At 55.7% G+C, this 56,849-nt stretch carries 56 protein-coding genes (1 of these 56 running past the window's edge); 30 read left to right on the forward strand and 26 right to left on the reverse strand.

Going from position 1 to position 56,849, the window contains the following annotated elements; genetic code table 11:
• Positions 1–152: 152 nt before the first annotated feature.
• The gene (gene csrD / locus AAZT04_RS18685; RefSeq protein ID WP_115060640.1) at positions 153–2,084 is read right to left on the reverse strand and encodes an RNase E specificity factor CsrD; all 1,932 of its coding nucleotides are present in this window, start codon (positions 2,082–2,084) and stop codon (positions 153–155) included.
• Positions 2,085–2,380: 296 nt separating this feature from the next.
• On the opposite strand from csrD, the gene acuI reads away from it, so the two are divergent.
• The 11 genes from acuI to fis all read left to right on the forward strand — a co-directional run bounded on the left by acuI (position 2,381) and on the right by fis (position 12,318).
• Complete coding sequence (gene acuI / locus AAZT04_RS18690; protein WP_046372538.1) at positions 2,381–3,358, forward strand: acrylyl-CoA reductase (NADPH); 978 nt, start codon at positions 2,381–2,383, stop codon at positions 3,356–3,358.
• A gap of 251 nt (positions 3,359–3,609) precedes the next feature.
• Positions 3,610–4,611, forward strand: a complete 1,002-nt coding sequence (gene msrP, locus AAZT04_RS18695) for a protein-methionine-sulfoxide reductase catalytic subunit MsrP (RefSeq protein ID WP_046374957.1) — start codon at positions 3,610–3,612, stop codon at positions 4,609–4,611.
• A complete protein-coding gene (gene msrQ, locus AAZT04_RS18700) occupies positions 4,612–5,211 on the forward strand; it encodes a protein-methionine-sulfoxide reductase heme-binding subunit MsrQ (RefSeq protein ID WP_020832077.1) in 600 nt (199 codons plus the stop codon).
• A 241-nt stretch (positions 5,212–5,452) separates the two neighbouring features.
• Positions 5,453–5,905: a type II 3-dehydroquinate dehydratase gene (aroQ, locus tag AAZT04_RS18705; RefSeq protein ID WP_020832079.1), complete on the forward strand. Its 453-nt coding sequence runs from the start codon at positions 5,453–5,455 to the stop codon at positions 5,903–5,905.
• A gap of 31 nt (positions 5,906–5,936) precedes the next feature.
• A complete protein-coding gene (gene accB, locus AAZT04_RS18710) occupies positions 5,937–6,401 on the forward strand; it encodes an acetyl-CoA carboxylase biotin carboxyl carrier protein (protein WP_020832085.1) in 465 nt (154 codons plus the stop codon).
• Positions 6,402–6,411: 10 nt separating this feature from the next.
• Positions 6,412–7,761, forward strand: coding sequence for an acetyl-CoA carboxylase biotin carboxylase subunit (gene accC / locus AAZT04_RS18715; protein WP_020832086.1), 1,350 nt, complete (start codon positions 6,412–6,414; stop codon positions 7,759–7,761).
• A gap of 239 nt (positions 7,762–8,000) precedes the next feature.
• Positions 8,001–8,243, forward strand: a complete 243-nt coding sequence (locus tag AAZT04_RS18720; protein WP_020832087.1) for a YhdT family protein — start codon at positions 8,001–8,003, stop codon at positions 8,241–8,243.
• Positions 8,233–9,678 (forward strand): sodium/pantothenate symporter, encoded by a 1,446-nt coding sequence (gene panF, locus AAZT04_RS18725; RefSeq protein WP_434681288.1) that lies wholly within the window; start codon positions 8,233–8,235, stop codon positions 9,676–9,678. The genes AAZT04_RS18720 and panF overlap by 11 nt, the downstream gene beginning before the upstream one ends.
• An 11-nt stretch (positions 9,679–9,689) precedes the next feature.
• Positions 9,690–10,571, forward strand: a complete 882-nt coding sequence (gene prmA, locus AAZT04_RS18730) for a 50S ribosomal protein L11 methyltransferase (protein WP_020832090.1) — start codon at positions 9,690–9,692, stop codon at positions 10,569–10,571.
• A gap of 463 nt (positions 10,572–11,034) precedes the next feature.
• Positions 11,035–12,000 (forward strand): tRNA dihydrouridine synthase DusB, encoded by a 966-nt coding sequence (dusB, locus tag AAZT04_RS18735; RefSeq protein ID WP_046374956.1) that lies wholly within the window; start codon positions 11,035–11,037, stop codon positions 11,998–12,000.
• 21 nt (positions 12,001–12,021) lie between these two features.
• On the forward strand, positions 12,022–12,318 hold the full coding sequence (gene fis / locus AAZT04_RS18740; protein WP_000462905.1) for a DNA-binding transcriptional regulator Fis: 297 nt from the start codon (positions 12,022–12,024) through the stop codon (positions 12,316–12,318).
• A gap of 122 nt (positions 12,319–12,440) precedes the next feature.
• On the opposite strand, the gene AAZT04_RS18745 is transcribed toward fis, so the two are convergent.
• Complete coding sequence (locus AAZT04_RS18745; RefSeq protein ID WP_020837135.1) at positions 12,441–12,767, reverse strand: hypothetical protein; 327 nt, start codon at positions 12,765–12,767, stop codon at positions 12,441–12,443.
• Positions 12,768–13,020: 253 nt separating this feature from the next.
• Between AAZT04_RS18745 and lpxO the strand changes: the two genes are divergently transcribed.
• The 3 genes from lpxO (at position 13,021) to AAZT04_RS18760 (ending at position 15,963) form a co-directional block, all read left to right on the forward strand.
• Positions 13,021–13,926 carry a lipid A hydroxylase LpxO gene (gene lpxO, locus AAZT04_RS18750; RefSeq protein ID WP_434681307.1) on the forward strand — a complete coding sequence of 302 codons (906 nt, stop codon included), beginning with the start codon at positions 13,021–13,023 and terminating at the stop codon, positions 13,924–13,926.
• 294 nt (positions 13,927–14,220) lie between these two features.
• Positions 14,221–15,141, forward strand: a complete 921-nt coding sequence (gene lpxP, locus AAZT04_RS18755; protein WP_020837138.1) for a kdo(2)-lipid IV(A) palmitoleoyltransferase — start codon at positions 14,221–14,223, stop codon at positions 15,139–15,141.
• A gap of 123 nt (positions 15,142–15,264) precedes the next feature.
• The gene (locus AAZT04_RS18760) at positions 15,265–15,963 is read left to right on the forward strand and encodes a CTP synthase C-terminal region-related (seleno)protein (protein WP_420902750.1); all 699 of its coding nucleotides are present in this window, start codon (positions 15,265–15,267) and stop codon (positions 15,961–15,963) included.
• 71 nt (positions 15,964–16,034) lie between these two features.
• On the opposite strand, the gene AAZT04_RS18765 is transcribed toward AAZT04_RS18760, so the two are convergent.
• Positions 16,035–16,724, reverse strand: a complete 690-nt coding sequence (locus tag AAZT04_RS18765) for an LrgB family protein (RefSeq protein ID WP_020837140.1) — start codon at positions 16,722–16,724, stop codon at positions 16,035–16,037.
• Positions 16,717–17,139 (reverse strand): CidA/LrgA family protein, encoded by a 423-nt coding sequence (locus tag AAZT04_RS18770; RefSeq protein ID WP_020837141.1) that lies wholly within the window; start codon positions 17,137–17,139, stop codon positions 16,717–16,719. Before AAZT04_RS18770 ends, AAZT04_RS18765 begins: the two co-directional genes overlap by 8 nt.
• Before the next feature lie 138 nt (positions 17,140–17,277).
• Here AAZT04_RS18770 and AAZT04_RS18775 point away from each other — a divergent pair, with 138 nt between their 5' ends.
• Positions 17,278–18,180, forward strand: coding sequence for a LysR family transcriptional regulator (locus AAZT04_RS18775; RefSeq protein WP_020837142.1), 903 nt, complete (start codon positions 17,278–17,280; stop codon positions 18,178–18,180).
• A gap of 175 nt (positions 18,181–18,355) precedes the next feature.
• On the opposite strand, the gene AAZT04_RS18780 is transcribed toward AAZT04_RS18775, so the two are convergent.
• The 4 genes from AAZT04_RS18780 to AAZT04_RS18795 all read right to left on the reverse strand — a co-directional run bounded on the left by AAZT04_RS18780 (position 18,356) and on the right by AAZT04_RS18795 (position 23,012).
• Complete coding sequence (locus AAZT04_RS18780; RefSeq protein WP_434681311.1) at positions 18,356–20,005, reverse strand: Na+/H+ antiporter; 1,650 nt, start codon at positions 20,003–20,005, stop codon at positions 18,356–18,358.
• 185 nt (positions 20,006–20,190) lie between these two features.
• On the reverse strand, positions 20,191–21,552 hold the full coding sequence (locus AAZT04_RS18785; RefSeq protein ID WP_434681313.1) for an NCS2 family permease: 1,362 nt from the start codon (positions 21,550–21,552) through the stop codon (positions 20,191–20,193).
• 336 nt (positions 21,553–21,888) lie between these two features.
• Positions 21,889–22,296: a VOC family protein gene (locus AAZT04_RS18790; protein ID WP_020837145.1), complete on the reverse strand. Its 408-nt coding sequence runs from the start codon at positions 22,294–22,296 to the stop codon at positions 21,889–21,891.
• Between the two features lie 47 nt (positions 22,297–22,343).
• Positions 22,344–23,012: a glutathione S-transferase family protein gene (locus tag AAZT04_RS18795; RefSeq protein ID WP_020837146.1), complete on the reverse strand. Its 669-nt coding sequence runs from the start codon at positions 23,010–23,012 to the stop codon at positions 22,344–22,346.
• A 231-nt stretch (positions 23,013–23,243) separates the two neighbouring features.
• Here AAZT04_RS18795 and bhsA point away from each other — a divergent pair, with 231 nt between their 5' ends.
• Complete coding sequence (bhsA, locus tag AAZT04_RS18800; protein WP_020837147.1) at positions 23,244–23,504, forward strand: multiple stress resistance protein BhsA; 261 nt, start codon at positions 23,244–23,246, stop codon at positions 23,502–23,504.
• 56 nt (positions 23,505–23,560) lie between these two features.
• Here the strand turns inward: bhsA and AAZT04_RS18805 are convergent, their stop codons facing one another.
• Positions 23,561–24,478 carry a LysR family transcriptional regulator gene (locus AAZT04_RS18805; protein WP_046372534.1) on the reverse strand — a complete coding sequence of 306 codons (918 nt, stop codon included), beginning with the start codon at positions 24,476–24,478 and terminating at the stop codon, positions 23,561–23,563.
• A gap of 128 nt (positions 24,479–24,606) precedes the next feature.
• Here AAZT04_RS18805 and AAZT04_RS18810 point away from each other — a divergent pair, with 128 nt between their 5' ends.
• Complete coding sequence (locus tag AAZT04_RS18810; protein WP_020837149.1) at positions 24,607–25,356, forward strand: 3-oxoacyl-ACP reductase family protein; 750 nt, start codon at positions 24,607–24,609, stop codon at positions 25,354–25,356.
• Positions 25,357–25,510: 154 nt separating this feature from the next.
• Here AAZT04_RS18810 and AAZT04_RS18815 read toward each other — a convergent pair whose 3' ends face one another.
• Positions 25,511–27,391 (reverse strand): reverse transcriptase domain-containing protein, encoded by a 1,881-nt coding sequence (locus AAZT04_RS18815; protein WP_434681317.1) that lies wholly within the window; start codon positions 27,389–27,391, stop codon positions 25,511–25,513.
• Positions 27,392–28,005: 614 nt separating this feature from the next.
• Complete coding sequence (gene ssb1, locus AAZT04_RS18820) at positions 28,006–28,542, reverse strand: single-stranded DNA-binding protein SSB1 (protein ID WP_020837150.1); 537 nt, start codon at positions 28,540–28,542, stop codon at positions 28,006–28,008.
• Between the two features lie 277 nt (positions 28,543–28,819).
• Between ssb1 and uvrA the strand changes: the two genes are divergently transcribed.
• Both uvrA and AAZT04_RS18830 read left to right on the forward strand, forming a co-directional pair.
• The gene (gene uvrA / locus AAZT04_RS18825; protein ID WP_020837151.1) at positions 28,820–31,651 is read left to right on the forward strand and encodes an excinuclease ABC subunit UvrA; all 2,832 of its coding nucleotides are present in this window, start codon (positions 28,820–28,822) and stop codon (positions 31,649–31,651) included.
• A 224-nt stretch (positions 31,652–31,875) separates the two neighbouring features.
• Entirely contained in the window at positions 31,876–32,928 is a 1,053-nt protein-coding gene (locus AAZT04_RS18830) for an NAD(P)-dependent alcohol dehydrogenase (RefSeq protein ID WP_044553778.1), read from the forward strand.
• A gap of 34 nt (positions 32,929–32,962) precedes the next feature.
• Here the strand turns inward: AAZT04_RS18830 and maa are convergent, their stop codons facing one another.
• The 5 genes from maa to AAZT04_RS18855 all read right to left on the reverse strand — a co-directional run bounded on the left by maa (position 32,963) and on the right by AAZT04_RS18855 (position 36,332).
• The gene (gene maa, locus AAZT04_RS18835) at positions 32,963–33,520 is read right to left on the reverse strand and encodes a maltose O-acetyltransferase (protein WP_020837153.1); all 558 of its coding nucleotides are present in this window, start codon (positions 33,518–33,520) and stop codon (positions 32,963–32,965) included.
• 169 nt (positions 33,521–33,689) lie between these two features.
• Positions 33,690–34,043, reverse strand: coding sequence for an MmcQ/YjbR family DNA-binding protein (locus AAZT04_RS18840; protein ID WP_020837154.1), 354 nt, complete (start codon positions 34,041–34,043; stop codon positions 33,690–33,692).
• A 4-nt stretch (positions 34,044–34,047) separates the two neighbouring features.
• Entirely contained in the window at positions 34,048–34,464 is a 417-nt protein-coding gene (locus AAZT04_RS18845) for a secondary thiamine-phosphate synthase enzyme YjbQ (protein WP_017894193.1), read from the reverse strand.
• 126 nt (positions 34,465–34,590) lie between these two features.
• On the reverse strand, positions 34,591–35,784 hold the full coding sequence (locus AAZT04_RS18850) for an amino acid aminotransferase (RefSeq protein ID WP_258090749.1): 1,194 nt from the start codon (positions 35,782–35,784) through the stop codon (positions 34,591–34,593).
• Positions 35,785–35,864: 80 nt separating this feature from the next.
• Positions 35,865–36,332: an Lrp/AsnC family transcriptional regulator gene (locus tag AAZT04_RS18855; RefSeq protein WP_020837156.1), complete on the reverse strand. Its 468-nt coding sequence runs from the start codon at positions 36,330–36,332 to the stop codon at positions 35,865–35,867.
• 214 nt (positions 36,333–36,546) lie between these two features.
• On the opposite strand from AAZT04_RS18855, the gene AAZT04_RS18860 reads away from it, so the two are divergent.
• Positions 36,547–37,314 (forward strand): transporter substrate-binding domain-containing protein, encoded by a 768-nt coding sequence (locus tag AAZT04_RS18860; protein ID WP_020837157.1) that lies wholly within the window; start codon positions 36,547–36,549, stop codon positions 37,312–37,314.
• A 42-nt stretch (positions 37,315–37,356) separates the two neighbouring features.
• On the opposite strand, the gene alr is transcribed toward AAZT04_RS18860, so the two are convergent.
• A complete protein-coding gene (gene alr, locus AAZT04_RS18865) occupies positions 37,357–38,436 on the reverse strand; it encodes an alanine racemase (RefSeq protein WP_122080334.1) in 1,080 nt (359 codons plus the stop codon).
• A 17-nt stretch (positions 38,437–38,453) separates the two neighbouring features.
• The gene (gene dnaB / locus AAZT04_RS18870; protein ID WP_020837159.1) at positions 38,454–39,878 is read right to left on the reverse strand and encodes a replicative DNA helicase; all 1,425 of its coding nucleotides are present in this window, start codon (positions 39,876–39,878) and stop codon (positions 38,454–38,456) included.
• Between the two features lie 180 nt (positions 39,879–40,058).
• On the opposite strand from dnaB, the gene AAZT04_RS18875 reads away from it, so the two are divergent.
• Together AAZT04_RS18875 and AAZT04_RS18880 are read left to right on the forward strand one after the other, a co-directional pair.
• A complete protein-coding gene (locus AAZT04_RS18875) occupies positions 40,059–41,048 on the forward strand; it encodes a quinone oxidoreductase (RefSeq protein WP_434681324.1) in 990 nt (329 codons plus the stop codon).
• A gap of 117 nt (positions 41,049–41,165) precedes the next feature.
• Entirely contained in the window at positions 41,166–41,597 is a 432-nt protein-coding gene (locus AAZT04_RS18880; protein ID WP_048759938.1) for a lysozyme inhibitor LprI family protein, read from the forward strand.
• Between the two features lie 313 nt (positions 41,598–41,910).
• On the opposite strand, the gene pspG is transcribed toward AAZT04_RS18880, so the two are convergent.
• Both pspG and dusA read right to left on the reverse strand, forming a co-directional pair.
• Positions 41,911–42,129 carry an envelope stress response protein PspG gene (pspG, locus tag AAZT04_RS18885; protein WP_020837162.1) on the reverse strand — a complete coding sequence of 73 codons (219 nt, stop codon included), beginning with the start codon at positions 42,127–42,129 and terminating at the stop codon, positions 41,911–41,913.
• Between the two features lie 159 nt (positions 42,130–42,288).
• On the reverse strand, positions 42,289–43,299 hold the full coding sequence (gene dusA, locus AAZT04_RS18890) for a tRNA dihydrouridine(20/20a) synthase DusA (protein ID WP_048759940.1): 1,011 nt from the start codon (positions 43,297–43,299) through the stop codon (positions 42,289–42,291).
• A 204-nt stretch (positions 43,300–43,503) separates the two neighbouring features.
• Between dusA and AAZT04_RS18895 the strand changes: the two genes are divergently transcribed.
• The 4 genes from AAZT04_RS18895 to zur all read left to right on the forward strand — a co-directional run bounded on the left by AAZT04_RS18895 (position 43,504) and on the right by zur (position 46,021).
• A complete protein-coding gene (locus tag AAZT04_RS18895; protein WP_176984395.1) occupies positions 43,504–44,037 on the forward strand; it encodes a tetratricopeptide repeat protein in 534 nt (177 codons plus the stop codon).
• Between the two features lie 42 nt (positions 44,038–44,079).
• Positions 44,080–44,568 carry an RNA polymerase sigma factor gene (locus AAZT04_RS18900; protein WP_071827058.1) on the forward strand — a complete coding sequence of 163 codons (489 nt, stop codon included), beginning with the start codon at positions 44,080–44,082 and terminating at the stop codon, positions 44,566–44,568.
• Positions 44,565–45,323, forward strand: coding sequence for an anti-sigma factor family protein (locus tag AAZT04_RS18905; protein ID WP_048759944.1), 759 nt, complete (start codon positions 44,565–44,567; stop codon positions 45,321–45,323). Before AAZT04_RS18900 ends, AAZT04_RS18905 begins: the two co-directional genes overlap by 4 nt.
• A 185-nt stretch (positions 45,324–45,508) precedes the next feature.
• Positions 45,509–46,021 (forward strand): zinc uptake transcriptional repressor Zur, encoded by a 513-nt coding sequence (gene zur / locus AAZT04_RS18910; protein WP_041415728.1) that lies wholly within the window; start codon positions 45,509–45,511, stop codon positions 46,019–46,021.
• 104 nt (positions 46,022–46,125) lie between these two features.
• Here the strand turns inward: zur and AAZT04_RS18915 are convergent, their stop codons facing one another.
• The 4 genes from AAZT04_RS18915 to AAZT04_RS18930 all read right to left on the reverse strand — a co-directional run bounded on the left by AAZT04_RS18915 (position 46,126) and on the right by AAZT04_RS18930 (position 49,186).
• Positions 46,126–46,335 carry a CsbD family protein gene (locus AAZT04_RS18915; RefSeq protein WP_017894203.1) on the reverse strand — a complete coding sequence of 70 codons (210 nt, stop codon included), beginning with the start codon at positions 46,333–46,335 and terminating at the stop codon, positions 46,126–46,128.
• A gap of 286 nt (positions 46,336–46,621) precedes the next feature.
• Complete coding sequence (dinF, locus tag AAZT04_RS18920) at positions 46,622–47,986, reverse strand: MATE family efflux transporter DinF (RefSeq protein ID WP_020837168.1); 1,365 nt, start codon at positions 47,984–47,986, stop codon at positions 46,622–46,624.
• 101 nt (positions 47,987–48,087) lie between these two features.
• Positions 48,088–48,696, reverse strand: a complete 609-nt coding sequence (gene lexA / locus AAZT04_RS18925) for a transcriptional repressor LexA (RefSeq protein WP_037416119.1) — start codon at positions 48,694–48,696, stop codon at positions 48,088–48,090.
• 121 nt (positions 48,697–48,817) lie between these two features.
• Positions 48,818–49,186: a diacylglycerol kinase gene (locus tag AAZT04_RS18930; protein ID WP_020837169.1), complete on the reverse strand. Its 369-nt coding sequence runs from the start codon at positions 49,184–49,186 to the stop codon at positions 48,818–48,820.
• Between the two features lie 148 nt (positions 49,187–49,334).
• On the opposite strand from AAZT04_RS18930, the gene plsB reads away from it, so the two are divergent.
• The gene (plsB, locus tag AAZT04_RS18935; protein ID WP_115060665.1) at positions 49,335–51,800 is read left to right on the forward strand and encodes a glycerol-3-phosphate 1-O-acyltransferase PlsB; all 2,466 of its coding nucleotides are present in this window, start codon (positions 49,335–49,337) and stop codon (positions 51,798–51,800) included.
• A 59-nt stretch (positions 51,801–51,859) separates the two neighbouring features.
• Here plsB and ubiA read toward each other — a convergent pair whose 3' ends face one another.
• Positions 51,860–52,753: a 4-hydroxybenzoate octaprenyltransferase gene (gene ubiA / locus AAZT04_RS18940; RefSeq protein WP_041415038.1), complete on the reverse strand. Its 894-nt coding sequence runs from the start codon at positions 52,751–52,753 to the stop codon at positions 51,860–51,862.
• Positions 52,750–53,274 carry a chorismate lyase gene (gene ubiC / locus AAZT04_RS18945; protein WP_020837172.1) on the reverse strand — a complete coding sequence of 175 codons (525 nt, stop codon included), beginning with the start codon at positions 53,272–53,274 and terminating at the stop codon, positions 52,750–52,752. Before ubiC ends, ubiA begins: the two co-directional genes overlap by 4 nt.
• 391 nt (positions 53,275–53,665) lie before the next feature.
• Between ubiC and AAZT04_RS18950 the strand changes: the two genes are divergently transcribed.
• The 3 genes in view from AAZT04_RS18950 to AAZT04_RS18960 are tightly spaced (at most 22 nt apart) and all read left to right on the forward strand, a layout consistent with a single transcriptional unit that may run on beyond the window.
• Entirely contained in the window at positions 53,666–55,048 is a 1,383-nt protein-coding gene (locus tag AAZT04_RS18950) for an MFS transporter (protein WP_434681332.1), read from the forward strand.
• Positions 55,049–55,070: 22 nt separating this feature from the next.
• Positions 55,071–56,072 (forward strand): LacI family DNA-binding transcriptional regulator, encoded by a 1,002-nt coding sequence (locus AAZT04_RS18955; RefSeq protein ID WP_020837174.1) that lies wholly within the window; start codon positions 55,071–55,073, stop codon positions 56,070–56,072.
• A gap of 22 nt (positions 56,073–56,094) precedes the next feature.
• Positions 56,095–56,849 carry the 5' portion of a nucleoside hydrolase gene (locus AAZT04_RS18960; RefSeq protein ID WP_116691094.1) on the forward strand. It continues 229 nt past the right edge of the window, so only the first 755 of its 984 coding nucleotides appear in the window; the start codon lies at positions 56,095–56,097; the stop codon falls past the right edge of the window.

Consider the following 56,849-nt stretch of genomic DNA (forward strand, 5'->3'; position numbering starts at 1 on the left):
CCTACCAACGTTCAACAGAAAAGGACTGACAAGAGCCTATATCAAATAGGCGTCATTGTCGCAGGCAGTTTGGGGGTTATCCCAAAATGACAGAGAAAAAAGCCCAGATGAATTGGCGCTCATTCTACGTTAATTTTTGTTCGGTATTCAGGTTAAACACGATAACGACGCGAATATTTTTTACGCCCGACGTCTATCGGTTCCGGCGACGCGAAAAAGTCGCCCTGTCCACCGAGGATCCCCCGCTCTTTCAGCGTCTGCCACTCATTACGCGTCCGCACGCTGGCGGCGAAAACCTGAGTGCTGGTGCCTTCACAGGCGCCGGTCAGGCTCTGAACGAACAGCTGATTTTCATCACGCTTATCAATACTCCGCACCAGACCCGGATGGAGCTTAACCAATTCCACCGGTAAGGACTTGATATAGGAGGTACTTACCACGGTTAACCCGGCCTGGGACACCGCCAGACGACAGCCCAGCCCTGACAGTAACTTCAGTACCGGACGTAAACGGTCGATATGTTGACACACGTCTGCCTCTGCAAGTTCAATCAGAATTCGCCGACGATGACTTTTTTCACACTGTAACAGGCTATCACGCAGCCAACGCTGGAAACTACGCTGCAACAGTGAGTCTACGCTCAGCGTAAAGGCCAATGTCTCTTCGGGCCACAGCGTCAGTAAAGGAAGAATACGGCTCAGATGTTGACGATCGTAGCTTTCCGCCAGCCCTAACTGCCGCACCAGAGGCATATACTCCGATGGCAGCAGTTCCTGGGTGCCATCGTAGATCCGGCTCATGATCTCACGGTGATGCACTTCCCCTTCTACCGTCACCGCCGGTTTCTGATACAAACGCGGGCCTCCCCGCGCCAGTACCTGCTCCAGCAGGGTGCGCCACTTGACGCTGCCGCGCCCTTTTTCCGGCACCTGGCTGTCATAAACGTACCAGCCGTTTTCGCCTTGCAACGTAGCATGGCGCGTTGCCTGCTCCGCGTAATCGATCACCTGTTCGGTGGTTTGTCCGCTGCGGTACGCCACGATGCCAATGTGCAGGAATGCTTCACGATCGATAAGCGCCGTTGAAGGCAAGGCATCAATCGCGTTCACCAACTGCGAAGCAATGCCATCCGCCTCTTTCAGGGTTCGATGCGGTAACAATACGGTGAAATCGCTGTGGAAATAACGTGCCAGCAGCGCCGCCGGATAACGCATCACGAAGGTCGACAACAGATTGACCAGCGAGTACATCAGTTCCTGCACCGCGCCGTTGCCGTGAATTTCCCGCAGCGTGTCGAAATCGGGCAACCGCACCATCATCACAATGCCGTGCGAGCCTTCCTCTTCCAGTTGAGTGGTCAGTTGGTTGTCGAAGAACAAGCGGTTGTTGAGGCCGGTTTTCGCGTCCTGAGCGGCAAAGGCGCGGATCAAGGTATCGACCCGGCTGCGCTCCTCGCGCGCTTCCGCCAAATCTGCCAGCAAGCGATCGAGCGCGCCACTGACGTTCGCCGGCCATTCGCGCATATCGCCCTGCATCACGCTCTCTCTTTCACCGTTAAGAATGCGCCGTGCGCGGCGTTCCAGCCGATCCTCTCCGTCGGCCTGATCGCGCAGCCAGCGCAGGCTAAACAGCAAGATCACCACCATCACAACGATCGAAAGCGTCACGGCGGCGGTAGATTGCAACGAGCGTACGTCGCTGGCGAAGGGATCAACATAAGTGATATGCAGTGAAGCGCCGGGATGCTGCATCAGCGGCAGAGCCACCTGCCGGTAGCCATTAAGCGATTCCCAGGGCAGCTTCAGCGTCTGCAATTTATAAGAGAGGAGATTGCTGTGGCTGGTATCCACGCTGACAGCCACAATGCCCAGGGGGCGCATTACCAGCGGCAACCAGCGTTTCTGTTCCTCTGGGGACTCATGCAGCATCGCCTGATCGAGCGAGGTCATCAGCGACTCGAAGCGGCGTTCCAGACGATCCTGAGTGACGTAAAAGAAGCTGTATGAGCAGCCCATCAGCATCAAAAACATCGCCAAAGCAACAAGCAAGGTGATCAATGCAGAGAGTTTGGTGGTGAATCGCATCCCTGTGCCTTGTCCGGTATGGTTACGTGAGTTTTCACCTTTGGAAGTATAAAGGCCCCGAATCCGCTCAAATGAATCCAACACAATATCCTGATTTTTTTAATGAATAGCGGGTACCGCTCCGGCGATACCCGTTGTCGGTTCACGCCACCCAAGCTACCAAGCCTCGACAACGAAGAAAACCTTCAATCACCCTTTTTTGTCTTTTATCAGGACATAAATTTCTTATATGCATATAGTCAATTAAATCTGGTTCAGCCATCCATGGCAAAAATGCAAACAAGAGGAAGAGTGACATGCGTGCACTGTTATTGGAACAACAAGGCGATCAAACTCTGGCTCACATTAAGGATATCAGCAGCGATCTGCTGCCCGGCGGCGATGTCCTGGTAGACGTCAACTGGTCCAGCCTCAACTATAAAGATGCGTTGGCGATCACCGGCAAAGGCAAGATCGTGCGTAACTTCCCGATGGTGCCAGGCATCGATTTCGCCGGTACGGTACGCGAAAGCCGCGACGATCGTTTTAAAGAAGGCCAAAGCGTGGTGCTTACCGGTTGGGGCGTGGGTGAAAACCACTGGGGTGGCCTGGCCGAACAGGCACGAGTCTCAGGCGAATGGCTGGTGCCCTTGCCAAACGGGCTGGATGAACGCAAAGCGATGATCCTGGGTACCGCCGGCTTTACCGCCATGCTGTGCGTGATGGCGCTGGAAGAAGGCGGCGTACACCCGGATGACGGCGATATTCTGGTTACCGGTGCCAGCGGCGGCGTGGGCAGCACAGCCATCGCCATTCTGGCGGCGTTGGGCTATCACGTCACCGCCATCAGCGGCCGCGAGAGCAATACCGAGTATCTGAAAGCGCTGGGCGCCAAAGAAGTCCTGTCGCGCGACGGCTACCTGGAAGCCCCGCGTCCGCTGGAAAAGCAACTCTGGGCCGGGGCAGTCGATACCGTTGGCGACACGCTGCTGGCACGAGTACTGGCGCAGATGAATTATAACGGCACGGTCGCCGCCTGTGGCCTGGCCGGTGGCTATCACCTGCCCACCACGGTGATGCCGTTTATCCTGCGCAACGTTCGCCTGCAGGGCGTGGACTCGGTGCATACGCCACTGCATCGCCGCCAAACCGCCTGGGAACGGCTAGCCGGTATTTTGCCGGACAGTTTCTACCAACAGGCCACCCAGGAAATCACTTTGGAACAGGCACCGGCCACCGCCGCCGCGCTGCTGAATCATCAAGTGACCGGTCGCACTCTGGTTAAAATCCGCTAAAGCTTAAATCGCCCCCCGGCAACGGGGGGAACATCCGCCTGCGAAATTTCATATTTTCCCGCGCCCTCTCGCATATGGTCTGATTTCACGCCATGCTTACAACACAGATACCCCAGCATACTGTAGGGGCGTTGCATGCTGCGTCCGCGTTAATCGGGCTCAGAAGGTTACCCCCTACAGTCACTCTGACGGGAGCAGGTTTGAGTACCCGCACCTGAAAGGCGGCGGGGATGAAACGCGGAGAAAACACCATGAGAAAGCCCCCTAAATTGACCGAAGCCGATGTCACGCCCGAGAGCGTGTTCCATCAGCGGCGCAAAGTGCTGCAGGCGTTGGGTATCACCGCCGCGTCGCTGGCCTTGCCGCATAATGCGCAGGCCGATTTGCTGTCATGGTTCAAAGGCAACGATCGGCCCAAGGCCCCCGCCGGCAAACCGCTGGCATTCAGCAAGCCTGCGGCCTGGCAGGCGCAACTGGCCATGACGCCGGAAGACAAAGTCACCGGTTACAACAACTTCTACGAATTCGGTCTGGATAAAGCCGATCCTGCCGCGAATGCCGGCGGCCTGAAAACCGAAGGCTGGAAAGTACGTATCGACGGCGAAGTCGCCAAACCGATCACATTGGATATCGATGACTTGATCAAACGCTTCCCGCTGGAACAACGCATCTACCGTATGCGCTGCGTGGAGGCCTGGTCGATGGTCGTGCCCTGGATAGGCTTTGAGCTGGGTAAGTTGATCAAGCTGGCGGAGCCGAACAGCAATGCCCGCTACGTCGCTTTCCAAACGCTGTACGATCCGGAGCAGATGCCGGGCCAGAAGGATCGTTTTATCGGCGGTGGGCTGAAATACCCTTATGTTGAAGGGCTGCGTCTCGATGAGGCCATGAACCCATTGGCCCTGCTGACCGTCGGCGTATACGGCAAAACGCTGCCGCCGCAAAACGGTGCGCCGCTGCGGTTGATCACCCCCTGGAAATACGGCTTTAAAGGCATTAAGTCGATAGTCCATATCCGTTTGGTGCGCGATCAGCCGCCCACCACCTGGAATGAATCTGCGCCGAATGAGTACGGCTTCTATGCCAACGTAAACCCGAACGTCGATCATCCACGCTGGTCACAGGCCACCGAACGCTTTATCGGTTCCGGCGGCATCCTGGACGTTAAACGCCAACCCACGCTGCTGTTTAACGGCTATGGCGAACAGGTAGCGTCGCTGTACCGCGGCCTGGATCTAAGGGAGAATTTTTAGGTGCGTTTAACTCCGGCTCATATCAAGTGGATTAAGGTCGCCATTTATCTGGCGGCATTCTTGCCTTTTCTCTGGCTGGTGCTGTCGGTGGACCAGGGTTGGTTCAGCGCCGATCCGGCCAAAGACATTCAACACTTTACCGGCAGAATGACGTTGAAACTGTTGCTGGCGACCTTGATGATTGCGCCACTGGCGCGCTATGCCCGGCAACCGCTGCTGATTCGCTGTCGTCGTCTGGTGGGACTATGGTGTTTTGCCTGGGGCACGCTGCATCTGATAAGCTATTCGACGCTGGAGCTGGGGCTGAGCAATATCGGCCTGCTGGGGCGTGAACTGGTCACCCGCCCTTACCTGACGCTCGGCATTGTCAGTTGGCTGATCCTGCTGGCGCTGGCCGCAACCTCCACGCTGTGGGCGATGCGTAAACTGGGGGCCAAATGGCAGACGTTGCATAATCTGGTCTATCTGGTGGCGATCCTGGCACCGATTCACTACCTGTGGTCGGTAAAAACCTTTTCGCCGCAGCCCTTCATTTATGCTCTGCTGGCCGTCGCGCTACTGGCGCTGCGATACAAGAAATTCCGCAATTGGTGGCGTTAAAAGCCGGAACTTTTCTGTGTTCTACCCCTCATAATGCAATATCGCCCTGGCCAGTTTACTGATTTAGGGTTGAATATCTTCGCTGATAAGACCAGTATTTAGCTGCGAATTGCTACGATATCGTTATAATGCCCGACCTTGTTCCTGTTCTCAGGGTGAATTTTCCCCTTAATAGGTGACAAATCTGTGACGTCGGGTTATTTTCTACGATGATGGTTTTATTGCCGGAGATACCAGCACAATGGCGGATAAGTTTCACATTTTGCTTCTGAACGGCCCCAATCTGAATCTGCTGGGGACGCGTGAGCCGGAGAAGTACGGCAGCACGACGTTAACAGAGATTGTTAACGGATTGGAAAACCAGGCATCCGCACTGGATATTACCCTGAGCCATCTGCAGTCTAACGCCGAACATGCGCTGATCGACCGCATACATCAGGCGCGCGGCAACACAGATTTTATTCTGATTAACCCTGCCGCGTTCACGCATACCAGCGTGGCGCTGCGTGATGCATTGCTGGCGGTGCAGATCCCGTTTATCGAGATCCACCTCTCCAACGTGCATGCCCGAGAGCCTTTCCGCCATCACTCTTACCTCTCCGATATTGCGGTAGGCGTGATTTGCGGCCTCGGCGCGGATGGCTACACATTTGCTTTACAGGCAGCGGTTAACCGTCTGTCGAAAACCCACTAATTGCTACGCAAAAGAGTACGGAATCACACTCATGGATATTCGTAAAATCAAGAAACTGATCGAACTGGTTGAAGAATCAGGTATTTCTGAACTGGAAATTTCTGAAGGCGAAGAGTCAGTTCGCATCAGCCGCGCTGCTCCAGCGCAGGCTTACCCAATGATGCCACAGGCATACGCAATGCCGGCACAGCCGCAGCCAGCACTGGCTACCGCCGTTGCCAGCGCGCCAGCCGAAACGCCTGCAGCACCAGCGGCCATGAGTGGCCACGTCGTTCGTTCCCCAATGGTCGGTACTTTCTACCGCACGCCAAGCCCGGATGCGAAAGCCTTCATCGAAGTCGGCCAGAAAGTGAACGCCGGCGACACTCTGTGCATCGTTGAAGCAATGAAAATGATGAACCAGATCGAAGCGGACAAATCCGGCGTGGTGAAAGCCATCCTGGTAGAGAACGGCCAACCGGTAGAATTTGACGAGCCACTGGTCGTCATCGAATAACGAGGCGAACATGCTTGATAAAATTGTTATCGCCAACCGTGGCGAGATCGCGCTTCGTATCCTGCGTGCTTGTAAAGAGCTGGGCATCAAAACCGTTGCCGTGCACTCGACAGCCGATCGCGATCTGAAACACGTACTGCTGGCTGACGAGACCGTGTGTATCGGTCCTGCGCCATCGGTAAAAAGTTACCTGAATATCCCGGCAATCATCTCTGCGGCTGAAATCACCGGCGCAGTGGCGATCCACCCGGGCTACGGCTTCCTGTCTGAAAACGCCGATTTCGCCGAGCAGATCGAACGCTCCGGCTTTATCTTCATTGGCCCGAGAGCCGAAACTATCCGCCTGATGGGCGACAAGGTTTCTGCCATCAATGCCATGAAGAAAGCTGGCGTGCCTTGCGTACCTGGCTCTGATGGCCCGCTGACCGACGACATGGATAAAAACCGTGCCTTCGCCAAGCGCATCGGCTACCCGGTTATCATCAAGGCATCCGGCGGCGGCGGCGGTCGCGGCATGCGCGTAGTGCGCAGCGACAAAGACCTCGAGCAATCCATTTCCATGACCAAGGCGGAGGCCAAAGCGGCTTTCAACAACGACATGGTTTACATGGAAAAATACCTGGAAAACCCACGCCATATCGAAATTCAGGTGTTGGCGGACGGTCAGGGTAACGCCATCTATCTGGCCGAGCGCGACTGCTCCATGCAGCGCCGCCACCAGAAAGTGGTTGAAGAGGCTCCGGCACCGGGCATCACCAGCGAAATGCGCCGTTATATCGGCGAGCGCTGCTCGAAGGCCTGTGTGGAAATCGGTTACCGCGGCGCGGGCACTTTCGAGTTCCTGTATGAAAACGGCGAGTTCTATTTCATCGAAATGAACACCCGTATTCAGGTTGAGCATCCGGTTACCGAGATGATCACCGGCGTGGACCTGATCAAAGAGCAGCTGCGTATCGCTGCCGGTCAGCCTTTGTCGATCAAACAGGAAGAAGTGAAGGTTCACGGCCACGCGGTGGAATGCCGTATCAACGCCGAAGACCCGAACACCTTCCTGCCTAGCCCAGGCAAGATCACCCGTTTCCATGCGCCAGGCGGTTTCGGCGTGCGTTGGGAATCTCATATTTACGCCGGTTATACCGTACCGCCGTACTATGATTCCATGATCGGCAAACTGATCACCTACGGTGAAAACCGTGACGTGGCGATTGCCCGCATGAAGAACGCCCTGGCTGAGCTGATCATCGATGGCATCAAAACCAACGTTGAACTGCAACAGCGGATCATGAGCGACGAAAACTTCCAGCACGGTGGCACCAACATCCACTATCTGGAGAAAAAGCTCGGTCTGCAGGAAACCTAAGGCAGGCTATTCGCATCGCCTGACAGAAGGCCGGTTAATCACCGGCCTTTTTCTTTACTGCTTTGGGTCACTCAATGGATGATCAAATCCATAATAGTTGTATACCCTAAATAATTGGAGTTGCATCAAGGCGGCAAAGGAGCGCATCCCGATGAGCTTACTGTAGTAAGTGATTCGGGTAAGTGAGCGCAGCCAACACAGAGGCAGCTTCAAGTATGACGGGTATATTGGAGAAACGGATGGACACACGTTTTATTCAAGCTCACCGCGAGGCGCGCTGGGCTCTGGGCCTGACGCTGCTTTATCTGCTGGCCTGGTCGCTGGCAGCCTATCTGCCGGACAGCGCATCCGGTATTACTGGTCTGCCGCACTGGTTCGAAATGGCCTGCCTGTTGGTTCCGCTGCTGTTCATCGGCCTGTGTTGGCTAATGGTACGCGGCATATTCCGCGATATTTCGCTGGAGGACGGCGATGCAAACTGAAGTCATTCTGCCGCTGGTCGCCTATCTGGTGCTGGTGTTCGGGCTGTCGGTTTACGCCTATAGCCGACGCCAGAGCGGCAACTTCCTCAGCGAATATTTTCTGGGCAACCGATCGATGGGCGGCTTCGTACTGGCCATGACCCTGACCGCCACCTATATCAGTGCCAGTTCCTTTATCGGGGGCCCCGGCGCCGCCTATAAATACGGCCTTGGCTGGGTGCTGTTGGCGATGATCCAACTGCCGGCGGTTTGGCTTTCACTCGGCGTGCTGGGCAAGAAGTTTGCCATTCTGGCGCGCCGCTACAACGCCATTACCCTGAACGACATGCTTTACGGCCGCTATCAAAGTCGTCTGTTGGTCTGGCTGGCCAGCCTCAGTCTGCTGGTGGCGTTCCTGGGTGCCATGACGGTGCAGTTTATCGGCGGCGCGCGCCTGCTGGAAACCGCCGCCGGTATTCCTTACGACACCGGTTTGCTGATCTTCGGTATCAGCATCGCGCTGTATACCGCCTTTGGCGGCTTCCGCGCCAGCGTGCTCAATGACGCCATGCAGGGGCTGGTGATGCTGATCGGCACCGTGCTGCTGCTGGTTGCGGTGATTCACGCCGCCGGCGGCCTGCACAGCGCCGTGGATAAGCTGCAACAGATTGACCCCGCGCTGGTATCACCGCAGGGCGGTGAACAGATCCTCAGCCTGCCGTTTATGGCATCGTTCTGGATCCTGGTGTGCTTTGGCGTGATTGGCCTGCCGCACACGGCGGTGCGCTGCATCTCTTACAAAGACAGCAAGGCGGTGCATCGCGGGATCATCCTCGGCACCATGGTGGTCGCGGTACTGATGTTTGGCATGCATCTGGCTGGCGCGCTGGGCCGTGCGGTATTGCCGGACCTGAAGATCCCCGATCAGGTGATCCCGACGCTGATGATCACCGTGCTGCCGCCTTATGCCGCCGGTATTTTCCTGGCGGCGCCGATGGCGGCAATCATGTCGACCATTAACGCCCAATTGCTGCAATCTTCCGCCACCATCATCAAAGATCTCTACCTTGGCGTACGCCCACAGCAAATGCAGAACGAGCGCCTGATCAAACGCTTCTCCAACCTGACCACGTTGATTCTAGGCTTGCTGGTGCTGTTGGCGGCCTGGCGGCCACCGGAAATGATCATCTGGCTGAACCTGCTGGCATTTGGCGGCCTGGAAGCGGTATTCCTGTGGCCACTGGTGCTGGGCCTGTACTGGGAACGCGCCAATGCGCAGGGAGCACTTAGCTCAATGGTGACGGGTGCGGTATGCTATACGCTATTGGCCAGCTTCAATCTGCAGCTAGCGGGGTTGCACCCTATCGTGCCTTCGCTGCTGCTTAGCCTGCTGGCGTTTTATATCGGTAACGTCATTGGCGAAAAGCGCCGAGTGGCGTCATCATTAGCCTCTTAAAGAGAATTGTTATGCCTTGGATCCAACTAAAACTGAACACCACCGGCAGCCAGGCGGAAGACCTGAGCGACGCGCTGGTTGAAAGCGGCGCCGTATCGGTCACCTTCCAGGACACCCACGACAATCCGGTGTTCGAACCGCTGCCGGGCGAGACCCTGCTGTGGGGCGACACTGATGTGATCGGGTTGTACGATGCCGAAACCGACATGGCCGACGTGGTCGCCATGCTGGAACAGCACCCGCTGCTGGGCGTCGGCTTCCGCCATAAAATTGAACAGCTGGAAGACAAGGACTGGGAGCGCGAGTGGATGGACAACTTCCACCCGATGCGCTTCGGCGAACGTCTGTGGATCTGCCCAAGCTGGCGCGACGTGCCCGACCCGAACGCGGTCAACGTCATGCTGGACCCGGGCCTGGCATTTGGTACCGGCACTCACCCAACGACTGCACTGTGCCTTCAATGGCTAGACGGCCTCGATCTGGCCGGTAAAACCATTATCGACTTCGGCTGTGGTTCCGGCATCCTGGCAATTGCCGCGTTGAAGCTCGGTGCAGCGCGCGCTATCGGCATCGATATCGATCCCCAGGCCATTCAGGCCAGCCGCGACAACGCGCAGCGTAACGGCGTTTCAGAGCGTCTGGAGCTGTATCTGCCAAAAGACCAGCCTGCCGATCTGCAGGCCGACGTGGTAGTCGCCAACATCCTGGCGGGCCCATTGCGTGAGCTGGCCCCCTTGATCGGTTGTCTGCCGAAGTCCGGCGGTTATCTGGGCCTGTCCGGCGTGCTGGCAACACAGGCGGCAAGCGTGGCGCAAGCCTATGAAGAGAAATTCACGCTGGATCCGGTCGCAGAGCGTGAAGAGTGGTGCCGCATCACCGGTCAGCGCAAGTAATCCCCTTACTGCCCTGATAAAAACCACCGCCAACGTAGCCCGTGGCGGTGGTTTTTTGTTTTTCCTGTCTACGCGACGTCGGCACCCCGCGCCTTTGAAACGCCATGCCAAATTCACGTGACCCTGAATATTTTCTGCCTAAGCCTTCACCACGCGATTTCAGCATAATTCAGCCCATTCTCAATGAAAAACCCTGCCAAACGACTTAAATCACTGCCGTTCTCGCGCTGAATCGAGACTCATTACAGATAAAATCCTGTTGTATTGGGAATATTTTATAGCGCACCAATTAACCAAAATCAGGCAAGCCATTGTTAAGTATATATAATATTTTTATGAATCCCGACAAACCGCATTTTTAATGGCGAATAGCGGCCAATTGGTCAAAGTTTGGCCTTTCATCTCAGCGCAAAAATGCGTAATATACGCGCCCTTGCGGACACAGTATGGTTACTCTTTGTCTATGCGCATTGGACACCACCAGCTTACAAATTGCCTGATTGCGGCCCCGATGGCCGGCATTACAGATCGCCCATTTAGGACCCTATGTCATGCGATGGGTGCTGGGATGGCTGTATCCGAAATGCTCTCCTCCAATCCGGAGGTGTGGCGGACGGATAAGTCGCGTCTGCGTATGGTCCATAGCGATGAACCAGGGATCCGCTCCGTGCAGATTGCCGGATGCGATCCGGATGATATGGCCGCCGCGGCGCGTATTAACGTGGCCGGCGGTGCACAGATCATCGACATCAATATGGGTTGCCCGGCCAAGAAAGTGAACCGGAAACTTGCAGGGTCTGCTTTGCTGCAGTACCCGGATCTGGTTAAACAGATCCTCCACGCGGTGGTTAACGCCGTGGATGTGCCGGTAACGCTTAAGATCCGCACTGGCTGGGCGCCAGAACACCGTAACTGTGTAGAGATTGCCCAACTGGCCGAAGACTGTGGTATACAGGCCCTGACTATTCATGGCCGAACCCGTGCCTGCCTGTTCAACGGCGACGCGGAGTACGACAGCATTCGGGCAGTTAAGCAGAATGTTTCCATTCCGATTATCGCGAATGGTGACATTACTGACCCGCATAAAGCCAGAGCAGTGCTCGACTACACTGGGGCTGATGCCCTGATGATAGGCCGCGCTGCTCAGGGGAGACCCTGGATCTTCCGGGAAATCCAGCATTATCTGGACACTGGGGAACTGCTGCCCCCTCTGCCACTTGGCGAGGTTAAGCGTTTGTTGATAGGGCATATTCGGGAATTGCACGGCTTTTACGGCCAAGGCAAGGGATTCCGGATTGCTCGTAAGCACGTATCCTGGTATCTCCAGGAGCACGCCCCGAATGACCAGTTTCGGCGCACATTCAACGCCATAGAGGATGCCAGCGAACAGCTGGAGGCGTTGGAGGCATATTTCGAAAATCTTGCGTAACAAAAAAGAGCTGACAGAACTATGTTCGAACAACGCGTAAATTCTGACGTACTGACCGTTTCAACCGTGAACTCACAGGATCAAGTGACTCAAAAGCCTCTGCGTGACTCGGTTAAACAAGCACTGAAGAACTATTTTGCTCAACTGAATGGTCAAGACGTTAACGATCTGTATGAGCTGGTATTGGCTGAAGTTGAACAGCCACTGTTGGACATGGTGATGCAATACACCCGTGGCAACCAGACCCGTGCAGCCCTGATGATGGGCATCAACCGCGGTACGCTGCGTAAGAAATTGAAAAAATACGGCATGAACTGATACTAGTCAGTTGGCATGTTGAAAAGGCGCAACCTCGCAAGAGGCGGCGCCTTTTTCTTTTTCCGGATTGCGGGCAATAAAAAAGGCCGGAAGCCCGGCCCTCTTGCAGTATAGCTACCGAGTTATTCGGTGACTTTGTTCTTTAGGCTTTCCGTTTCTTGCTTGGTTTTATCCCAGGCTTTCTCGGTACCTTGTTTGGTGCTGTGCCAGGCTTTTTGCGTACCCTCGGTCACTTTGCTGCCCGTAGTATCGCTTTTGCCTTCAGCAGCATGCTTAGCTTTCAGCTTCAGCTCATCGCCTTTATCCTGCGTTTGGTGCAGTTTTTCTTTGGCGGTATCTGCGCCCTTGTGCGCTTGCGCAACAACCTCATCGCTGGCCTGCGTCGTAGTTGCAGCAAACACCGGAGAAGCGAGTAACAATGCAGACAAGGCAAAAATTGATTTTTTCATAATTCCCTCTTTTCAGATACGTGCTATTCAGCCTGGAACAAGATGGCATAATTTTTCCATTATGCGCCTTAGGAATAGGACTAAAATGCCATAACACGATACAAAAGCTCTTCAACATTCAGTTGTTCGAACTTTTATGCTACCCCTGCCACTTACCGCATTCGCTCCAATCAAGGCACAAAAAATTAAAATTTTTCATGTCACAAACTATAATTTATCCGTTTTTTAACACGCAATGAATAGGATGGATTCTATGGTTGCCGTCATCATCATTGGCATATTTATCATCAGCTTTGCCTATGCGCACTCTCGCGGAAAAGAAAAACTAAAAGTGACACGTCAGCTTTTTGATCACTCTACATTTATGGGACCGATCAATATGTTCATGACGGGTTTTTCACGACTGCCTGCCAAACAGCCTTATTTCGATCCTTGTGAGTTTCCCGAGTTGCAGATCCTGAGCGACAACTGGTCGACGATCCGCGATGAAGCAGTTCGCTTGCAAGATCATATCAAGAAGGCGCAATCGCACAACGATGCTGGCTTCAATACCTTCTTCAAACGCGGTTGGAAACGTTTTTACCTCAAATGGTACAGCGACAGCCACCCGTCAGCCGAAGCGCTATGTCCGCAGACGGTTGAGTTGCTGAATCGCCTCCCATCGGTTAAGGCAGCCATGTTTGCCGAGTTACCGGCCGGTAGCCATCTGGGCAAACATCGCGATCCCTATGCCGGCTCGGTGCGTTATCATCTAGGGCTGTTAACCCCCAATGACGATCGCTGTTTCATCGACGTAGATGGGCAGCAACACAGTTGGCGTGACGGCCAGTCGGTGATTTTCGATGAAACCTATGTGCATTGGGCGCAAAACGCCACTAACCAGACACGAATCATCCTGTTCTGTGATATTGAACGGCCAATGAAATGGCGTTGGGCACAGGCGGTAAATCATTGGGTCGGTGCCACCCTCATGTCGGCCGCCAGTTCACCTAACGATGATAAAGACCGCACCGGCTTCATCAACCGGATATTCAAATACGTCAACGCCGCGCGTGATGCCGGTCAAGGCCTGAAAGCCCGTAATCGCAGTGGGTATTACCTGCTAAAATGGCTGGTGATTGCCGCAATTTTCGCCGCCATCATCTTTCCCAGCCTGTAAAATTCCGATCTTCAATAGGGGTACAACACGAATGAGAATATTCGCATGCCCCTCTTCTGCTGCACCCAGTATTGTGTGATACAATACGCATTCCTAGAGCCGCCTTCGCTGGCCTACAGCCCTCCTTCCGAAGCCTGATAGCAGCGCGAACCGCCCTTCGAGTGTAAAGATTTAGTCAATTATGGAATCTGGCTAAACCATAGTGGTATCTGGGTGTCTGAGTGGTTGTATCGCAATTGAGTGGATCTTTATGCGTTACAGGTTGCTGCCCCCTTAACGCATAAATGAGTTCATATGAAGCGTCCGCAAAAATTCAAATCGGCCCTGCTGCATCCGCGCTATTGGTTCACCTGGTTCGGCCTGGCTTGCTTATTCTTATTGGTCCAACTTCCCTACCCGGTGCTGCACAAGCTCGGCGTGTGGATGGGCCGCACCTCAATGCGATTCCTCAAACGCCGCGTTGCCATCACCCGCCGTAACCTGGAGCTGTGCTTCCCGGATATGGACGAGGCTCAACGCGAACGCAAAGTGGTAGGCAACTTCGAATCCCTCGGCATGGGCCTGCTGGAAACCGGCATGGCCTGGTTCTGGTCTGATAAGCGCGTTAAGCGCTGGTTCAACGTTTCCGGTATCAATCACCTGAAAATGGCACAACGAAACCAACGCGGTGTGTTGGTGATTGGCGTGCACTTTATGTCGCTGGAGCTGGGTGGCCGTGCCATGGGTTTGTGCCAACCCATGATGGCGATGTACCGCCCACACAACAATAAAGCCATGGAATGGGCGCAGACCAAAGGTCGCATGCGTTCCAACAAGGCGATGCTCGATCGCAAAGATCTGCGCGGCATGGTTCATGCCCTCAAGCGCGGCGAGGCCGTATGGTTCGCCCCGGATCAAGACTACGGTCCACGCGGTAGCGTGTTCGCTCCACTGTTCGCCGTCGATCAGGCTGCCACCACCAGCGGTACCTTTATGCTGGCGCGCATGGCCAAGCCGGCGCTGGTGCCGGTGGTTCTGATCCGCCGCGAAAAAGGTCGGGGTTATGACCTGCTGATCCAACCGGCGCTGGAGAATTATCCTATCGGCGATGAGATTGCCGCGGCGGCTTACATGAATAAAGTGGTGGAAAAAGAGATCATGCGCGCACCTGAGCAATACATGTGGCTGCATCGTCGCTTTAAAACCCGGCCGGTCGGGGCTCCGTCATTGTACTGAGCCCAAAAACCATACTTATCAGCCCGGCCAATGCCGGGCTTTTTTGTGCGCCGGATTTAAAAAACTGCGGATGGGCGCTTATCTTTGCTGTAACCTCCTTTTTTACCCGCACAGGAAAAGGAAATGATGAAAGCTCAAGTCCGTATTGCTCTGGTCGGTGACTACCAACCTCAGGCCGTTTCTCACCAGGCCATTCCTATCGCTCTTCAGCTCACCGCTTCACATCTTAACGTCGACATTCAATCCCACTGGCTGCCCACAGAAACCATTACCGACACGTCGGTACTGCAGGACTATGATGCCATCTGGGTGGTACCCGGCAGCCCGTATAATCATGACGATGGTGCCTTTATGGCTATTCGCCATGCGCGTGAGCAAAACGTTCCCTTCCTGGGCTCTTGCGGCGGTTTCCAATATGCGATCGTAGAATACGCCCGTAACGTGATGGGCTGGCACGATGCCGGGCATGCGGAAACCGACAGTGGGGGTCGGTTGGTGATAGCCCCGCTGAGCTGTTCGCTGGTCGAAAAAAGCGGTGCCATTATTTTCCAACCCAATACGCTGGCAGCCCGTGTCTACGGCAAGCTGGAAACGCACGAAGGCTATCACTGCAACTTCGGCGTCAACCCGGAGTTTGTCGCCGATCTGCAACGGCACCCGCTGATAATCAGCGGCCACGACACCGAAGGTGACGTTCGCTCGGTTGAGCTACCGGGACACCGTTTTTACGCCGCCACGCTGTTTCAGTCCGAACGTGCGGCATTGCGAAACGAGCTTTCACCACTGGTGGTGGAACTGATCAGGGCCGCGGCAACGGCCTGATAGCCCCAGATTCGGCAATAATAAGGAGGATCATGCCGCTATGATCCTCCTTCTGGGTTGTAATCGCAGGTTCACCACATCAGTTGCCCTATCAGTGGGGCGGCAATCACCGTGATAATCCCCGCCAGCATCATCACCAGGCTGGAGACGACGCCTTCTTCCTGCCCCATCTCATAGGCTTTCGCGGTACCGGCGCCGTGCGACGAAGCCCCCAGCCCGGCCCCTTTCGCCAGACTGCTGCGTACTGACAGCCGCAGAAACAGGATGTCCCCCACTGCCATACCGAATACCCCGGTGATCACCACGAACAGCGCCACCAGATCCGGCTGGCCGCCCATCTGTTTGGCGGCCTCCAGCGCAAACGGCGTGGTGATGGAGCGCACCGCCAGGCTGCGTTGCACTTCTTCCGGCAAAGTCAGCAGGCGAGCCAGCCACACCGAGCTGTAAACCGCCACCAACACCGCCGTTAGCACCCCGGCGCTGAGCGATAACCAATGGCGACGAATGATATGCAGATTTTCGTAGACCGGCACCGCGAAGGCGATGGTCGCCGGCCCCAATAGCCATAGCAGCCAGTGCGTTTCACCGATGTAGTCCTGGTAGGAAATATGGGTCACCACCAGCAGCAGCACCAGGATCATCGGCGTCAACACCAATGGCATCAGCAGCAGGGTACGACGGCGCCGGTAGAGTTTTTTATTGGCGAAGTACAACACCAGGGTTGCCAGAAAGCAGGCGAGGCTAAGGATAAAATCATTCATCGCGTTGTTTGCGCCGTTGCAGCCAGACTTCCAGTCTATAGACGCGATCAACCACCAATCCGGTCGCGCCCAGCGTTAGCATGGTGCTGACAGCAATCACCAGGAAAATTTTCCAGCCCTCCACCATTAACAGCTGGGCATAGTTCACCACGGCCACCACCGCCGGAACAAAGAACAGCAGCATCTCGGCCAGCAACCAGCGCGAACCGGCCTTGACCCAGTTCAGCGGCAGAATGCGCAACAGGATCAGCGCCAACAACATCAACATGCCAACAATGTTGGCGGGCAGCGGCAAATGGAACTGCTGCACCAATCGGTCGGCAATCAAAAATAACACCGCATATAAAGCAACCTGGATCGGCACCTGCAGCCGGTTCAACAAAGAGGGAGCTGCGTGGCGGAACGCCAATAACATGGGGGAAGGCCTTAAACAAAAAATTCACGGTTTACAGTATACGCAGCCAGGAAACCTCGCCTGAAATGAATTAAAATTATCGACATCATGCCATCAGGGAATAGTTTCCCGACGGTACTTCCCCCAGGAGAATCCAACGTGGATGTCCGCACCCTGCGCTACTTCGTGGAAGTGGTGCGCCAGCAAAGCTTTACCCGCGCGGCGGAGAAACTGTTCGTCACCCAACCGACCATCAGCAAGATGCTGCGCCATTTGGAAGAAGAACTGGAATGCACGCTGCTGATCCGCGAAGGCCGCAAACTGCACCTGACCGACAGCGGGCAAGCGGTATACCAGCGCGGGCTGGCGATCATCGATGAGTTCCGCCAATTGGAGGCGGAGCTGGAAGACATCAGTTCGGTCAAAAAAGGCGTGCTGCGGCTGGGTATTCCCCCCATGGTCGGCCGGCAGATTGCCGATCTGATCCGTCAATTCCGCCAAACCTACCCTGGCATCGAGCTGAAAATCTCCGAGCTGGGTGGGCTGTCGGTGGAGCAGGCGGTGATGTCCGGCGAGCTGGATCTGGCGATGACCATACTGCCGGTCGATTCGGATCAACCACTGACCTTCCTGCCGTTACTCGTCCACCCCATGTGCGTGGTTGCGCCGCGCACGCCACACTGGCTTAATCGCACCAGCATCAATATCACCGAGTTGGCTAACTGGCCGATCCTGCTTTATAACGAGGACTTCGCGCTGTACAAAATGCTGATGAAAGCGTTCCGTCAGGCCGGGTTTGAGCCACAGATTGCGGTGCGCAGCGGACAGTGGGATTTTTTGGCTTCGATGGTACAGGCCGGGGTCGGCATCGCCACCCTGCCGGAGCCGGTCTGCCAATGGCTGGATAAGGAAAACCTGATCTGGCTGCCGCTGGAACCCCGTATGGAATGGAAAGTCGGGTTGATCTGGCGGCAGGGCAGCTACCTGTCGCACAGTGCACAGGCCTGGATAGCCTGCTGCCGCGACTACTGGCCCGCAGCCAGTACCAGTCACCACAAATAACAAGGGCCGCATATGCGGCCCCAGACTGCTGATAATTCCTTTGTACTTAAAAGTCATGGATTGTGTGCTGATAAAAACAAAGGATGATGTCTTCAGTTTTACCCCAAACACCCGAAAACCACGCTTTTCGGATGTTTGTCATCAAATCAGGGCCGCATATGCGGCCCCGTGAGTATTATCCTTCTCGCTCTATCAACAGCGCTTCCAGCAGGTCGAGATCGTGCAACAGCTTTTGCAGCGTCTCGTTGCTGATTTTTTGCGTAGCGCGCAGGTGATATAGCTCACCGCGCTCAGCGCGTAGCGCCGTCAGGCGGAAACGACGCTCGAGGTTCTCCAGCATCAGCGCATTCTCGATATCGTCCTTGGTGGTGATACGGCGCCGCAACGTCCCCACCACTCGCGAACTGATCTCTTTCAGCACCTGCGGATCGAGGTTTTCCTCGGTATCAACCGCCAACCGCTCTTCCATTTTGTTGATGCTTTCGATCGCCACTTCAGCCGCCATGGCGATTGCCATCCGCTCTTCGCTTTTGCTGACGCTCTTATCCGCCACCTGAACGCCGCGCAGCAACAGCGGCAGCGCCAGTACGCCGGCAATCAATGAAAGCAGGATCACCCCAGCGGCGATAAACACCAGTTGGTAACGCGCCGGGAAGGCGGTGCCGTCACTCAGCAACAGCGGAATTGACAGCACACCGGCCAGCGTAATCGCCCCGCGTACCCCGGCAAACGATGCTACCCACAGTTCACGGGTGGTGTAATCGCCGAACTGCAACGGCCGTTTTTTCATAAAGCGACGGCTGGCGTTTTTCATCAGCCACAGCCAGGTAAAACGCAATACCAGCAGCGCCGCGTAGATAATCGCCACGTCGGCAAACAGGTACCAGGTCTGAATGGTCGGATCCAGCTCCGCCTGCAGGATGGAGGTTTCCAGGATCCCCGGCAGCTGCAGGCCCAACATGATGAACACCATGCCGTTGAACACAAACTCCAGCATCGCCCAGACGCTGTTGGCGCGCAGGCGCATCGCCAGCGGCGCGTTGCGGATCACGCCGGACTGGCTGATGGTCATCCCCGCTGCCACCGCCGCCAGGATGCCGGATACGCCAATGTGTTCGGCAATCAGGTAAGAAGCAAAAGGTAACAGCAGCAGGAAGACTATCTGCGTCGCCGGGTCATCACCGCTCCAGCGGCTCATGATCCGCAAAGATTTACTGTAGAGCCAGGTGACCGCTACGCCTGCCAGCAGGCCGCCGATCGCCACCTTGAGGAACTCGAGCGTCGCGCCGCCCACGGTAAACACCATGGTGCCCATCGCCACCGCGATAGCGAATTTGAGTGAGACCAGGCCCGACGCGTCGTTCATCAGCGCCTCGCCTTCCAGCACGCCCATGATCGGCTTCGGAATACGCCCTTTACCGACGATGCCGGACAGCGCCACGGCATCCGTTGGCGACAGCACCGCCGCCAGCGCAAACGCCGCCACCAGAGGAATGCCCGGCACCATGGCGTAAATCAGATAACCGATGCCAACCACGGTGATCAGCACCAATACCAGGGCCAGGCCAAGAATTTCACGACCGTGGTGCAAAAACTCCCGCGTCGGGGTTTTCCAGCCATCGGCAAACAGCAGCGGCGGGATAAACAGCACCAGGAACAATTCAGGGTCAAAGTCGACGTGCAACCCGAAATGCGGCCAGGCCAACAGGGCCCCGATACCGATTTGCATTAACGGCAGCGGCACCTGGAACGGCAACATGCGCGTCACCACACCGGACAGGGAGACCACCAGAATTAAAATGAGGATTGTAAAAAAGATTTCCATGCTTTCCTTAGACTCTTGGGTTCAGACTACATCTCTGATGTATACCCGATAGTAGATCACTTTTTTTACGGCGGTTAAAGCTTGTTGTGCCTTTCAAAATGCAGCATTGGCAGAAGGAGATTTATCTGAATAGGGTATGAGGGCAAACATCCCCCGCCGGAACGACGGGGGAAACGACATAGCGGTTAGATTGCCCAGCCGCCGGCATAGAATGCCACCAGCGCCACGGCGATCAGCACGGTACCGATATTCAGCCGACGCCATTCGCCGGAGAAGATACGGCCAATCACCAATGAGCTGAAGCCCAGCATGATACCGGTGACGATATTGCAGGTCAGCACGATAAACACGGCGCACAGCAGGCCGGACATGGCATCGACAAAATCATTGAAGTCCAGCTTGGTGACGTTGCTCAACATCAGCAGGCCAACGTACATCAGCGCCGGTGCGGTCGCGTAAACCGGCACCAGATAAGATAACGGCGACAGGAACAGGATCAGCAGGAACAGCAAACCGACTACGGTTGCTGTCAGCCCGGTTTTACCGCCCGCAGCCGTGCCCGCTGCGGATTCGATATACACCGCCGCCGGGGCCGCACCGACCAGACCAGAGAAAATGCTGCTCAGGGAGTCCGAAGTCAGCGCCTTGCCGCCGTTGATGATTTGCCCGTCTTTATCCAGCAGGTTGGCCTGAGCGGCCACCGCACGGATAGTACCGGTAGCGTCAAATACCGCGGTCATCACCAGCGCCAGCACGCTCGGCAAGACCACCGGCTGCAATGCGCCCATGATATCCAGGCTGAAAATCAACGAATTGCCGTTGGCATCCGCCAGGCTTGGCATCGCGAATAAGCCCTGGTATTTCACCGCCGGGTCAAACACCAACCCCACCACCGAAATAGTGATGATCACCAGCAGAATACCGCCGGGAACGCGCAGTTTTTCCAGCCCGAAAATCACCGCCAATCCGAGCAGCGTCATCACTACCGGGAACGAAGTGAATGCGCCCAAAGCCACCGGCAGGCCGTCCAGTGGGTTTTTCACCACCAGGCCAACGCCGTTAGCCGCGATCAGCAACAGGAACAGACCGATACCGATGCCGGTACCATGAGCGACGCCCATCGGCAAATTACGCAGGATCCAGGCGCGAATACCGGTTACCGAAATAATGGTAAAAAGCACCCCCATCAGGAATACCGCCCCCAACGCCACCGGAATGCTGATGTGTTGGCCCAGCACCAGACTGAACGCCGTGAAAGCGGTCAGGGAAATCGCACAGCCGATGGCCATCGGCAAATTGGCCCATAACCCCATCAGCAACGAACCGAGACCCGCCACCAGGCAGGTGGCGACAAACACCGCCGTTGGCGGGAAGCCGGCTTTGCCCAGCATGCTCGGCACCACGATCACCGAGTACACCATCGCCAGGAAGGTGGTTAGCCCCGCCACCACTTCCTGACGCACGGTGCTGCCGCGCGCAGAAATATTAAAATAACCATCAAGCCCGCCTTTTGGTTTAACGGCGTTATTCGCTTGAGAATTCGACATGTTGCTGTCCCCTGTGTTTCATTGCCAGCCCGTTTAAAGAGGCTTGTTATTCCGCCCACGCATGTTCATTAGGGTAACGTTTGCTTTTCTGCCCTTTGCTCACGTCGCCAATAGGCGTCGCATCAAAGGCAAACGTTTAACTCACAGTGAATGGTGCGGGTAATTTATGGTGGTTTATTCAAGGCAAACGATTATCCAGCCTTCCATACCGTCTGATCAACCAAAGATCGCGCCAATTTATGCGGAAAAGCACTGGGATCAATCATTATCGAAAATACGGTATTTGTCTCATAGGTAAATCCGATGGGAGCGCCCCCCTTTCGGAGGGCAAAACGACTACTGAGCCTGGGCCGCCTTTTCATCCATGTACATCAGTTCCCAGATGTGTCCGTCCAGATCCTGAAAACCGTGGCCGTACATAAAGCCATAATCTTGCGGCTGGTTATAGGTATTGCCGCCGGCGGCGATCGCTTTGCGCACCAGATCGTCCACCGCTGCCCGGTTAGGCTGCGACAGGCATATCAGCACTTCGGTCGCCTTTCTGGCATCGCTGATCGGGTTCGGGGTGAACATTTTGAATTTGTCGTGGGTCAACAGCATCACATAGATGCTGTCGCTGACCACCATGCAGGCGGCGGTGTCATCGGTGAACTGTGGATTAAAGCTGAAACCAAGACGAGTGAAAAACTCGATGGATACGGGCAAATCGCCCACCGGCAGGTTAACAAAAATTTGCGTAGCCATGGGCTACCTCCGACGAAGAGTGACCTCATCGAGTATAGCCCACTCGCTCATTTCAGCAGGTCATAAGGCCCGCCCTGCTCCAGCGCCCGTTGGTAGGCCGGCCGCGCATGGATACGCTGGAGATAGTCGCGTAGCTTTGGACAGCCATCCAATGCGCCACGTGCCGCCATCGCTTCCAGCGGAAAACTCATCTGGATGTCCGCTGCGCTGAATTCATTGCCGACAAACCAGGTGCTTTTGGCCAGGTGCTGTTCAAGATAGTCGCGGTGCGGAGCAATCTGTTTATCCAGATACTCCCGCTGTACGCCTTTGCCAATAGCCCCTGCCACTGGCCGTAACAGCCAGGGAATGGGCGGCTGGCCCAAACGGCTAAACACCAGCTTCATCACCAACAGCGGCATCAGTGACCCTTCGGCATAATGTAGCCAGTAACGATACTGTTGCCGGGCATGATAGTCGGTGGGGATAAACTGCCCCTGCGCATCGTAGGCTTCCTGCAGATATTCAATAATAGCGCCGGACTCCGCCAGCGTAAGATCGCCATCGACAATCACTGGCGACTTGCCGAGCGGATGGATCTTTTTCAACTCCGCAGGCGCCAGCATGGTTTGCGGATCGCGCTGATAGCGCTGCACCTGGTACGGCACTCCCAATTCTTCCAAAAACCACAGGATGCGCTGCGACCGCGAGTTATTTAGATGGTGCACGATAATCATGGGGCTTCTCCACTCTGTTGCCACACCCGTTATATGTCGAGGCTTCTGGTTAAAGGGTAGTGGTGAATTATCCCACCCGCCAACAAGGTCATCTGTCGCTCAAAATTAAATCAATAAATTTGACAGAGATACTCAAAACTCTCCGATTTTCTCTTTGGGCATGACGGCCTATTATCTAACACATCGAGAGACAACAGCCTCTCACCTAAAAAATACCCTGAGGATTGAATCATGAAAAACATCAAATTTTTTGCTACCGCTCTGCTGCTGACTACCGCTTCTTTCGCCAGCGTTGCCGCTGACCAACCCGCTAACCAGCCTGCGGCCGGTGCCCAGAAAATCGGTGTGGTGTCCGTGAGCGGCGCTTCTAACCTGAGCACGCTGGAAAATGAACTGGCCAGCAAAGCCGCTGCATCCGGTGCCAGCTCTTACCGCATCATCTCCGCCGGTGGCCAGAACAAACTGTATGGCACCGCAGAAATCTTCAACTGATCGTCAGACAGTAAACTGACGGAAGAAAAAAGCCCCGCAAGGGGCTTTTCTCGTTTCTAGCGAGCATCAAATCTCGCCGCCAGCTTCTGCAGCCGAAATTGTTCGATCATGAAATCAACAAACACTCGGGTTTTGGTCGGCAGGAACTTGGTGGTGGGGAAATACAGGTGCACGCTGCCGCGATCGACATACCAGCCCGACAATACCCGCACCAGTCGACCGCTTTCCAGATAAGGCAAGGCGTTCGGCATGGCGATCAGCGCGATCCCCAACCCCATTTCCGCCGCCTGCGCTGCAGCATCCGGTTCATTTACCGTCATTTTGATTTCCATCGACGGCGCTCGCTGTTCATTCTCCGCATTACGTAGCGGCAGATTGCGGATCCGCCCGGTTTGCGGTGAGCGGATAAAAATGCCCGCATGGTTCATCAACTGTTCCGGCTGCCGGATGGCGGTGTTGCGCTGCAGATACGCAGCAGAAGCCACCAGGACCCCATGGGCTGGAGCCAGTTCACGTGCAATCATGCCCTGCGCCAATTCGATACCGCCCCCCATTGCAGCATCAAAATGCTCACCAATCAGATCCACTTTACGGTTGTCGAAATGCCAGTCTGGGACAATTGCCGGGTAACGCGCCAGAAAGTCGGGCAGCATCGGCATGACAAAATGCAGGCCGAACGCCGTCCCCATGCTGACCTTCAGCGTGCCGGCCGCCACCCCGCCGCCGCTGCTTACTCCTTTTAATGCGCACTGGATCGACAACAGGCCGCCGCTGACCTCCTGCAAAAAACGTTCGCCCTCTTCGGTCAGGATCAATTTGCGCGTATTGCGTTGGAAAAGCCTTACCCCGACGATCGTCTCCAGCTTGGTCACGTTCTTCCCGACTGCCGCAGAGCTGATGCCCAGCTTGCGTCCGGCCGCAGAAAAGCTGCCGTTCTCTGCACTGCTGACAAAACATTCCAGGTGACCAAGCATGGTTGCTCCTGTTGATTTCAAACCCACGGTTTAAGCTGATTATAGCTCTTTGTGGCTAGTGGCGACCCGGCGTTTCCCAGATACTGATCCGGTAGATGTTTAACCTCACCCCACTCTGGAGAAGCACCATGACAACAGCACATCCTCTGCAAAACAAAGTCGCATTTATTCAGGGCGGCTCACGCGGCATTGGTGCCGCCATCGTTAAGCGCCTGGCACGTGAAGGCGCCACCGTAGCCTTCACCTACGTCGCCTCCGCCGAAAAAGCAGACGCCCTGGTGGCCGAAATCACCGCCACCGGCGGTAAAGCGCTCGCCATCAAGGCCGACAGTGCCGATGCCGCGGCCCTGCAACAAGCGGTACGCCAGGCAGTAAACAGCCTGGGTAATCTGGACATTCTGGTGAACAACGCCGGCGTGCTTGCGATGGGCAGTACCGAAGAGCTGCCGCTGGAAGATCTGGATCGCACGCTGGCTGTCAACGTGCGCAGCGTATTTGTCGCCAGCCAGGAAGCGGCGCGCCATATGAATGACGGTGGCCGAATCATCAACATTGGCAGCACCAACGCTGAACGCATGCCCTTTGCCGGCGGCGCAGTTTATGCCATGAGCAAATCCGCGCTGGTCGGTCTGACCAAAGGCATGGCGCGCGATCTGGGCCCACGCGGCATCACCGTCAATAATGTGCAACCCGGCCCGGTCGATACCGACATGAATCCGGCCAGCGGTGATTTCGCCGAACAGTTAAAAGCCATGATGGCCATCAGCCGTTACGGCAAAGATGAGGAGATCGCCAGCTTTGTCGCTTACCTCGCCGGTCCGGAGGCGGGCTATATCACCGGCGCCAGCCTGAGCATCGACGGCGGTTTTTCGGCTTAAATGTTCTGAAAAGCAAAAAGCCCCTTTCGGGGCTTTTTTTTGGGCTTAGGACAACCTGATAGTTGGGTAGGGCACGTGCGCCCAGAACGGGATAGCCGTTGCCCCCCCACCGAACCGTACGTGCACATTTCTGTGCATACGGCTCTCCATTGGATCAAACAAAGCTTCTTCGGTCTGGCAGTGTTCCTCTGTGAAGGTTGACGTGACAGGTCCGGCAGATCACTAATGTTTTCCTGTTACGGGCAATCATCAGCTTCTTCCAGTTATCTGTACCCGACTTGATATCCTTAAGTTTCCTCACATGGTGGACTTCAAAAGGACCGGTTCTGGTACCGCAATATTCACATTGGCATGCAGCCATCCTGTCCAGCAATTCAGTTCTACCAGAATATTTATGCGTGTTCGGCAATATATCCGGTGAACTGTGTTTTGGCGCACTCCTGTTTTTGAGTCTAAATACCTCCAACTCATATACCTTTCCATTACGATTTTCCCGATAAACATACCTGCCATCCGCTTGCCTTAACCGCCGCGCGATTTTGGTGCGTGACATCCGATGTTTACCTGCCAGCGTCTTATAAAGACTATTTTCCCATATCCAATGCAACTTATTGAGATAGAGAACGGGGGTAAGATTGTAGTAATTCGCATAGCCGCGCATTTCGGCGTTGTACTGACCAATTATTTCATAGTCAGACATGTGCATCATTGCTGGCCGACCAGCACTATTACCATATCCGCCATCGTAATTCCCATAGCCACGTAGAGAGCAGAATTTCAGGATTCTTTCCCTCGGTACACCCAGATGGACGTGTTCCGTTATCGTACGTTTTATCGCATGAGTTTTACTTCCATCTGCATTAAGCCCTACAACACATTTGACCTGTTTGCTTTCACGGCGTGTTTTAATTTCATAACCGAGAAAAGTGAATCCTTTCTTTGGGTCAATAATGCCGGATTTCTCTTTTGATATTTCCAGATGAAGTTCAGTTTCAACAAAATTGACAACCTCTTTCATTATCTTTTTTGCCTCATTTTTACTTCCTGTCACACCAATCAGAAAATCATCAGCATATCGAACATACCGCATTCTTTTGAATTCAGAATCATCCATAATAACACTAGATAGTGTGCGCAATTTTTTCTCCAGTTCATCCGCTTCATGTCTCCATTTTTGGATTTTCTGCTCATCAGCAGGCATTCCGGAAGCGCCGAAACCTTGCCTGATCCATTTAATACGATTTGCTCGGTTCTGTAGTGCTCTTTTGTATATGGGATTGGGTTTCCTCCGTCCCCCTTTGCCGAACTCGCTGATTCTATTTTTCATAAACTCATCAAGTTCATGGAGAAATACATTGGCAAGAATAGGGGAGATAATACCACCTTGCGGTGTCCCGCTATGGGTGCCAAAGTAACGCCAGTTGTCCAGATAGCCAGCCTTCAGGAACTTCTTGAGAAGCGCCAGAAATTTGTTATCAGCGAACCGCTTACTCAGGAATTTCAGCAGCAGATCGTGGTCAATGTTGACGAAGTAACCTTTGATATCAACATCACATACCCATTTTGTTCCTTTCCAACGGTTTCTGATTTCTTTTAATGCAGAATGACAGGAACGTTTAGGCCTGAATCCATTGCTCCAGTCGCTAAAAACCGGTTCATAGATTTCTTCCAGTAACATCCTCATTACTTCCTGTATTAACTTATCGTCTCCAGTTGGAATACCTAATGGACGTTTCTTTCCATTCGGTTTTCGGGCATCTTTAGGTATGTGCGTGCGCCTGCAAGGTTTGGGCTTATACGAGCCTGAATTTATAAGCTGAATGAGATTAATAATCCTGTCCACGCTCATTTCATCCATCGTATTATTATTTATTCCTCTCGTCATGGCTCCCTGATTAGAATAAATATTGGCATAGGCCTGTGCCCAAAGATCTTTATTGCTACACATGATTTTGTGCAGCTTCTTGATCTTATAACCTTGTGTACTGGCTTTGTTTATACCACTTAGAGCATTGAGTGTTCTTTGTGATAGCACTGACTATCGAACCTCGCTTCTATTAGTATAGTTCCAACTGACTCCCTTCCCCCTTACGAATATAATTTCACCGATAATTGCTTATCAATTTATATATATTTTTCAGATTGGTTAGCCAATTGCGACTCCATTACAGAGCTACGTTGGGTACTACGGAGCCTCCGTTACCATATTGGTTAATTACATAACCAACTTAGGTAATCCCGTATTTCTTTGTAGTCAAGGTGCATCCCACTTAGGTTCCACTTACGTTCAATTACCACTCTCACCGAGCAGGTGCCAATATTGTTGGATATAGTAACCTTCTAAAAATAATTACTATAAATACTGGTATGACTCCTGAATAACCGTGAGTCAAAGGCATCCCGAAACCCACTATGAACTATGATTCAACCAATCAGGCTTAACCATATGGGACTTGCAATGGCTGGCGCAAAGTAGGTTATTTCCCCGCAACCAGCCTTTTCCTGACATGCTACACTCCCCTCCCTCTTTCGAGGTTCAAACCCATTACTGGGTAAGGATAAGTCAGGCTTGCAATAGGCTCTCCAACAGCCTATGGTTAACTCAGAACATTGAGTTAACCACTTGATTTACAAAGCAAAACGGCGCACTCAGAAAGGAATATCGTCGTCGAAGTCCATTGGCGGTTCATTGCTGCTGGCTGCCGGTGCGTTGTTCTGCGCCGGGCGCGCCTGCTGGCCACCGCTGAACTGGTTGCCGCCTTGTGGCTGCTGAGGTTGACCCCAACCGCCCTGGCCGCCGGAAGCCTGACCACCGCCTGCCGGTGCGCCACCGCCTTGACGGCCGCCCAGCATCTGCATGGTGCCGCCAACGTTAACCACAACTTCGGTGGTGTATTTTTCTACGCCGGCCTGATCGGTCCATTTGCGAGTCTGCAGCGCGCCCTCGATGTAAACCTGGGAACCTTTACGCAGATATTCGCCCGCCACTTCAGCCAGCTTGCCGAACAACACGACACGGTGCCACTCGGTCTTTTCTTTCTGCTCGCCAGTCGCCTTGTCACGCCAGCTTTCGGAGGTTGCCAGGGTAATGTTGGCCACTGCACCGCCATTCGGCATGTAACGGACTTCCGGGTCTTGGCCCAGATTCCCGACCAGAATTACTTTGTTTACGCCTCTGCTGGCCATGAGAACTCTCCTGATGATTGATTTTTACACAGTATAAACGAGTAAGTTTAACACGCTCAGCCTGAAACGACACCCGTGTTGATTACTGCGTGCTGTATTCCGGAATTGTCCTTTCGATCGACCTGTTTGCATTCATGTACTGGATATTCATTCAGGTTTTTTTGTGTCATAATTATGCGTTTCGTACTGGCTGTGCCGGTTTTTTGCGCGTTCGATCACATAATCGTGCGTAAATCACCCAGACAGGCGCGGTGTATCATCAAGACGGGAAGTGTAAATGGACAATATCGAAGTTCGTGGTGCTCGAACCCATAATCTCAAAAACATCAACCTGATTATCCCGCGTGACAAGCTGATCGTCGTCACCGGTCTGTCCGGTTCAGGCAAGTCCTCGCTGGCCTTTGATACCCTGTATGCCGAAGGGCAGCGTCGCTACGTCGAATCGCTCTCCGCCTATGCACGCCAGTTCCTTTCGCTGATGGAAAAACCGGACGTCGACCACATTGAAGGTCTGTCACCGGCAATTTCCATCGAGCAGAAATCGACCTCGCATAACCCGCGATCGACGGTTGGCACCATCACCGAGATCCACGATTACCTGCGTCTGCTGTTTGCCCGCGTCGGCGAACCGCGTTGCCCGGATCACCATGTCGAACTGGCGGCGCAAACCGTTAGCCAGATGGTGGATAACGTGCTCAGCCAGCCGGAAGGCAAACGCCTGATGCTGCTGGCCCCGGTGGTAAAAGACCGCAAGGGAGAGCACACCAAAACGCTGGAAAACCTCGCGAGCCAGGGCTATATCCGTGCACGCATCGACGGCGAAGTGTGCGATCTTTCCGATCCCCCGAAGCTGGAGTTGCAGAAAAAGCACACCATCGAAGTGGTGGTCGATCGCTTTAAAGTGCGTGATGACCTGTCGCAGCGTCTGGCGGAATCCTTCGAGACCGCGCTGGAGCTGTCCGGCGGCACCGCCATTGTGGCTGATATGGACGACGAAAAAGCGGATGAGCTGCTGTTTTCCGCCAACTTCGCCTGCCCTATCTGCGGCTACAGCATGCGCGAACTCGAACCGCGCCTGTTTTCGTTCAACAACCCGGCCGGCGCCTGCCCAACGTGCGACGGTCTGGGCGTACAGCAGTTCTTCGATCCGGAACGCGTAGTGCAGAACCCCGAGCTTTCGCTGGCCGGCGGTGCCATTCGCGGTTGGGATCGTCGCAACTTCTACTACTTCCAGATGCTGCGTTCGCTGGCAGAGCATTACGCGTTTGACGTTGAAGCGCCTTTCAACAGCCTGGACGCCAACGTGCAGAAAGCGGTGCTCAGCGGCTCCGGTAAAGAATCGATCGAATTCAAATACATCAACGATCGCGGTGACACCACCGTGCGCCGCCATCCGTTCGAAGGCGTGCTGCACAACATGGAGCGCCGTTATAAAGAAACCGAATCCAGTGCGGTGCGCGAAGAGCTGGCGAAGTTTATCAGCAACCGCCCTTGTGCCTCGTGCCACGGCACCCGTCTGCGCGAAGAAGCGCGAAACGTGTTCGTTGAAGACACCACGCTGCCGGAAATTTCCGATCTGAGCATCGGCCATGCGATGACCTTCTTCCAGAACATGAAGCTCAGCGGGCAGCGCGCCAAGATCGCCGAGAAAGTGCTGAAAGAGATTGGCGATCGCCTGAAGTTCCTGGTAAACGTCGGCCTGAACTACCTGTCGCTGTCGCGTTCGGCGGAAACCCTCTCCGGCGGTGAAGCGCAGCGTATCCGTTTGGCCAGCCAGATTGGCGCCGGCCTGGTGGGCGTGATGTACGTGCTGGATGAGCCGTCAATCGGCCTGCATCAGCGCGACAACGAACGCCTGCTGGAAACCCTGATCCATCTGCGTAACCTCGGCAATACGGTGATCGTGGTGGAACATGACGAAGACGCCATCCGCGCCGCCGACCATGTCATCGACATCGGTCCCGGTGCTGGCGTGCACGGCGGCCAGGTAGTGGCGGAAGGTACCGTCGAAGACATCATGGCGCAGCCTGAGTCATTGACCGGCCAGTTCCTCAGTGGCAAACGCGAGATTGCCATTCCGGAACAGCGCGTACCGGCGGACCCGACCAAGGTGCTGAAATTGAGCGGTGCTCGCGGTAACAACCTGAAGGACGTGACGCTGACGCTGCCGGTGGGGCTATTTACCTGCATTACCGGGGTATCCGGCTCCGGCAAATCCACGCTGATCAACGACACGCTGTTCCCGATCGCCCAGCGCCAGCTCAACGGTGCCACTATTGCCGAACCGGCGCCGTTCCGCGAAGTGACCGGTCTGGAGCACTTCGACAAGGTGATCGACATCGATCAAAGCCCGATCGGGCGCACTCCGCGTTCCAACCCGGCGACCTACACCGGCATCTTCACCCCGGTGCGTGAACTGTTCGCCGGCGTGCCGGAATCGCGCAGCCGCGGTTACAACCCGGGCCGCTTCAGCTTTAACGTCAAGGGCGGCCGCTGCGAAGCCTGCCAGGGTGACGGTGTGATCAAGGTGGAAATGCACTTCCTGCCGGACATCTATGTGCCGTGCGACCAGTGCAAAGGCAAACGCTATAACCGCGAAACGCTGGAAGTGAAGTACAAAGGCAAAAGCATCCACGAAGTGCTGGAGATGACCATCGAAGAGGCACGTGATTTCTTCGACGCGGTACCGGCATTGGCGCGTAAGTTGCAAACCTTGATTGAAGTCGGCCTGTCTTACATCCGTCTCGGCCAGTCGGCGACCACGCTGTCCGGCGGGGAGGCGCAGCGCGTCAAGCTGGCTCGTGAGCTGTCAAAACGCGGTACCGGTCAAACACTGTACATCCTGGATGAGCCGACCACCGGGCTGCACTTCGCCGATATTCAGCAACTGCTGGCGGTGCTGCATCAACTGCGCGATCAGGGCAATACCATCGTGGTGATTGAGCACAACCTGGACGTGATTAAAACCGCGGACTGGATTGTCGACCTGGGGCCGGAAGGTGGCAGCGGCGGCGGTGAGATCCTGGTTGCCGGCACGCCGGAAACCGTGGCTAACTGCGAAACGTCGCACACCGCGCGCTTCCTTAAGCCGTTACTGAAGAAGAAATAATCCCCTGCCAGGCGGGCCGTTACTGTAGCGGCCCGCACGCTTACCCGTTTCGGTCAAATTGAACAGAAACAGGCAAGATTTAGACATTTTCAGGCATTTCCCTCCCCGCTCTCAGCTTTTATCATCAATGTTCCCTCTGTGGCCCTTTGCCGTACTCAGGCCACGTCCACCGGCACCCTACTGCCGGAAGCCGTTCCCCCCATACACTGATGACTGGAGTTACCATGAACATTACGCACGCCTATGCCGCGCATGACGCCAAATCAGCGTTAGTTCCTTTTGATTACACGCCGCGCACCTTGCGCGACCACGATGTGCAAATCAAGGTTCTGTTCTGTGGCGTCTGCCATTCGGATTTACACCAGGCCCGCAACGAATGGAGCAACACTCTTTTTCCGGTGGTTCCCGGCCACGAAATTGTGGGGCGCGTGAGCGCCGTCGGCAACCATGTGTCACGCTATCAGGTCGGCGATTTGGTCGGCGTGGGCTGTATGGTGGACTCCTGCCGCAGCTGTCCGAGCTGTGACGAGGGTCTGGAGCAATATTGTGAAAATGGGTTTACCGGCACCTATAACGGTGAGGATCGACAAACCGGCGCCACCACCTACGGCGGCTACTCCACCGATATGGTAGTAGATCAGGACTTTGTACTTCGCGTACCGGAAAACCTCGATCCTGCCGGTGTCGCCCCCTTACTGTGCGCCGGTATCACCACCTATTCCCCGCTGCGTCAATGGGGCGCCGGTCCGGGTAAAAAGGTGGGCATCGTCGGTCTCGGCGGGCTGGGGCACATGGGCGTTAAACTGGCCCGGGCGATGGGAGCGCATGTGGTGCTGTTCACGACTTCAGCGTCCAAAGTCGAAGATGCCAAACGCCTCGGCGCTCACGAAGTGGTGATCTCACGCAATCCGGAAGAGATGGCGCAGCACACCAACAGTTTCGATTTTATTCTTAACACGGTGGCGGCCCAGCACGATCTGAACCCGTTCCTCAATCTGCTACGCCGTGACGGCACCCTGACGCTGGTTGGCGCACCGGAGCACGACCATCCGTCACCGCAGGTGTTTAACCTGATCATGAAGCGTCGTCGCATCGCCGGTTCACTGATTGGCGGCATTGCAGAAACCCAGGAGATGCTGGATTTCTGCGGCCAGCACGGCATTACCTCGGATATCGAACTGATCCCGATGCAGCAAATCAATGAAGCTTTCGAGCGGATGCTGAAAAGCGACGTGAAATATCGCTTCGTGGTGGATATCGACTCTTTGCGAGCCTAAGCCTCTCGGGCGCCCACAGCGGCGCCCGATTTTCTTACAGCTGCTTTATCACTCGCGCCGGATTGCCGCCGACCACGCAGTTCGCAGGCACGTCCTTGGTCACCACCGCACCGGACGCCACCACCACGTTATCCCCCAGCGTAACGCCAGGATTAATCACCGCACGACCGCCAATCCACACATTATTGCCAATGCGCACCGGCTTGCCGAACTCCGCCCCGCCCACGCGGGTTTCCGCATCCAGCGGATGGGTGGCGGTATAAATATGCACTCCAGGCGCCAGCAGGCAGTTATCACCGATATGCACTTCGCATACGTCGAGGATCACGCAGTCAAAATTGGCGTAGAAATTCTTCCCCAGATAGATGTTGTAGCCGTAATCGCAGCGAAACGTCGGCTCGATAGTGCCCCCCTGATACTGGCCCAACAATTCTGCCAATCCCTGTTTACGCAGGTCGCCCTCATCCGGTGACGAATGGTTGTAACGGTGGACCAATTGGCGTGCGCGCTTGCGCTCGCTGCGCAACAGTTCGTCGCCGGCGTCGTACAATTCACCGGCAATCATTTTGCGTTTTTCTTCACTCATCGCCATCTCGCGGCATCCTTTGGTATTTCGGCTTATTGATTAAAAAGCCTAGTCTTTCCTCATCAACAATAAAACGGGAACGTTCCCAATATCGAATCGCGATCACAGTTTGGCGGGAAAACAGAAGAAATAAACGAAGGACTCAGGCAGGCGCTACACCTGCCGTTATCTATGGCTAGGCGCGCAATTCCTGGCGCACATGGTCGGGTAACCCTTCCAGCACCAGCTGATAGGAACTGTCGATCAACGTATAGAACTGTGAGTTCGGCAGATTGCCATCAAGAAAGACCGTATTCCAGTGTGCCTTGTTCAGACCGACGCAGGGGACGATCTCCGGGTGATGCTCCCGTAGGCTTTCCGCCAGTTCCGGGCTGGATTTTACCGCCAAAGCAGGTCGCCCCTGTACCTCGCACACCATGGCGAACATAACGTCGCCGACTTTGATCTGGCTGGCCTGCCACTGGTTCTGGTCGCTCTGTTCCGCGCCCGGTTTCGCCATGCAGTATTCCAGCAATGCTGTGTTATTCATTGGGTTATTCCCCCTGTAACGTGGCCACAACCCGGCGTGAACCGCCGTGGATGCGGTGCTCCCCCAGCCAAATTCCCTGCCATGTGCCCAGCATCAGCCGCCCGTGACCGACAGGCAGCGTCAACGACGTGCCCAACAGAGAGGATTTGATGTGCGCCGGCATGTCGTCCGGCCCTTCGTAGTCATGCTGATAGGGTGCGTTCTCTGGCACCTGACGCAGGAAATGCTGCTCCATGTCGGCTCGCACCGTAGGATCGCAGTTCTCGTTCAGCGTCAGCGAGGCCGAGGTATGCTGCAATAACAGATGCAGCAGGCCAGTTTGCAGGCGGTGTAAGTGGGTTAGCTGGTCAGTAATCTCTTCGGTAACCAGATGAAAACCACGCGCTTTTGCGCTGAGGATTAGCGTTTGCTGATGCCACATAAGTGAGCGCCCCTCAATCAGTATATTCTCTCTCCAGTTTGCGGCAACTCTGGCGGCAAACCGACAACAAAAAAGGAGCGATATCGCTATCGCTCCCTGGCTAACGTCAGTTTACCCTAACAGCTTTTACTGCACGGCGGCAAACGCCTCGGCCACCTGATGCACGTTGTGGTGGTTCAGGCCAGCCATGCAAACGCGTCCACTGTGGATCAGGTACACGCCGAACTCTTCACGCAGGCGATCAACCTGTGCAGCGCTAAAGCCGGTGTAGCTGAACATGCCGCGCTGTGCGAGCAGATAATCGAAGTTCCGTTGCGGCAGGGCGATTTTCAGCGCTTCCACCAGCGTCTTGCGCATCTCGAGAATACGGGTGCGCATGGTTTCCACTTCGGCCAACCACTGGGCTTTCAGCTGCGCGTCGTTCAGCACCTTAGCCACCACCTGCGCACCGAAGTTCGGCGGGCTGGAGTAGTTGCGACGCACCGTGGCCTTCAGTTGCCCCAACACGCGTCCGGCCGCTTCTTCGCTTTCACACACCACCGACAGGCCGCCGACGCGTTCGCCGTACAGCGAGAAAATTTTCGAGAAGGAATTGCTCACCAGGCATGGCAGACCGGCCGCAGCAATAGTGCGGATAGCGTAGGCATCATCGGCAATGCCGCCACCGAAGCCCTGATAAGCGATATCGAGGAACGGGATCAGTTCACGCTCGGCGATCACTTTGACCACTTCATCCCACTGAGTGTGGGTCAGGTCGGAACCTGTCGGGTTATGGCAGCACGGGTGCAGCAGTGCGATGCTGTGCTTCGGCAGCTGTTTCAACGCGCTCAGCATGGCGTCAAATTTCACGCCCAGGCTTTCGCTGTCGAAGTACGGATAAGTGTTCACTTTGAACCCAGCGCCGCCAAAGATGGCAACGTGGTTTTCCCAGGTCGGATCGCTGACCCACACCTGCGAATCCGGGAAGTAGCTTTTCAGGAAGTCGGCACCGACTTTCAGCGCGCCGGAACCGCCCACGGTTTGAATGGTGGCGATGCGCCCTTGCTGCAGCATCGGGTGTTCGGCACCGAACAGCAAATGTTGGATCGCCGTGCGGTAAGGCAGCAGACCTTCCATCGGCAGGTACACCGATGCCCCATGATCCACGCTGTTCAGTTGCGCTTCTGCCGCAGCAACCGCTTTCATCTGCGGGATAATACCCTGCTCATCATAGTAAAGGCCGATACTCAGGTTAACCTTGTGCGCACGTGAGTCTTTTTTGAATTTTTCCATCAGCGACAGGATCGGGTCACCTGCGTAGGCATCAACATTCTGGAACACGGATTATTCTCCTGGATTATGGTGAGTAGGCACAGCGTTACGCTCCTAATATAGACGGAAAAGGCCGTTCAGTTTGAGCTTTATCTCGCAACCGGCAACAAACCATTTTCCTTGATTCGGTTGAGCACCACCGCCGTTTTGATATGCGCCACGCTTTTGTGGCGGGACAGCGTCTGGCTGATCAAATCGTCCAGTGCCGGCAGGTCCGCCACCGCAACCTTCAGCAGATAATCAGCATCGCCAGTGGTTTTGTAAGCGTCAAGAATGGCGTCCACTTCTTCCAGCATCTGGTGGAAACTGTCGATCTGCTCCTGAGCATGGTGGGTAAGACTTACTTCTATCAGGCCAACCAACCCTAGCCCGACGGCCTCCGGTGCCAGTCGCGCGTGGTAACCGCGGATCAGTTGCGCCTGTTCCAGGCTGATACGCCGCCGCGAACACTGGGATGCAGACAGCCCCACCAGATCGCTCAGCTCCTGATTGGTCAGACGGCCATTGGCCTGTAACAGCGTCAGGATTTTCATATCAAAATCGTCAATGTTGTACATAGCCACCTGTAAACTGTGTTAATAAATGTTGACGTTACAGCCTATCAGTTTTTTGACTGTGGATACCCTTCCCGCGCCGAGGTTGTGAAGCGCACAGCAGCAATGCCGGACGTTTCCGCCTGCCAATGGCATAAAAAACGGGTAACTCGCGCAAGTCAGCAACAATGAGCGGTTAAATAGCGCATAAAACCACGAATGTATAATAAGGACGCCGATGAAAAGATTTCTCCCTCTCGCACTGCTGGTTGCCGCCGGAGGCGCCAGCGCACAATCGCATTTGGATAAGGTGATACAACAAGGCACGCTGGAAGTGTGTACCACCGGCGATTACAAACCCTATACCTTCCAAAAAGAAGACGGCAGCTACGAAGGCATTGATATCGCCATGGCGGAATCGCTGGCAAAAAGCCTCGGCGCCAAGGTGAAATGGGTGAAAACCAGTTGGAAAACCCTGACGCCGGACTTTGTCGCCGGCAAATGTGATATCGCCATGGGCGGCATCTCGGTCACGCTGCAACGTCAAAAGCAGGTGTTCTTCGCCGACCCGTTGGATACCGACGGCAAGATCCCGTTAGTGCGCTGCACCGACGTGAAGAAATACCGCACCATTGACCAGATCAATAAAGCGTCCGTACGCCTGCTTGAGCCAGCGGGCGGCACCAACGAGGCCTTTGTCCACGCCTATCTGCCCAAGGCCAAACTGACGTTGACCCATGATAATTTGGGGATTTTCCAGCAGTTGGTCGACAAGAAAGCCGATGTGATGATTACCGACGCTTCCGAGGCGCAGTATCAGCAAAAACGCTATCCGAAGCTGTGCGCGGTCAACCCGAAAAAGCCGATGCAGTATGGCGAAAAGGCTTACATGCTGCCGCGTGACGATTTGAGCTGGAAGCTGTATGTGGATCAGTGGCTGCACCTGGCCAAGGCGACCGGTGAGTATCAAAGCATTATCGATCAGTGGTTGGCAGTGAAGAAGTAACTCAATATAACGGGGCCGCTGCCTGGCGGCCCCTCAATGGACTTATTCGCCGATATATTCCATCGCCACGCGCTGCGTCAGTTTGGTAATCAGTTCATAAGCACTGATGCCGGTGCATTCGGCGATGCGTTCGACCGGTAACTCCTGCCCCCAAAGCACCACCTCATCCCCGACCTTGTCGGTCGCGTTCGGCCCCAGATCGACCGACATCATGTCCATCGACACCCGGCCCACGATCGGCACTTCACGGCCGTTGAGCCACACCGGCGTACCGGAAGGCGCGCTGCGCGGGTAACCGTCGCCGTAACCCATCGCCACCACGCCCAAGCGAGTATCACCTTCACTGACCCAGGTACCGCCGTAGCCTACGGACTCGCCGGCCTTGTGCTCACGCACCGCGATCAGGTTGGACTTCAGCGTCATCGCCGGCTGCAGATCAAACTGGCTGCCGTTGGCGTCCTCCATCGGCGAGACGCCATACAGGATAATGCCTGGGCGAACCCAGTCGTTATGCGCATCCGGCCACAGCAGGGTACCGCCGGAGGCGGCAATAGAACGCTGGCCCGGTTTACCACGGGCAAACTGTTCAAAGCACTGCATTTGTTTGAGCGTGGCATCGGAACTCGGCTCATCGGCACGGCTGAAGTGGCTCATGATATTCACCGGCTGCACCACATTGCGGCAGGCGCTCAGACGCTGATAAAACGCCTCGGCATGCTCAGGGCGGACCCCCAGACGATGCATGCCGGTATCCAGCTTCATCCACACCGGCACCGGACGCGCCAGCGTGGCCTGCTCCAGTGCTTCAAGCTGTTCGATACTGTGCACGGCGGTTTCGATGTTATTGGCCACCAGCACCGGCAGATCCTCGGCCGAGAAGAAGCCCTCGAGCATCAGGATGGGTTTGACGATGCCGCCGGAGCGCAGCTTCAACGCCTCGCCAATGCGGGCCACGCCGTAACAGTCGGCATCTTGCAGGGTGTGAGCTGTTTCCAGCAGGCCATGTCCATAAGCGTTTGCTTTCACAACGGCAATCAGGCGACTTTGTGGCGCCTGACGGCGCACCTGTTGCAGATTATGTCGCAGAGCGCGGCGGTCGATTACAGCGGTTGCCGCTTTCATTTCAGTTCCTTAGCTGATTATTCGTCATCATACTGTGGCCCCGCATAGTTATCGAAGCGCGACCACTGGCCGTTAAAGGTAAGGCGTACGGTACCGATTGGACCGTTACGCTGCTTACCCAGAATAATTTCGGCAATCCCTTTCAGATCGCTGTTCTCGTGATAAACCTCATCACGGTAGATGAACATAATCAGGTCGGCATCCTGCTCGATGGAGCCGGACTCACGCAGGTCGGAGTTGACCGGGCGCTTGTCGGCGCGCTGCTCCAGGCTTCGGTTCAGCTGCGACAGCGCCACCACCGGTACCTGCAGCTCTTTCGCTAGGGCTTTTAACGAGCGGGAGATCTCGGCGATTTCCAACGTTCGGTTGTCGGAGAGCGACGGCACGCGCATCAACTGCAGGTAGTCGATCATGATCAGGCTGATGCCGTCATGTTCACGGAAAATACGCCGCGCACGGGAGCGCACTTCGGTTGGCGTCAGGCCAGAGGAGTCGTCAATGTACATATTGCGCTTCTCCAACAGGATACCCATGGTGCTGGAAATTCGCGCCCAGTCCTCGTCATCGAGCTGGCCGGTACGAATACGGGTCTGATCCACACGTGACAGCGAGGCCAGCATACGCATCATGATCTGGTTGCAGGGCATTTCCAGGCTGAAAATCAGCACGGGCTTGTCCTGCGTCATCGCGGCGTGTTCGCACAGGTTCATGGCAAAGGTGGTTTTACCCATTGCAGGACGGGCGGCGACGATGATCAGATCCGATTTTTGCAAACCGGCGGTTTTCTTATTGAGATCCTGATAGCCGGTATCCACCCCGGTCACACCATCGTGCGGCTGCTGATACAGCTGCTCAATACGCGCAACGGTATCTTCCAGGATACGCTCGATCCCTTTCGGACCTTCATCTTTGCTGGCACGGTTTTCCGCGATTTGGAATACCCGCGATTCGGCTAAATCAAGCAAATCTTCACTGCTGCGCCCCTGCGGATCGTAGCCAGCGTCAGCGATCTCATTGGCCACCGAGATCATCTCACGCACTACCGCACGTTCACGCACGATATCCGCATAAGCGCCGATGTTGGCAGCGCTTGGGGTGTTTTTCGATAATTCGGCCAGATAGGCGAAGCCGCCGACAGAGTCCAGTTCGCCCCGCTGTTCCAGCGATTCGGACAGGGTGATCAAATCGATAGGCCGACTCATCTCCAGCAGGCGCTGCATCTCGGTAAAGATCAGGCGGTGCGGGCGGCTGAAGAAATCATTGGAGACCACGCGTTCCGCCACGTTATCCCAGCGTTCGTTATCCAGCATCAAACCGCCCAACACTGACTGCTCAGCCTCCAGCGAATGTGGCGGCATCTTCAGCCCTTCCATCTGGCGATCGCGGGGACGTTCTCTGGCTTCGTCTGCGTTTGTTTTGTTGGTTGGTTTTTTTCCTGCCATGAAGCGTATTCTTAATCCGGTTGCGAATGAAGGATCCTGACGCGAGAGTATACGTGATTTTTATCTGTGATTCCTGCGGCATAACCGATGCAAAAAAGGTATCAATCCGCGCGCGGACAAACTGGATCGCCAATACTAAAACGCGTAGGGTGAAATCAGACACCCACACGAGGTACTGATATGGCCAAGCGCATTCAATTCTCCGCCACCGGCGGCCATGAAGTGTTGCAATACGTTGATTTTACCCCACCAGACCCGGCAGCCGGTGAGGTGCAGATCGAGAACAAGGCGATCGGCATCAACTATATCGACACCTACATACGCAGCGGGTTATACCCGCCCGCCAGCCTGCCAAGCGGGTTGGGCACCGAGGCGGCCGGGGTGGTCACCAAGATCGGCGCAGGAGTCAGCGCGCTGAAACCGGGTGACCGCGTGGTTTACGCCCAGTCAACGCTCGGTGCTTACAGCGAAGTGCACAACGTCGCGCAGGAAAAAGTGGCCATCCTGCCGCACAATCTGAGTTTCGAGCAAGGGGCAGCCTCATTCCTGAAGGGGCTGACGGTGCATTACCTGCTGCGTCAAACCCATGAGGTGCAGCCGGGTGAAGTATTCCTGTTCCATGCTGCCGCAGGCGGTGTCGGGTTGATTGCCTGCCAGTGGGCCAAAGCGCTCGGGGCAAGGTTAATCGGCAGCGTCGGTTCCGACGAAAAAGCCGAGCTGGCGAAGCGTGCCGGCGCCTGGGCCACCATCAATTACCATAAGGAAGACATCGCCCAGCGCGTCGCCGAACTGACCCAGGGCGAAAAAGTCGGCGTGGTGTATGACTCTGTGGGCCAAAGCACCTGGCAAGCCTCGCTCAATAGCCTGAAGCGACGCGGGCTGATGGTGAGCTTTGGCAACGCCTCCGGCCCGGTTACCGGAGTCGATCTGGCGTTGCTGAACCAGAAAGGCTCTCTGTATGTCACTCGCCCTTCCCTCAATGGCTACATCACCAGCCGCGCGGAACTGCAATTTGCCAGCAATGAGCTGTTTTCATTGATCGGCAGCGGGGCCATCAAGGTCGACGTGAAGGAAGAGCAGAAGTTTGCGCTGGCTGACGCACAACGTGCGCATCAGGTGCTGGAAAGCCGTAATACCAGCGGCTCAAGCCTGCTGATCCCTGGTCGTTGAGTTGGAAAAAAGATCGGTAAAATTAGGTATAACGTGCGGTGGTACATCGTCTAAAGGCGAAGAGTGGAATATGATCTTCCGGCAATTCATGTTGTTCAATAGGGAAATAGCTCTGAAATGAAAATAAAAATGCTAGTTACAGCGCTGGTTTTCGCCGCAGCTCCAGCGTTGGCCGCCGCAGCGCAGGCAGCGACGCCAAACGCAGAAAAAGACGCATTGATGAAATACCCTTACTCTGCCGCCTATACGCAATGTATGAGCAAACCAGATCTCAATACACCAAGTATGGCTGCCTGCATTGAAACAGAGTTCAAGCTCTGGGATGCACGCCTGAACAAGTCCTATAAGGAAGCGCTCAAGTTTAAGGCAGCCCCAAAAGCCTGGCGTGAGGCACAGCGTAACTGGCTGAAGTTCAAAGACAGCCAATGCCAGGCGCTGGTGGCAGCACCGCATGGCTCCGGCGATGCGCTGGATGCGGCTTCATGCGAACTGAACATGACCATTGAACGTACGTTGCAACTTGAAAGCGACAACTGGCCAAGATCTTAATATTGCTGGATTATCAGTAACAAAAAGGGCTCCGTAAGGAGCCCTTTTTGTTACTGCGTTTGTAGGGGTAGAGCAGAGTCCGCCAGAGACAGTGGGTTGCTTGAGCAACGCTCGTATTGGGTATTATTGTCTCTTGCGGTGATGAAATCGGTCGCATCGCTGCATCGGCAAACATCCTAACAGCCCCGAGGCGCAAAAAAAATGGCTAATGCGCCGCACCGGCCGTTTAAACGTCAAGCTGTGATCGCTGCCGCATTAAGAACGCATCTGTTGCTCGATTTTCAGCGTGACCGACTGATTATTCGACAAAAAATTAATAGCGGCGTATTGAAGGCTTCTGCATTGAACGGTAGATCCAAACGCCAACCACCGCCAAAATCAGCCACGGCAACAGCTTAATCACCATCGCAAACAGCCCGCCAATCAGCATGAATGCCGCGGCCACCAGCAACGCTGCGAATACGCCCAGCAACGAAATGCCCGTCACCATCAGCATGACGACAAAGCCGACCAGAAAGAAGAGTTCCAACATGATTTTGCTCCTTCGCAAAACAAAGTATCTGCGAAGGTATTACAAGAAGCGTGCCAAGATGGTGAGAGGACTAAGTTATTGAAATTGAAAAAAAGGCATGCCACATCACGCAACATGCCTGGTCAAAAACACTAACTGTTAGTCAGAATTTTATCTCTATTACGCCATCTCGGTGCGCGGTAGGCGAACCAAATCCAGCGCCTGCTCAACAACGCGTGCATCGGCCCCTGGCTTATGGGCATTCTCACTCAGGTGACGGCGCCACTGACGGGCACCGGGCACGCCCTGGAACAACCCAAGGATATGGCGGGTGATATGGCCCAAATAAGTGCCCTTCGACAGCTCGCGTTCAATGTACGGATACAGCGATTCGATAATCGCTATGCTGTCCATAACGTCGCTTTGGCAGCCAAACAGTTCACTGTCGACCCGCGCCAGGATGCCCGGGTTCTGGTAGGCTTCGCGCCCCATCATCACGCCATCCAGATGCTGCAGATGCTGTTTCGCCTCTTCCAGCGTTTTCACCCCCCCGTTAATCGCCAGAGTGAGCGTCGGAAAATCCCTTTTTAACTGGTACACGCGCGGATAATCCAGCGGCGGCACTTCGCGGTTCTCTTTCGGACTCAGGCCCGACAGCCATGCCTTGCGGGCATGAATGGTAAACATGTCACATTCACCGCGCCCGGCGACGGTGGCGATGAAATCGCACAGAAACTCGTAGCTGTCCTGATCGTCAATACCAATGCGGGTTTTCACCGTCACCGGGATCGACACCACGTCGCGCATCGCCTTGATGCAGTCGGCAACCAGCGTTGCCTGCCCCATCAGGCAGGCACCGAACATGCCGTTCTGTACCCTATCCGACGGGCAACCGACGTTGAGGTTGATCTCGTCATAGCCGCGCTGCTCAGCCAGTTTGGCGCAGTGCGCCAGCGCAGCCGGATCGCTGCCGCCCAGTTGCAGCGCCACAGGATGTTCTTCTTCGCTGTAGGCCAGATAGTCGCCCTTACCGTGGATAATCGCGCCGGTAGTCACCATCTCGGTGTACAGCAAGGTTTCCTTGGTCAACAAGCGGTGGAAGTAACGGCAATGACGATCGGTCCAGTCGAGCATCGGCGCGATGGAAAAACGATTGGCGGCGTATTTTGGGGCGTTATTGTCTGTCGTCATGCTGGGCTACTGGCTACCTGATTCTGTCTGGGGTTTAACGAACGGCATGCTGCCGCAAACGGCTATTATAACGACAATCGGCGGCGTTGGGAAAACCGCTGTGTCGCCGATAAAAAAGCACCGGCAAAAGCGAATAAAAAGAGGCTGTCAGGTGTTCTCTCTGTAAGGCCGCAGTTCTGCGTCCTTCATGATGAGGAAATAACCATGAACAGTTTCGTTAAACGCCTGCTGCTGCCAGTCATTGCCGGTTCACTGCTGTTTTCCGGTACCGCTCTGGCGATGGGCGGCGATGGCAGCGGTCAAACCACGCCAACCTGCCCCAAAGGCCAGATATACGATACGAAAACCAAAACCTGCATGGTGGATAAAAGCAGCATGGTCAGCGACAACGATCGCACGAACTATGCCTATGCGCTGGCCAAAAGCGGCCGCTATCAGGAAGCGCTGGATGTGCTGAATACCCTCAAAAATCCCAACACTGCCGTGGCGCTGAATTACCGCGGCTATGCCACCCGCAAGCTCGGCCGCACCGACGAAGGGATCGGCTACTATTTAAAATCAGTGGCGCTCGATCCGAAATACCCCAAAGTCCGCGAGTATCTGGGTGAGGCTTATATGATCAAAGGGCGTCAGGACCTGGCGAAGGAGCAGCTTAAGGTTATTCAATCGCTGTGCGGTACCGGTTGTGAAGAGTACCGAGATCTGGCGGCGGCTATCGATCATCACCCTGAATCGTAAAACCCGGAGGCAAACATCAGCAGCGACGCGATCCGCAGCGAAATCGGCCAATATCTTTCCCGCCTGTGGCGCTATGGCTTGGTGCTGTCCCACCGGCGGGACGTAGCCGACGACTTGGTGCAGGCCACCTGCGTGCGGGCGTTGGAACGCGCCGCACAGTTTGCCGTGGGAACGCGTATGGACCGCTGGTTATTTTCCATTCTTCACTCCATCTGGTTGAACGAGGTCCGCTCTCAGCACATTCGCCAGGGACAGGGCTTTGTCGACGTTGACGAACTGGCCGGTGCGGAAAACGGCGAGCAGCCGATTTGGGCCAATGAAGTGATGCAACGGGTTAATCAACTGCCGGAGGCGCAGCGCAATACGTTGTTTCTGGTGTACGTGGAGGAACTTTCTTACCGGGAAGCCGCTGAGGTGCTGGGTGTGCCCATTGGCACCATCATGAGCCGTCTGGCGGCGGCACGGCTGCGGTTGGCGAACGACAGCCTGCTGCAAACCCGTACCCCGCAGGTAAAAGGAGAACAATCATGAGTTCAGCCTACGCAACGGATGAACTGCTGGTCGCCTATCTGGATAATCAGTTGGACCCACAGCAACGCCACCGGCTGGAACAGCGTCTGGCCGGCGAACCGGCGTTGGCAGAACGCTTGTCGTTGCTGGAGCGCAGCAGCTTGCCCTTTAAGCAAGCCTTTGCGCCTTTGCTTGATGAAGCGCCGGTGCAAAGATTGCAGGCAGACTGGCCGCAAGCCTCCTCTGCACCACCGCATAGCGTCAGCCGCCGTGGCCTGATTGCCGCCGCCGTCGCTTTTCTGGCACTGGGCATCGCAGGCGATCGCGCCTATCTGCAGCTCAGCCAACCGGATGACAACTGGCGGAGCCTGGTCGCTCAATATATGGCGTTGTACACCCCGGAAACGCTGATGGGTTTTGAAGGCTCCGCAGCGCAGATTGCCAGTCAGCTACAGCACACCGGTGATCGGCTGGGCATCGCGCTTCCTCTGTCGCAGCTGACGTTGCAAGGGGCCGAACTGAAAAACGCCCGTGTGCTGGCGTACGACGATCGCCGTATTGCTCAATTAACCTGGTTGGATGCGCGGTACGGTGTTTTGGCACTGTGTATTATCCAGCAACCGGGCAAGTCGCAGCCCGCCGAGAGCGAACAACGCCTGGGAATGAATGTGGTCTATTGGTCCGATAGCAGACACAGTTTCATGCTGATTGGCCATAACCCGGCAGTGGAAATGGTCAGATTGGCCAGTCAATTACAGCGTTCGCTGACCGCCTAAGAGCCTACGCGAAGCCATAGCCTGCGAGAACGGCACGGAACATCGTGAATATCATCACATTTCCGGCTAACAACGGGCGCTAAACCGGACGTTTAATGCGGCATATTGGCAGAAAAGTGGCCGACTCTCGGCGATTTGGCTGAAGCATGGTAAAATCGGCTTTTTTACGTACCGGGAAATTTGCCATGAACTCAAGCACCCAGGAAAAGCTGCTGGCGCAGGCTGAACAACTCTGTCAGCAACGCAATGTGCGACTGACACCGCAGCGGCTGGAAGTGTTACGCCTGATGGCACAACAGCCCGGTGCCATCAGCGCTTACGACCTGCTGGATTTGCTGCGCGTAGCCGAACCCCAGGCCAAACCCCCCACGGTTTACCGTGCATTGGATTTCCTGTTGGAACAAGGCTTTATTCATCGCGTGGAATCGGCGAACAGCTATGTGTTGTGCCATCATTTCGAACAGCCGATGCATACTTCCGCACTGTTTATTTGCGATCGCTGCGGCCAAGTGACTGAGCGCACAACCGAAGGGATCGAAGAGACGCTGCAAAAGCTGGCGAAAGAGTCGGGATTTGCCCTGCGTCACAGCGTGGTAGAAGCCCATGGTCTGTGTGAGGGTTGCGTTGAGGTAGAAGCCTGCGATAGCAAACATGATTGCGGCGAACACGATCACAGCATCGCTATCAAGAAGAAATAAGAGGGTATCAGGTACCTCCCTGTACCTTCGGCCATAGCGTCAAGGGGATGAAACGCCTGACCATCAGCATAGTTTACGGCCGCAATCCGCTGCGGCCTATCGCACTACCAGCGATACTTGTTGTGGTCTTCCCAGGATTTCACTTCTTTCTCGGCCGCCTCTTTCTGGTAGCCGTAGCGTTCCTGAATTTTACCGACAAGCTGTTCGCGTTTCCCTTCAATGACCGTCAAATCATCATCGGTCAGCTTGCCCCATTTTTCCTTCACTTTCCCTTTAAACTGCTTCCAGTTACCGTCGGCTTGATCTTTGTTCATAACCTCTCCGTTACCTGTGATTAGTCAGTTTTAAAAACTTGTCGCTGGGCTTAACTGAGTAATAATCATGGTCAATTGACCTAAAATGAAGGGAGTGTCATTCCAATTCATTCCGCCAGCCACATGATTAACTATAGCAACAGATATCGATAAAGAACAAAAAACCAGAATAAAAATTCAACAAACTAACAAAACGCAGTAAAACACCCGAAATAACAGTCAGTAAGCGGGACTAAATCGACGCGATAATATGTAACTCAATATGAATACAAAACATTAGTTAATTTTATGATAACGTCTCATTGTGAGCCGTTGGATCCGCGGCAAACCAGGTACCGCGCAGCCTGTGACGGTGCCAAATCCAGCCGAGCGCGATGCCGCGCAGAGAAAGAAAGACCGCCAGCGCCAGCCATAAACCATGATTGCCCAAGACGGGTACGGTCAGCAGCGTCAAACCATAGCCGGCCGCCGCCACTGCCATGCTGTTGCGCATTTCTGCTCCTCGGGTGGCGCCAATAAACATGCCGTCCAGCAAATAGCACCATACGCCCACCAATGGCAGCACCACCTGCCACGGCAGATAGTGGCCGGCCAGCGCACGCAGTTCCGGTAACGAGGTCAAGGCGGCGATAATATGCTGACCGGCAACGGCATAAACCAGGCCAAAGGCCAACGCGACCAGACAGGCTTGTCGGCAAGCCGCACGCCACACCTTGCGCAGTTGGCTATCGTCGCGCGCGCCATAGGCATGGCCAGAATGAGCTTCAACCGCGTAGGCAAAACCGTCGAGCGCATAGGCGGTAAAGGTCAGTAAGTTCATCAGCACCGCATTCACCGCCACTACTTCGCCGCCAAGCCGGGCACCGAAGATGGTCAAAGAAGCGAAGCACAGCTGCAGCAGCAGGGAACGCAGCATAATGTCGCGGTTCAGCGCCAGCAAACGCCGCAGGTTACCGCGCCAGGCAGTGCGCAGCATCGGCATGGAAATGCCACGTAGGCGCATGACCCGCCAGGACAGCCATAAGCCCAGCAGCAGCGTGGCATACTCAGAAATAGCTGTCGCCGTCGCCGCACCTTGCACGTTCCAGCCCAGCCCCATCACCAGCCAGATATCCAGTACAATATTCAATAAGTTGCCGACAATCAGCAGGATCACCGGCGCACGTACGTATTGCACGCCAAGCAGCCAGCCCAGGATAACCATGTTCGCCAATGCCGCCGGCGCGCTCAACCAGCGGATCTCGAGGAATAATCGGGCCTGCTCCAGCACCGCCTCGTCGCCACCGACGATTTTCAGCGCCAGTTCGATCAGCGGATGGCGCAGCAAGACAATGGCCACACCGGCCAACGCCGCCAGCAGCAGCGGTTGCATAAAGGCGCGCGCCAATCCCTGTGGGTTTTGTGCGCCCAGAGCCTGCGCAGTCAGACCGGTGGTGCTCATACGCAGGAACAACAACAGCATGAACAGGAAGCTGGTCGCCATGGCTCCTACCGCCACACCGCCCAGATAAACAGGGCTGTCGAGGTGACCGATCACTGCGGTATCCACCAGCCCAAGCAACGGCACGGTGATATTGGAGAAGATCATGGGCAGCGCCAGGCGCCACAAGGCTTTATCGGTATCGCTGGTGAAGGCGGAGAGCAGGCGCATAGTGAAATGTTCCCGTGGCAATGCGGTTTTAATCGGTCAGAAATGACATCGCCCCAGAGCTGGGGCGATTTAAATCAAAGGGCAGCGTGCAGGCTTATGGGTTAAACCCAGTCGCCGTTGCGGATCACGCCGACCGCCAAGCCTTCAATGGTGAAGTTCTGCTGACGCAGATCAACCACAATCGGCTGGAACTCACTGTTTTCCGGTAGCAGCTCAACCACGTTACCGTGCTTTTTCAGCCGCTTGACCGTAACTTCATCTTCGATGCGCGCCACAACCACCTGGCCATTACGCACGTCCTGAGTTTTATGCACCGCCAGCAGGTCACCGTCCAGAATACCGATATCACGCATCGACATGCCGTTAACCCGCAGCAGGAAATCCGCGCTCGGTTTGAACAGTGAAGGATCCACCTTGTAGTGACCTTCGATATGCTGCTGCGCCAGCAGCGGCTCACCGGCAGCCACGCGGCCAATCAGCGGTAAACCCTCTTCATCTTCCATCAGCAACCGAATGCCGCGCGAAGCGCCCGAGACGATTTCGATGACGCCTTTACGCGCCAGCGCTTTCAGATGTTCTTCTGCGGCATTTGGCGAACGGAACCCCAGACGCATGGCGATCTCGGCACGCGTCGGCGGCATGCCAGTGGACGAAATATGATCGCGAATCAGATCATAGACCTCTTGCTGTCTGGTAGTTAGTGCTTTCATTCCGCCCCCTGTTTGTTTATACAGTCTTGCTGTGAGTATATACAGGTAAGTGCGGCTTGGGAACCGAAGAATGAATAAAAATCAGGGATTAGCAACCCGGATCGCAACGAGCTTGCTCTGCTCAGACAAAGTGCTGCCACAGCACCGTGCCCCAAACAAACAGCGCCAAAATAACCGCCAGCAAAACTGCCGCCGACCCCATATCCTTGGCCCTGCCGGACAGCTCGTGATACTCGGTCCCCACCCGGTCAACAATCGCCTCAATCGCGCTGTTGAGCATCTCGACAATCATTACCAGCACCACCGACCCAATCAGTAAAATGCGCGCTATCGCACCCACGTCCAGCCAAATCGCCAGTATGATAGCCAGCACGGTCACCACCAACTCCTGGCGGAACGCCGCTTCGTGCTGCCAGGCAGCGGAAAAACCTTTATAAGAGTAGCCGGCGGCTTTAATAATACGGGTCAGGCCGGTTGCTTGGTTCGTCATGTTTTTAGTGCCTTTCGCAGAGGTAAGTCATAATTAAACAGTCTAGGCCAGGAAGCGCTCACGGCTCCCGGTTTTCCAACACCACAGATCTGCTACCCGGTTTCTGGTATGCTTGCGGCGCATTGCTAACAAGAGGCTTCACGTTGTTATGTCAGGTTGGCGTAAAATTTATTATAAACTATTGAATTTACCACTCAAATTGTTGGTAAGAAGTAAGGTTATCCCTTCAGATCCGGTCACGGAGTTAGGGTTGGATCCCTCACGGCCGATTTTGTATGTTTTACCTTATAATTCCAAGGCGGATTTACTGACGCTGCGCACCCAGTGCCTGGCGCAGGATTTGCCCGATCCTCTCGAACCGCTGGAAATAGACGGCACCGTGCTGCCCAGCCACGTGTTTATTCACGACGGCCCGCGCGTATTCCGCTACTACACGCCGAAAGAAGAGTCGGTAAAACTGTTCCACGACTATCTGGATCTGCACCGCAGTAACCCGGATCTCGATATTCAGATGCTGCCGGTTTCGGTGATGTTTGGCCGCTCTCCGGGGCGCGAAGGCCACGGCACACCACATCTGCGCTTGCTAAATGGCGTGCAGAAATTCTTCGCCGTGCTGTGGCTCGGCCGCGATAGCTTTGTGCGCTTCTCCAATACCGTTTCGCTGCGCCGCATGGCGACCGAGCACGGCACGGACAAGATCATCGCGCAAAAGCTGGCCCGCGTAGCCCGGATGCACTTCTCACGTCAGCGTCTGGCCGCCGTAGGCCCAAGCCTGCCGGCCCGTCAGGACCTGTTCAACAAGCTGTTGGCGTCCAAAGCGATCGAAAAAGCGGTCGAAGACGAAGCGCGCAGTAAAAAGATCTCCCACGAAAAAGCCCAGCAAAATGCCATTGCATTGATGGAAGAGATTGCCGCCGACTTCTCTTACGAGACGGTGCGCCTTTCCGACCGCGTGCTGAGCTGGACCTGGAACCGCTTGTATCAGGGCATCAACGTCACCAACGCCGAACGCGTGCGTCAGCTGGCGCAGGACGGCCACGAGATCGTGTATGTGCCCTGTCACCGCAGCCACATGGACTATCTGCTGTTGTCCTATGTGTTGTACCACCAGGGCCTGGTGCCGCCGCACATTGCTGCCGGTATTAACCTCAACTTCTGGCCGGCCGGGCCGATCTTCCGCCGCCTGGGCGCGTTCTTTATCCGTCGGACCTTCAAAGGCAACAAGCTGTACTCGACGGTGTTCCGTGAATACCTCGGCGAGCTGTTTACCCGCGGTTACTCGGTGGAATATTTTGTCGAAGGCGGGCGTTCCCGTACCGGGCGTTTGCTGGAGCCGAAGACCGGCACCCTGTCGATGACCATTCAGGCGATGCTGCGCGGCGGGGCCCGCCCTATCACGCTAGTGCCGATCTACATCGGTTACGAGCACGTGATGGAAGTGGGTACCTACGCCAAAGAGCTGCGTGGCGCCACCAAGGAAAAAGAGAGCCTGCTGCAGATGCTGCGCGGCTTGCGCAAACTGCGTAATCTCGGCCAGGGCTACGTGAACTTCGGCGATCCCCTGCCGTTGACCACCTACCTGAACCAGAATGTGCCACAGTGGCGCGAATCGATTGACCCGATCGAATCCCAGCGCCCAAGCTGGCTGACGCCGACGGTCAACGATCTGGCGGCCAAGATTATGGTGCGCATCAACAATGCCGCAGCGGCCAACGCCATGAACCTGTGTTCCACGGCGTTACTGGCTTCTCGCCAGCGCTCGTTAACCCGCGAGCAGTTGCTTGAACAGTTGGAATGCTATCTGCAACTGATGCGCAACGTGCCTTATGCCGATGACGTTACCGTGCCGACTCAAACGCCGGATGAGTTGCTGGATCACGCGCTGAACATGAACAAGTTCGAGGTGGAGAAGGATAACATCGGCGATATCATCATCCTGCCGCGCGAGCAGGCGGTGCTGATGACCTATTACCGCAACAATATCCATCACCTGCTGGTTCTGCCGTCACTGATTGCCACCATCGTGATGCACCATCGCCGGGTATCTCGCGCTGAACTGCTGCGCCAGATTGGTTTGATTTACCCGATGCTGAAAGCCGAGCTGTTCCTGCACAACGACAAGGAACAACTGCCGGAGGTGCTGCAACCGCTGATCGAGGAAATGATCCGTCAGCAATTGATCTGCGATAAAGGCGACGATCTGGTACTGAATCCAGCGCGCATCCGTCCGTTGCAGCTGCTGGCCGCCGGTGTCCGTGAAACCTTGCAGCGCTACGCCATCACCATGTCTATCCTCAGCGCCAACCCGAGCATTAACCGCGGTGCGCTGGAGAAAGAGAGCCGTATCATGGCACAGCGTTTATCCGTGCTGCACGGCATCAACGCACCGGAGTTCTTCGACAAAGCGGTATTCTCCACCCTGGTAGCTACGTTGCGTGAAGAAGGCTACATCAACGATATTGGCGATGCGGTGCGTGAGCACACCCTTGAGGTGTACAACATGCTGAGCGACCTGATTACTCCGGAAATCAAACTGACCATTGAAAGCGTCAGCATGCCGGCGGAAACCAACGCTCTGCCGGAAGCGATTGAACCGGAAGAGAAAGACCAGTAATACGTTGATAAAAAAACAAAAAGGCACCCCAGGGTGCCTTTTTTACAGTCCGAACGTGGTCAACTTTGCCAGTAACTCAGCGCAATACCGATAAACAGTACCAGCCCGACATAGTTGTTATCCAGGAATGCTTTGAAACAGGCATCCCGTTCACGACCGGCAATTTGTTTTTGCTGATGGATAAACAGGGCTCCCGCCAGCAACAGCGACCAATAAAACGCGCCGCTCAACTGCGCCAGATAGCCCACCCACAGCATCAGCAGCAAGGTGGCGAACTGCAGCAGGCCGACGATCAGTTTGTCATAGCGACCGAACAAAATGGCGGTGGATTTCACGCCAATCTTCAGATCATCGTCGCGATCGACCATGGCATACAGCGTATCGTAAGCCACCGTCCAGCAGATGTTGGCCAGCAGCAGCAGCCAGCAGCTCAGCGGCAGCGATTCGCTGACGGCGGCGTAGGCCATCGGAATGCCCCAACCAAACGCGGCGCCCAATACGAACTGCGGCAAATGAGTGACCCGCTTCATAAACGGATAGGCCCATGCCAACGCCAACGCCGCCAGAGACAGCCAGATGGTCATCGCATTCAGCGTCAGCACCAGCGCGAACGAAATCAGCACCAGCACCACAAACAGGATCTTGGCCTCTTTTTCGCTCACCCGGCCGCTGGGCATTGGGCGTCCGGCGGTACGCTTCACATGGCCATCGACGGCGCGATCGGCATAATCATTCACCACACAGCCGGCGGCACGCATCAGGAAAACCCCGACCACGAACACCAGCAGGATAGACAACGACGGCACGCCCTTCCCCGCCAGCCACAATGCCCACAGCGTCGGCCACAGCAACAGCAAGGTGCCAATAGGTTTATCGATGCGCATCAGATGGCTATAAGCCTGCCATTTACTTTGAATCACGCTTCCCTCCAAGGTATTTCCTCTCCTCATCATTCGGGGTCAGTACTGCCCGCGGCGTACAGCGGCGAAGCCGGTAGAAACAGTTCGGTCAGCAACAGCGGTTTACCCGCCAGTCGCAGGCGGGAACGGCGTGCCCACAGCGCATCTTGCCGACCGATATGGATGTAATCGCGAGTTAACTCGTCGCTGCTAAAAAGATAGCGCCCCAACGGCAATGTGCCCAAATCCACCAGCGCCAAATCCGGGCCGGTCAGGGTTTCCTGCGGGATCACCGTACGCCCCAGCAGCCAGGGCTGGTTGTCGCCCAACAGCACGATTTCACGCAGCCAGTATCGTGGGCTGTCAGGAAGATGGTCGGCTTCTTCGCCCAGTTGATCGCGGGTGATAAAACACTCGCGCTGCGGCTCAACGTGCACGCGCCCGCAGTGACGTTCAAAGCGGCGGGTCATGGATCCTAGCTCCATCAGCCAATCACTGACGGCGGCGGGTGGCGGAGATTGTTGTGCGGATAACCACTCCAACGGCGGCAGGATGGAATCCTTATTGCCAGACATTGCTCTACTCCATGCCTGACGCCGCGCCCTGCGGCCGCGCCAGACCAGACAAACTGTTAACAGTCGACCATTGTAACGCAGAAATTCAAAAGCGGCAGGCTGATTCGTGGCGTGGCGCACAGCAAAATAACGCCAAAAAAAGCAACGCAATGTCATCTTTCTGCCATCTGTTTTCTTTACCTTCGTCCACCGGAGCGATGGGGATTCTGTGATCGCCTGCAAACTTTCGCCTCTGCCACATTGTTTTATCTACGCGCGTAGATACTCTTGTGCCGCAGCGTTGAATCGCCATCAGTCCAACACTTTGTCAGCAAACCTTCTTGCCGACACCAGGGAAACCATCTTTAACGGCGCCATTTATGGCGCATGACGAAAAGAGGATATCAATGCCATGAGCGAAACAACGCTTGCACACCAACAGGCCGCCGGCGATACGCTGGCGGCCGACGAACGCCTGGTCACCAAAGAAGGACGCGGCCAATTCTGGCGTGCCACTTTTTCCTGCTGGCTCGGCACCGCGATGGAATATGTCGATTTCGCACTGTATGGCCTGGCGGCCGGTATGGTGTTCGGTGACGTGTTCTTTCCCGAAGCCACACCGATAGTGGCGCTGTTGGCCAGCTTTGCCACTTACTCCGTCGGCTTTGTCGCCCGTCCAATCGGTGCGTTGGTCTTTGGCTGGATTGGCGATCGCAAAGGCCGCCGCGTGGTACTGCTCACCACGGTCGCGTTGATGGGCGTTTCTACCACGCTGATCGGGCTGATCCCCTCCTACGCACAAATTGGCGTTTGGGCGCCTGTCTGCCTGGTGATCCTGCGTTTTGCGCAAGGTTTCGGTGCCGGAGCGGAGCTCTCCGGCGGCGCGGTGATGCTGGCAGAATACGCACCGGCGAAACGACGCGGTCTGGTCGCTTCGATCATCGCCATCGGTTCCAACAGCGGCACCCTGCTGGCGTCGCTGGTGTGGTTGTTAGTGTTGCAGTTGGACAAAGCGGATCTTATCGCCTGGGGCTGGCGTATTCCGTTCCTTGCCAGCATCCTGATCGCCTCAGGAGCACTGTACCTGCGCCGCCACGTACGCGAAACGCCGGTGTTTGAACGCGAGCTACAGCAAAACCGCCAGCGGATGCTGGAAAATACCCCCACCGAGCCGGATAACCGCAGTTATTTGCAGCGCACCAAAGCTTTTTGGATCATGCTTGGCCTGCGCATTGGCGAGAATGGCCCCTCCTATCTGTGTCAGGGCTTTATCGTCGGTTACGTCGCCAAGGTGCTGATGGTGGACAAATCGGTGCCCGCGCTGGCGGTGATGATCGCCTCACTGTGCGGTTTCCTGGTGATCCCCCTGGCCGGTTGGCTTTCCGATCGCTTCGGCCGTCGTATCACTTACCGCTGGTTCTGTCTGTTGCTGGTGTTGTATGCCTTCCCGGCGTTCTGGCTGCTCGACAGCCGCGAACCGGCAACCGTCATTTCAGTGATTGTGGTCGGCATGTGCATTGCGTCACTCGGCATTTTCGGCGTGCAGGCGGCCTATGGCGTGGAACTGTTCGGCGTCAAAAATCGCTATTCAAAAATGGCGTTCGCCAAGGAGCTGGGGTCGATCCTTTCCGGCGGTACCGCTCCGCTGATCGCCACCGCGTTGCTGTCCGGCTTCGGTCACTGGTGGCCTGTCGCCTGCTATTTTGTTGTAATGGCGGCCATTGGCTTAATCACCACCTTCTTTGCACCGGAAACACGCGGCCGCGATCTAAACCTGCCGCAGGACGCGGCGTAATCAGGGCGCACAGGAACCCAACTTGGATAATCAATCCGCGCGACGCATCACCCGTGCCGACGTCGCCCGCGTAGCGGGCACCTCGGTTGCGGTCGTCAGCTACGTGATCAACAACGGACCGCGCCCGGTGGCGGAAACCACCCGTCTGCGGGTGCTGGAGGCTATTGAAAAAACCGGTTACCGACCAAACGATATCGCCCGGGCACTGGCTTCAGGCAACACCCTGACCTACGGGTTGGTGGTACCCGATATCTCCAACCCGTTTTTTGCCACCCTGGCCCAGGCGTTGCAGCGAGAGGCTTTCAGCCACGGTCGGGTACTGCTGTTGGGTGACGCCGGTGACGACCGCCAGCGCGAGCACGACCTGATTAATCATCTGCTGCGCCGTCAGGTTGACGGTCTGCTGTACACCAGCGTCGATCGCCATCCCTGGTTCGATCTGATCCGCGCATCCGGCACGCCATGCGTAATGATTGACACCATAGACAGCCATGCCGGCGTCTGCGCTATTCGCGTCGACGAGCGTGATGCGGCCTGTCAGGCAACTCGCCATCTGTTGCAGCACGGCTATCAGGACATCGGCATTTTTGTGGGCCCCTTGACCATGCTCAACGCGCAGGACCGCCTTAACGGCTGGCGTGATGCACTGAAGGAAGCGGGCATTGCGCCACGCGAAGAGTGGATATTCGAAGCGCCCTATACCCGTCAGGGGGGCTATCAGGCCAGCCAGAAAATGCTGCAAGCCCCGCGGCCGCGGGCCATATTCACCTCTAACGAACAACAGGCGCTCGGTTGCCTGTCGGCACTGGCAGAACACCGGCTTCGCGTGCCGGACGATCTGGCGATCATTTGTTTTAACGGCACCCAGCAGTCCGAGTTCAGCGTGCCACCGCTCAGTGCGGTCGAACAACCGATTGACGCCATGGCCAAGCGAGCCATCGCCATGCTGGCTGCCGGTGCTGCACAGCCAGAGCTGCACGAATTCGCTTTCCAACTGCATATCCGCCGATCGTGCGGCTGTTAGTTTATTGATTCAGGTAACCGCTATGCGTTTGATTATTGATTGCGATCCCGGCAACGGCATTCCCGGCGCCAACGTCGATGACGGGCTGGCGCTGGCATTGGCACTGGCGGCCCGCCCGCGACTCTCACTGGAGTTGATCAGCATTGTTGCGGGCAATACGCCACGTGACGTTGGCTTTGCCGTGGCACAACATTTGCTGCAACAAACCGGCTATCAGGTGCCGATTGCCGTCGGCGCGGCGCGCGCGCTGAGCGAACCGCCAGAACCCTGGCGCGCCCACCTCGACCGAGCGATTGCCGATCCGGATCTGGCGGCACTGTGGCGCAATACGCCTTACCCACAGGCCGCAACCACGCCAACGCCGAACGCCGCCGTGGCGATCGGCGAGCTGATTTGCAATAACCCCGGCGAGATCACCCTGGCGGCAATCGGCCCCCTGACCAACGTCGCCCATGCTCTGCAGCTGTACCCGCAGATGGCACAGGCGGTGAAGGAAATTGTGATCATGGGCGGAGTCTTCAACCTGGAAGGCTACATCAAGGACACCAATTTTGGTCTGGATCCGGAAGCCGCACGGCAGGTGCTGACCAGCGGTGCCAATATTACGCTCGCCCCACTGGACGTTACTACTCAAACCATGTTGACTCAGGAAAGCCTGGCGCAGATGACCCAACCGGACACGCCGCTGTGTCGCTATCTGCGAACCACCACTCAACCCTGGATCGACTATTCCCGCCATACCCGCCATCTGCCGGGTTGCTGGATCCACGATGCGCT

This window comes from Serratia sp. Je.1.23.a, from assembly GCF_051129805.1.
GTDB classification, from domain to species: Bacteria; Pseudomonadota; Gammaproteobacteria; order Enterobacterales; family Enterobacteriaceae; genus Serratia; species Serratia liquefaciens.

Excerpts from the sequence above, each read along its gene's own strand:
- csrD (WP_115060640.1), bottom strand. The coding sequence starts at position 2,084 with ATGCGATTCACCACCAAACTCTCTGCATTGATCACCTTGCTTGTTGCT.
- acuI (WP_046372538.1), top strand. The coding sequence starts at position 2,381 with ATGCGTGCACTGTTATTGGAACAACAAGGCGATCAAACTCTGGCTCAC.
- msrP (WP_046374957.1), top strand. The coding sequence starts at position 3,610 with ATGAGAAAGCCCCCTAAATTGACCGAAGCCGATGTCACGCCCGAGAGC.
- aroQ (WP_020832079.1), top strand. The coding sequence starts at position 5,453 with ATGGCGGATAAGTTTCACATTTTGCTTCTGAACGGCCCCAATCTGAAT.
- accB (WP_020832085.1), top strand. The coding sequence starts at position 5,937 with ATGGATATTCGTAAAATCAAGAAACTGATCGAACTGGTTGAAGAATCA.
- accC (WP_020832086.1), top strand. The coding sequence starts at position 6,412 with ATGCTTGATAAAATTGTTATCGCCAACCGTGGCGAGATCGCGCTTCGT.
- AAZT04_RS18720 (WP_020832087.1), top strand. The coding sequence starts at position 8,001 with ATGGACACACGTTTTATTCAAGCTCACCGCGAGGCGCGCTGGGCTCTG.
- panF (WP_434681288.1), top strand. The coding sequence starts at position 8,233 with ATGCAAACTGAAGTCATTCTGCCGCTGGTCGCCTATCTGGTGCTGGTG.
- prmA (WP_020832090.1), top strand. The coding sequence starts at position 9,690 with ATGCCTTGGATCCAACTAAAACTGAACACCACCGGCAGCCAGGCGGAA.
- dusB (WP_046374956.1), top strand. The coding sequence starts at position 11,035 with ATGCGCATTGGACACCACCAGCTTACAAATTGCCTGATTGCGGCCCCG.
- fis (WP_000462905.1), top strand. The coding sequence starts at position 12,022 with ATGTTCGAACAACGCGTAAATTCTGACGTACTGACCGTTTCAACCGTG.
- AAZT04_RS18745 (WP_020837135.1), bottom strand. The coding sequence starts at position 12,767 with ATGAAAAAATCAATTTTTGCCTTGTCTGCATTGTTACTCGCTTCTCCG.
- lpxO (WP_434681307.1), top strand. The coding sequence starts at position 13,021 with ATGGTTGCCGTCATCATCATTGGCATATTTATCATCAGCTTTGCCTAT.
- lpxP (WP_020837138.1), top strand. The coding sequence starts at position 14,221 with ATGAAGCGTCCGCAAAAATTCAAATCGGCCCTGCTGCATCCGCGCTAT.
- AAZT04_RS18760 (WP_420902750.1), top strand. The coding sequence starts at position 15,265 with ATGATGAAAGCTCAAGTCCGTATTGCTCTGGTCGGTGACTACCAACCT.
- AAZT04_RS18765 (WP_020837140.1), bottom strand. The coding sequence starts at position 16,724 with ATGAATGATTTTATCCTTAGCCTCGCCTGCTTTCTGGCAACCCTGGTG.
- AAZT04_RS18770 (WP_020837141.1), bottom strand. The coding sequence starts at position 17,139 with ATGTTATTGGCGTTCCGCCACGCAGCTCCCTCTTTGTTGAACCGGCTG.
- AAZT04_RS18780 (WP_434681311.1), bottom strand. The coding sequence starts at position 20,005 with ATGGAAATCTTTTTTACAATCCTCATTTTAATTCTGGTGGTCTCCCTG.
- AAZT04_RS18785 (WP_434681313.1), bottom strand. The coding sequence starts at position 21,552 with ATGTCGAATTCTCAAGCGAATAACGCCGTTAAACCAAAAGGCGGGCTT.
- AAZT04_RS18790 (WP_020837145.1), bottom strand. The coding sequence starts at position 22,296 with ATGGCTACGCAAATTTTTGTTAACCTGCCGGTGGGCGATTTGCCCGTA.
- AAZT04_RS18795 (WP_020837146.1), bottom strand. The coding sequence starts at position 23,012 with ATGATTATCGTGCACCATCTAAATAACTCGCGGTCGCAGCGCATCCTG.
- bhsA (WP_020837147.1), top strand. The coding sequence starts at position 23,244 with ATGAAAAACATCAAATTTTTTGCTACCGCTCTGCTGCTGACTACCGCT.
- AAZT04_RS18805 (WP_046372534.1), bottom strand. The coding sequence starts at position 24,478 with ATGCTTGGTCACCTGGAATGTTTTGTCAGCAGTGCAGAGAACGGCAGC.
- AAZT04_RS18810 (WP_020837149.1), top strand. The coding sequence starts at position 24,607 with ATGACAACAGCACATCCTCTGCAAAACAAAGTCGCATTTATTCAGGGC.
- ssb1 (WP_020837150.1), bottom strand. The coding sequence starts at position 28,542 with ATGGCCAGCAGAGGCGTAAACAAAGTAATTCTGGTCGGGAATCTGGGC.
- uvrA (WP_020837151.1), top strand. The coding sequence starts at position 28,820 with ATGGACAATATCGAAGTTCGTGGTGCTCGAACCCATAATCTCAAAAAC.
- AAZT04_RS18830 (WP_044553778.1), top strand. The coding sequence starts at position 31,876 with ATGAACATTACGCACGCCTATGCCGCGCATGACGCCAAATCAGCGTTA.
- maa (WP_020837153.1), bottom strand. The coding sequence starts at position 33,520 with ATGGCGATGAGTGAAGAAAAACGCAAAATGATTGCCGGTGAATTGTAC.
- AAZT04_RS18840 (WP_020837154.1), bottom strand. The coding sequence starts at position 34,043 with ATGAATAACACAGCATTGCTGGAATACTGCATGGCGAAACCGGGCGCG.
- AAZT04_RS18845 (WP_017894193.1), bottom strand. The coding sequence starts at position 34,464 with ATGTGGCATCAGCAAACGCTAATCCTCAGCGCAAAAGCGCGTGGTTTT.
- AAZT04_RS18855 (WP_020837156.1), bottom strand. The coding sequence starts at position 36,332 with ATGTACAACATTGACGATTTTGATATGAAAATCCTGACGCTGTTACAG.
- AAZT04_RS18860 (WP_020837157.1), top strand. The coding sequence starts at position 36,547 with ATGAAAAGATTTCTCCCTCTCGCACTGCTGGTTGCCGCCGGAGGCGCC.
- alr (WP_122080334.1), bottom strand. The coding sequence starts at position 38,436 with ATGAAAGCGGCAACCGCTGTAATCGACCGCCGCGCTCTGCGACATAAT.
- dnaB (WP_020837159.1), bottom strand. The coding sequence starts at position 39,878 with ATGGCAGGAAAAAAACCAACCAACAAAACAAACGCAGACGAAGCCAGA.
- AAZT04_RS18875 (WP_434681324.1), top strand. The coding sequence starts at position 40,059 with ATGGCCAAGCGCATTCAATTCTCCGCCACCGGCGGCCATGAAGTGTTG.
- AAZT04_RS18880 (WP_048759938.1), top strand. The coding sequence starts at position 41,166 with ATGAAAATAAAAATGCTAGTTACAGCGCTGGTTTTCGCCGCAGCTCCA.
- pspG (WP_020837162.1), bottom strand. The coding sequence starts at position 42,129 with ATGTTGGAACTCTTCTTTCTGGTCGGCTTTGTCGTCATGCTGATGGTG.
- dusA (WP_048759940.1), bottom strand. The coding sequence starts at position 43,299 with ATGACGACAGACAATAACGCCCCAAAATACGCCGCCAATCGTTTTTCC.
- AAZT04_RS18895 (WP_176984395.1), top strand. The coding sequence starts at position 43,504 with ATGAACAGTTTCGTTAAACGCCTGCTGCTGCCAGTCATTGCCGGTTCA.
- AAZT04_RS18905 (WP_048759944.1), top strand. The coding sequence starts at position 44,565 with ATGAGTTCAGCCTACGCAACGGATGAACTGCTGGTCGCCTATCTGGAT.
- zur (WP_041415728.1), top strand. The coding sequence starts at position 45,509 with ATGAACTCAAGCACCCAGGAAAAGCTGCTGGCGCAGGCTGAACAACTC.
- AAZT04_RS18915 (WP_017894203.1), bottom strand. The coding sequence starts at position 46,335 with ATGAACAAAGATCAAGCCGACGGTAACTGGAAGCAGTTTAAAGGGAAA.
- dinF (WP_020837168.1), bottom strand. The coding sequence starts at position 47,986 with ATGCGCCTGCTCTCCGCCTTCACCAGCGATACCGATAAAGCCTTGTGG.
- lexA (WP_037416119.1), bottom strand. The coding sequence starts at position 48,696 with ATGAAAGCACTAACTACCAGACAGCAAGAGGTCTATGATCTGATTCGC.
- AAZT04_RS18930 (WP_020837169.1), bottom strand. The coding sequence starts at position 49,186 with ATGACGAACCAAGCAACCGGCCTGACCCGTATTATTAAAGCCGCCGGC.
- plsB (WP_115060665.1), top strand. The coding sequence starts at position 49,335 with ATGTCAGGTTGGCGTAAAATTTATTATAAACTATTGAATTTACCACTC.
- ubiA (WP_041415038.1), bottom strand. The coding sequence starts at position 52,753 with ATGATGAGGAGAGGAAATACCTTGGAGGGAAGCGTGATTCAAAGTAAA.
- ubiC (WP_020837172.1), bottom strand. The coding sequence starts at position 53,274 with ATGTCTGGCAATAAGGATTCCATCCTGCCGCCGTTGGAGTGGTTATCC.
- AAZT04_RS18950 (WP_434681332.1), top strand. The coding sequence starts at position 53,666 with ATGAGCGAAACAACGCTTGCACACCAACAGGCCGCCGGCGATACGCTG.